44 protein-coding genes and 1 pseudogene (1 of these 45 only partly in view) are annotated in these 57,671 nt (G+C 71.3%); 23 read left to right on the forward strand and 22 right to left on the reverse strand.

Annotated elements, in window-relative coordinates; translation table 11 throughout:
* Positions 1–202: 202 nt before the first annotated feature.
* The gene (locus tag AB0L65_RS40140; RefSeq protein ID WP_364256893.1) at positions 203–661 is read right to left on the reverse strand and encodes an STAS domain-containing protein; all 459 of its coding nucleotides are present in this window, start codon (positions 659–661) and stop codon (positions 203–205) included.
* 460 nt (positions 662–1,121) lie between these two features.
* Between AB0L65_RS40140 and AB0L65_RS40145 the strand changes: the two genes are divergently transcribed.
* Positions 1,122–1,796: a hypothetical protein gene (locus AB0L65_RS40145; RefSeq protein ID WP_364256896.1), complete on the forward strand. Its 675-nt coding sequence runs from the start codon at positions 1,122–1,124 to the stop codon at positions 1,794–1,796.
* A 61-nt stretch (positions 1,797–1,857) separates the two neighbouring features.
* On the opposite strand, the gene AB0L65_RS40150 is transcribed toward AB0L65_RS40145, so the two are convergent.
* The 4 genes from AB0L65_RS40150 to AB0L65_RS40165 form a co-directional block, all read right to left on the reverse strand.
* Entirely contained in the window at positions 1,858–2,409 is a 552-nt protein-coding gene (locus AB0L65_RS40150) for a hypothetical protein (protein ID WP_364256899.1), read from the reverse strand.
* 106 nt (positions 2,410–2,515) lie between these two features.
* Positions 2,516–5,380: a BTAD domain-containing putative transcriptional regulator gene (locus tag AB0L65_RS40155; RefSeq protein WP_364256902.1), complete on the reverse strand. Its 2,865-nt coding sequence runs from the start codon at positions 5,378–5,380 to the stop codon at positions 2,516–2,518.
* 23 nt (positions 5,381–5,403) lie between these two features.
* Complete coding sequence (locus AB0L65_RS40160) at positions 5,404–6,141, reverse strand: C39 family peptidase (protein ID WP_364256905.1); 738 nt, start codon at positions 6,139–6,141, stop codon at positions 5,404–5,406.
* A 51-nt stretch (positions 6,142–6,192) separates the two neighbouring features.
* A complete protein-coding gene (locus AB0L65_RS40165; RefSeq protein WP_364256908.1) occupies positions 6,193–7,743 on the reverse strand; it encodes a glycoside hydrolase family 88 protein in 1,551 nt (516 codons plus the stop codon).
* Positions 7,744–8,023: 280 nt separating this feature from the next.
* Between AB0L65_RS40165 and AB0L65_RS40170 the strand changes: the two genes are divergently transcribed.
* The 8 genes from AB0L65_RS40170 (at position 8,024) to AB0L65_RS40205 (ending at position 22,860) form a co-directional block, all read left to right on the forward strand.
* Complete coding sequence (locus AB0L65_RS40170; protein ID WP_364256911.1) at positions 8,024–10,438, forward strand: PQQ-dependent sugar dehydrogenase; 2,415 nt, start codon at positions 8,024–8,026, stop codon at positions 10,436–10,438.
* A gap of 66 nt (positions 10,439–10,504) precedes the next feature.
* Positions 10,505–12,298, forward strand: coding sequence for a glycosyl hydrolase family 28 protein (locus AB0L65_RS40175; protein ID WP_364256914.1), 1,794 nt, complete (start codon positions 10,505–10,507; stop codon positions 12,296–12,298).
* Positions 12,295–13,476: a CBM35 domain-containing protein gene (locus AB0L65_RS40180; RefSeq protein WP_364256917.1), complete on the forward strand. Its 1,182-nt coding sequence runs from the start codon at positions 12,295–12,297 to the stop codon at positions 13,474–13,476. The genes AB0L65_RS40175 and AB0L65_RS40180 overlap by 4 nt, the downstream gene beginning before the upstream one ends.
* Positions 13,473–15,314, forward strand: coding sequence for a glycosyl hydrolase family 28 protein (locus AB0L65_RS40185; RefSeq protein ID WP_364256920.1), 1,842 nt, complete (start codon positions 13,473–13,475; stop codon positions 15,312–15,314). Before AB0L65_RS40180 ends, AB0L65_RS40185 begins: the two co-directional genes overlap by 4 nt.
* Entirely contained in the window at positions 15,311–17,260 is a 1,950-nt protein-coding gene (locus AB0L65_RS40190; RefSeq protein WP_364256923.1) for a glycosyl hydrolase family 28 protein, read from the forward strand. Before AB0L65_RS40185 ends, AB0L65_RS40190 begins: the two co-directional genes overlap by 4 nt.
* Before the next feature lie 9 nt (positions 17,261–17,269).
* Positions 17,270–19,402, forward strand: coding sequence for a discoidin domain-containing protein (locus AB0L65_RS40195; RefSeq protein ID WP_364256926.1), 2,133 nt, complete (start codon positions 17,270–17,272; stop codon positions 19,400–19,402).
* The gene (locus AB0L65_RS40200; RefSeq protein ID WP_364256929.1) at positions 19,399–21,099 is read left to right on the forward strand and encodes a CBM35 domain-containing protein; all 1,701 of its coding nucleotides are present in this window, start codon (positions 19,399–19,401) and stop codon (positions 21,097–21,099) included. Before AB0L65_RS40195 ends, AB0L65_RS40200 begins: the two co-directional genes overlap by 4 nt.
* Positions 21,100–21,114: 15 nt before the next feature.
* Complete coding sequence (locus tag AB0L65_RS40205) at positions 21,115–22,860, forward strand: CBM35 domain-containing protein (RefSeq protein WP_364256932.1); 1,746 nt, start codon at positions 21,115–21,117, stop codon at positions 22,858–22,860.
* 236 nt (positions 22,861–23,096) lie between these two features.
* Here AB0L65_RS40205 and AB0L65_RS40210 read toward each other — a convergent pair whose 3' ends face one another.
* Positions 23,097–24,710, reverse strand: a complete 1,614-nt coding sequence (locus tag AB0L65_RS40210) for an AMP-binding protein (protein WP_364256935.1) — start codon at positions 24,708–24,710, stop codon at positions 23,097–23,099.
* Positions 24,711–24,795: 85 nt separating this feature from the next.
* Between AB0L65_RS40210 and AB0L65_RS40215 the strand changes: the two genes are divergently transcribed.
* Complete coding sequence (locus AB0L65_RS40215) at positions 24,796–25,656, forward strand: LuxR C-terminal-related transcriptional regulator (protein WP_364256938.1); 861 nt, start codon at positions 24,796–24,798, stop codon at positions 25,654–25,656.
* A 7-nt stretch (positions 25,657–25,663) separates the two neighbouring features.
* Here AB0L65_RS40215 and AB0L65_RS40220 read toward each other — a convergent pair whose 3' ends face one another.
* Together AB0L65_RS40220 and AB0L65_RS40225 are read right to left on the reverse strand one after the other, a co-directional pair.
* Positions 25,664–26,926: an ABC transporter substrate-binding protein gene (locus AB0L65_RS40220; protein ID WP_364256941.1), complete on the reverse strand. Its 1,263-nt coding sequence runs from the start codon at positions 26,924–26,926 to the stop codon at positions 25,664–25,666.
* 42 nt (positions 26,927–26,968) lie between these two features.
* Positions 26,969–27,829, reverse strand: coding sequence for an AraC family transcriptional regulator (locus tag AB0L65_RS40225; protein ID WP_364256944.1), 861 nt, complete (start codon positions 27,827–27,829; stop codon positions 26,969–26,971).
* 95 nt (positions 27,830–27,924) lie between these two features.
* Between AB0L65_RS40225 and AB0L65_RS40230 the strand changes: the two genes are divergently transcribed.
* Genes AB0L65_RS40230 through AB0L65_RS40240 form a run of 3 tightly spaced genes read left to right on the forward strand, consistent with a single transcriptional unit; the run spans position 27,925 to position 29,768 of the window.
* The gene (locus AB0L65_RS40230; protein ID WP_364256947.1) at positions 27,925–28,701 is read left to right on the forward strand and encodes a phytanoyl-CoA dioxygenase family protein; all 777 of its coding nucleotides are present in this window, start codon (positions 27,925–27,927) and stop codon (positions 28,699–28,701) included.
* Between the two features lie 57 nt (positions 28,702–28,758).
* On the forward strand, positions 28,759–29,553 hold the full coding sequence (locus AB0L65_RS40235; protein ID WP_364256950.1) for a hypothetical protein: 795 nt from the start codon (positions 28,759–28,761) through the stop codon (positions 29,551–29,553).
* 2 nt (positions 29,554–29,555) lie between these two features.
* Positions 29,556–29,768, forward strand: a complete 213-nt coding sequence (locus AB0L65_RS40240) for a hypothetical protein (protein ID WP_364256953.1) — start codon at positions 29,556–29,558, stop codon at positions 29,766–29,768.
* Between the two features lie 8 nt (positions 29,769–29,776).
* On the opposite strand, the gene AB0L65_RS40245 is transcribed toward AB0L65_RS40240, so the two are convergent.
* From AB0L65_RS40245 to AB0L65_RS40255, 3 genes are all read right to left on the reverse strand, one after another.
* Positions 29,777–30,385, reverse strand: coding sequence for a Chromate resistance protein ChrB (locus tag AB0L65_RS40245; RefSeq protein ID WP_364256956.1), 609 nt, complete (start codon positions 30,383–30,385; stop codon positions 29,777–29,779).
* Between the two features lie 99 nt (positions 30,386–30,484).
* Positions 30,485–32,095: an amidohydrolase gene (locus AB0L65_RS40250; RefSeq protein WP_364256959.1), complete on the reverse strand. Its 1,611-nt coding sequence runs from the start codon at positions 32,093–32,095 to the stop codon at positions 30,485–30,487.
* A 9-nt stretch (positions 32,096–32,104) separates the two neighbouring features.
* The gene (locus AB0L65_RS40255) at positions 32,105–33,382 is read right to left on the reverse strand and encodes an MFS transporter (protein WP_364256962.1); all 1,278 of its coding nucleotides are present in this window, start codon (positions 33,380–33,382) and stop codon (positions 32,105–32,107) included.
* Between the two features lie 122 nt (positions 33,383–33,504).
* Here AB0L65_RS40255 and AB0L65_RS40260 point away from each other — a divergent pair, with 122 nt between their 5' ends.
* The gene (locus AB0L65_RS40260) at positions 33,505–34,983 is read left to right on the forward strand and encodes a PucR family transcriptional regulator (protein ID WP_364256965.1); all 1,479 of its coding nucleotides are present in this window, start codon (positions 33,505–33,507) and stop codon (positions 34,981–34,983) included.
* Positions 34,984–35,021: 38 nt separating this feature from the next.
* Here the strand turns inward: AB0L65_RS40260 and AB0L65_RS40265 are convergent, their stop codons facing one another.
* The 3 genes from AB0L65_RS40265 to AB0L65_RS40275 all read right to left on the reverse strand — a co-directional run bounded on the left by AB0L65_RS40265 (position 35,022) and on the right by AB0L65_RS40275 (position 37,628).
* Positions 35,022–36,350 (reverse strand): HAMP domain-containing sensor histidine kinase, encoded by a 1,329-nt coding sequence (locus AB0L65_RS40265; RefSeq protein ID WP_364256968.1) that lies wholly within the window; start codon positions 36,348–36,350, stop codon positions 35,022–35,024.
* Complete coding sequence (locus AB0L65_RS40270; RefSeq protein WP_364256971.1) at positions 36,347–37,018, reverse strand: response regulator transcription factor; 672 nt, start codon at positions 37,016–37,018, stop codon at positions 36,347–36,349. The genes AB0L65_RS40265 and AB0L65_RS40270 overlap by 4 nt, the downstream gene beginning before the upstream one ends.
* Before the next feature lie 64 nt (positions 37,019–37,082).
* Positions 37,083–37,628 carry a hypothetical protein gene (locus tag AB0L65_RS40275; protein WP_364256973.1) on the reverse strand — a complete coding sequence of 182 codons (546 nt, stop codon included), beginning with the start codon at positions 37,626–37,628 and terminating at the stop codon, positions 37,083–37,085.
* Between the two features lie 309 nt (positions 37,629–37,937).
* Here AB0L65_RS40275 and AB0L65_RS40280 point away from each other — a divergent pair, with 309 nt between their 5' ends.
* A complete protein-coding gene (locus AB0L65_RS40280) occupies positions 37,938–38,726 on the forward strand; it encodes a winged helix-turn-helix domain-containing protein (RefSeq protein ID WP_364256976.1) in 789 nt (262 codons plus the stop codon).
* An 80-nt stretch (positions 38,727–38,806) separates the two neighbouring features.
* Here the strand turns inward: AB0L65_RS40280 and AB0L65_RS40285 are convergent.
* Positions 38,807–39,196: pseudogene (locus AB0L65_RS40285) on the reverse strand (hemerythrin domain-containing protein); the annotation flags it as partial.
* A 55-nt stretch (positions 39,197–39,251) separates the two neighbouring features.
* Between AB0L65_RS40285 and AB0L65_RS40290 the strand changes: the two are divergent.
* Both AB0L65_RS40290 and AB0L65_RS40295 read left to right on the forward strand, forming a co-directional pair.
* The gene (locus AB0L65_RS40290; RefSeq protein WP_364256979.1) at positions 39,252–39,584 is read left to right on the forward strand and encodes a hypothetical protein; all 333 of its coding nucleotides are present in this window, start codon (positions 39,252–39,254) and stop codon (positions 39,582–39,584) included.
* Positions 39,568–43,356, forward strand: coding sequence for an AAA family ATPase (locus AB0L65_RS40295; protein WP_364256982.1), 3,789 nt, complete (start codon positions 39,568–39,570; stop codon positions 43,354–43,356). Before AB0L65_RS40290 ends, AB0L65_RS40295 begins: the two co-directional genes overlap by 17 nt.
* Before the next feature lie 24 nt (positions 43,357–43,380).
* On the opposite strand, the gene AB0L65_RS40300 is transcribed toward AB0L65_RS40295, so the two are convergent.
* Positions 43,381–43,707, reverse strand: a complete 327-nt coding sequence (locus AB0L65_RS40300) for a DUF5713 family protein (RefSeq protein WP_355210375.1) — start codon at positions 43,705–43,707, stop codon at positions 43,381–43,383.
* 219 nt (positions 43,708–43,926) lie between these two features.
* On the opposite strand from AB0L65_RS40300, the gene AB0L65_RS40305 reads away from it, so the two are divergent.
* Positions 43,927–44,943 (forward strand): hypothetical protein, encoded by a 1,017-nt coding sequence (locus AB0L65_RS40305; RefSeq protein ID WP_364256985.1) that lies wholly within the window; start codon positions 43,927–43,929, stop codon positions 44,941–44,943.
* Positions 44,944–45,113: 170 nt separating this feature from the next.
* Complete coding sequence (locus AB0L65_RS40310) at positions 45,114–46,049, forward strand: DUF5829 family protein (protein ID WP_364256988.1); 936 nt, start codon at positions 45,114–45,116, stop codon at positions 46,047–46,049.
* Positions 46,050–46,119: 70 nt separating this feature from the next.
* On the opposite strand, the gene AB0L65_RS40315 is transcribed toward AB0L65_RS40310, so the two are convergent.
* A complete protein-coding gene (locus tag AB0L65_RS40315; RefSeq protein ID WP_364256991.1) occupies positions 46,120–47,313 on the reverse strand; it encodes an MFS transporter in 1,194 nt (397 codons plus the stop codon).
* Between the two features lie 97 nt (positions 47,314–47,410).
* Here AB0L65_RS40315 and AB0L65_RS40320 point away from each other — a divergent pair, with 97 nt between their 5' ends.
* A complete protein-coding gene (locus AB0L65_RS40320) occupies positions 47,411–47,992 on the forward strand; it encodes a TetR/AcrR family transcriptional regulator (RefSeq protein ID WP_364256994.1) in 582 nt (193 codons plus the stop codon).
* 96 nt (positions 47,993–48,088) lie between these two features.
* Here AB0L65_RS40320 and AB0L65_RS40325 read toward each other — a convergent pair whose 3' ends face one another.
* On the reverse strand, positions 48,089–48,373 hold the full coding sequence (locus AB0L65_RS40325; protein ID WP_364256997.1) for a hypothetical protein: 285 nt from the start codon (positions 48,371–48,373) through the stop codon (positions 48,089–48,091).
* Between the two features lie 81 nt (positions 48,374–48,454).
* On the opposite strand from AB0L65_RS40325, the gene AB0L65_RS40330 reads away from it, so the two are divergent.
* A complete protein-coding gene (locus AB0L65_RS40330; RefSeq protein ID WP_364257000.1) occupies positions 48,455–48,988 on the forward strand; it encodes a hypothetical protein in 534 nt (177 codons plus the stop codon).
* A 95-nt stretch (positions 48,989–49,083) separates the two neighbouring features.
* Here AB0L65_RS40330 and AB0L65_RS40335 read toward each other — a convergent pair whose 3' ends face one another.
* Both AB0L65_RS40335 and AB0L65_RS40340 read right to left on the reverse strand, forming a co-directional pair.
* Positions 49,084–50,625, reverse strand: a complete 1,542-nt coding sequence (locus tag AB0L65_RS40335) for an alpha/beta fold hydrolase (RefSeq protein WP_364257003.1) — start codon at positions 50,623–50,625, stop codon at positions 49,084–49,086.
* 152 nt (positions 50,626–50,777) lie between these two features.
* The gene (locus tag AB0L65_RS40340; protein WP_364257006.1) at positions 50,778–51,260 is read right to left on the reverse strand and encodes an Lrp/AsnC family transcriptional regulator; all 483 of its coding nucleotides are present in this window, start codon (positions 51,258–51,260) and stop codon (positions 50,778–50,780) included.
* A gap of 150 nt (positions 51,261–51,410) precedes the next feature.
* Between AB0L65_RS40340 and AB0L65_RS40345 the strand changes: the two genes are divergently transcribed.
* On the forward strand, positions 51,411–52,391 hold the full coding sequence (locus AB0L65_RS40345; RefSeq protein ID WP_364257009.1) for an aldo/keto reductase: 981 nt from the start codon (positions 51,411–51,413) through the stop codon (positions 52,389–52,391).
* An 86-nt stretch (positions 52,392–52,477) separates the two neighbouring features.
* Here the strand turns inward: AB0L65_RS40345 and lanL are convergent, their stop codons facing one another.
* Both lanL and AB0L65_RS40355 read right to left on the reverse strand, forming a co-directional pair.
* Entirely contained in the window at positions 52,478–55,270 is a 2,793-nt protein-coding gene (lanL, locus tag AB0L65_RS40350; RefSeq protein ID WP_364257012.1) for a class IV lanthionine synthetase LanL, read from the reverse strand.
* 69 nt (positions 55,271–55,339) lie between these two features.
* Positions 55,340–55,510: an SflA family class IV lanthipeptide gene (locus tag AB0L65_RS40355; protein ID WP_165974944.1), complete on the reverse strand. Its 171-nt coding sequence runs from the start codon at positions 55,508–55,510 to the stop codon at positions 55,340–55,342.
* Between the two features lie 291 nt (positions 55,511–55,801).
* On the opposite strand from AB0L65_RS40355, the gene AB0L65_RS40360 reads away from it, so the two are divergent.
* A protein-coding gene (locus tag AB0L65_RS40360; protein WP_364257015.1) for an ABC transporter ATP-binding protein crosses the window boundary here: on the forward strand, positions 55,802–57,671 show its 5' portion. Its footprint extends 35 nt past the window's final position; 1,870 of the gene's 1,905 nt are visible here — the first part of the coding sequence; the start codon lies at positions 55,802–55,804; its stop codon lies off the right edge, out of view.

The following is a 57,671-nucleotide window of genomic DNA, read 5'->3' on the forward strand; positions in this document are numbered from 1 at the left end:
AGGTGAGTGGGCTCTCTCAGGCCACCGTGTGGGTCGACGCTCGGTGAGTGGGCTCTCTCAGGCCACCGTGTGGGTCGACGCTCGGTGAGTGGGCTCTCTCAGGCCACCGTGTGGGTCGACGCTCGGTGAGTGGGCTCCCCTCAGACCAGCGTGCGGGTCGGCGCCCGGTGAGCGGCTCCCTTCGATGAGAGAAGCGCGCAGCTCAGCAAGGGTCGCCTGCGTCGACGGGGCCGAGTGATTCGTGGGTCGTGCCGCTCAGGGCGGCGAGGACGGCCTCTTCCACCGTGGAGTGCACGTGCAGGACGGTGTGCGCCCACGTGAGTTCCATGATCCGGGCCAGCTTCGGATCGGGGGCGGCCAGGTGCAGGCTGCCGCCGTGCTGGCGGGCGAAGGCGTGGGTGTTGAGCAGGACGCGAAGGCCCGCGCTGCCCAGGAACTGCGCCTCGCTGAGGTCGATCACCACGTGCTCGCCGGGCTGCCGCCTGCTGCCGCGGATATGACGATCGAGCTGGCCGGCGGTCGCGACGTCGACCTCACCGGCCACCGAGATCACGCTCACGCCCGGCAATCTCTGAATGGCGAACGTCAGATCCGGCATGCGGTGCCCACCGATCGGAGTCCGGAGACGATGCACTGTTATGGCTTGCCCGTATCGCACCATATCCGCGCGCCCGCCTTTCGCCTAGACATCAGCACTTACTTCTTTCCGGCCGGGGCCCCGCGCCCGGCACGCCCGAGGTGAGCAGGGGATTCATGGAACCCACACGATCCGTGCAAGACCGGCCCGGCACAGTGGAACGTACGGGACGAGTGATTGGCGGTCGGACATATTCAGCGCGCGGGAACGGACGGAAATACGAATATCCGCGACGCCGCGAATTTCGGTGTCGCTCTCCCCGAGTTTGACCGTGCTCGCCATGATCACGGATGCGCTCGCAGGCCGTTGTCGCGGTCTGCCCCAGTCGTGGCGAAGGGCGGTTCAGGCACGGTCCGGCTGGCGGTCGAAAGAGGCGGTGCGACCGCTGGGAGCACCCGGCCATGCGGTGGTGCCGGACAGCGTCGTGCCGTGCGTCCCCGTCGGTGACGTCTCCGTCCAGGAGCAGATCGATCGCTTGCATGACATGCCACCCGACCTCCTGCTCAAGGACCTGGAGCAGGCGTTCGGGCCGCTGCCCGCGCACTGGCGGGCCGCCGCCGACCGGCCCGACCGCTGGCTGCGCGGGTACGCGGGCGCGCTCGCCGACGTGTGGGCCGTCGCCGAGCCGCTGTGGAGCAGGGCGCGCCCGCTCCTCGACAGGGAGGTCGCGCGGGTGGGCGTGGCGAGCGTGCGCGGCGGCGCGGACGCGCTGCTCGGCTCGCTCGCCGGGCGGCTCGTCCGCGACGAGAACGGCCTGGTCATCGAGGGGGTCGCGGCCGGTGTCCACGAGCTGGGGGACCGGTCGCTGGTGCTCGTGCCGATGCTGGCGGGCAAGGACGCGCTGATCGTCGGGCTGGACGACCCGGAGACCGTGTGGATCGCGTATCCGGTTCCCGCGGCCGGGAGGCTGTGGCGTACGGACTGCGACGACCTCTCGGAACTCGTGGGACCGGTACGGGCGGAGCTGCTGCGTACGCTCGACCGGCCCATGACCATGACCACGCTGGCCGGCGGCATGAACATCCCGCCCAGCAGCCTGACGTTCCACTGTGACCGGCTGGTCGCGGCGCGGCTCATCGCCCGTGAGCGCCGGGGCCGCGAGGTGTGGATCGACCGCACACCCAGGGCGGGTGCGCTCCTGGAGCTGTGCCTCCGCTGAATCCCCTAACAGGAACGGGGGCGCTCGTGATCCGGCGCGCCCCCGTTCAACCAACTGCTGCTCAGCCGGCCTTGGTGAACTGGTTGAACAGCGGGCCGTCGAGATTCCAGCCCGGCTCGTTGGCCAGGATCTTCTGGGTGTGCGATTCGATGGCGAGGCGCCACTTGTTGTTGTTCGACAGGCGGAAGATCTTCACCGTCTCACCGGCGGAGGCCGCGGCGGGCGCGTACCCGAGGATGCCCTCGTAGCGGAACTTGCCCGAGTTCACGAGCGACTCCCGCTCCGTGACGGAGCCGGTGACGATGTAGGAGGCCTTGCTCTCCCAGCGCAGCCGGAAGAGCGGCTTGCCGCCGGCGAAGGGGGCCCGCGAGATGTAGTACATCGGGGTCTGGGTCAGCGACCAGCCGTGCTTGGTGATCGCGCTCTCCTTCTCCGCCTCGTTGCTGGTGTAGAAGAAGCCGCCGTCCTTCGTCACCAGCTCGTAGACCTTCACCCGCTGCTCGGCGACGCTCTGCGCCGACGACGCCGTCGTGGCGGACGCCTGCGTGGCGATCCCGAAGGACAGCGTGGCGCCGAGCGCCACGGCGAGCCCGAGGCCGACGGGGCGGGTCATGCGGCCGAACGATATAGCCATGAAGCTGTTTCCCTCCGTATGGATGGCGATGCCCGGCCAAGCTAACAGCGCGCTGTGTAACCGCCTTTTCCATTTCGAGTAACGTCTAAGGGTTACTCGCCAGCCTGGCGCGCAGGCGGTCGGCGTCCGGGTGGTTGAGCTGCTCCAGCAGCTCCAGGGCACGGCGGAACGTGTCGAGGGCGGCGGCGCGGTCGCCGGCGGCGTCGTACATCTCGCCGAGGTGAACGGTGGTGTCGGCCTCGTGCCAGCGGTCCCCGACCTCCTGGAACAGGCCGATGGAACGCCGGTAGAGCTCGGCGGCCTCGGCGAAGCGGCCGAGGTGGTGGTAGGCGTAGGCGAGGCTGTCGCCCGCGCTGGCCTGGCCGTGCCGGTAACTCAGCTTCGCGTGCAGGTCCAGGGCCTCCTGGCAGTACGGGATCGCCTCCTCATACTCGCCGAGCAGGACGAGCTGGTAGCCGATCGAGTTGAGGAACAAGGCCGCGCCCGCCTCGTTGCCCGCCTCGCGGTGGAGCGCGAGGGCCTGGTGGAACTGTTCGAGGGCGGCGCGGGGCCGGTCCTGCTTCTGGTGGATGAAGCCGAGGCCCAGATGCGCACGGGTCCGGCCGTCACGGTCGCCCAGCTCGGTGAACAGGGCGATCGCCCGCTCCAGGTAGGCCCGGGCGTCGTCGAGCCGGCCGAGCCGGATGAGGGCGCGGCCGGCCCCGGCGTGGGACTGGGCCTCGCCGAACCGGTCCGCCTGCCGCCGGGCGACGGCGAGCGCGGCGCTGTGGGCGGCGAGCAGGTCGAGCCAGCGTCCCTGGCGGTCCAGGTAGTCGCTGAGCGTCCAGCCGATCTGCCACGCGCGGGTGCCGAGGCCGGTGTCGGCGGCGTGCCGGACGGCGGCCATGAGCGTGGGGTGCTCGGTGGCGAACCACTCCATCGCCTGGTCGTGGTCCGCCGGGTTCTCCGGGGACGTCCCCGGCTGGGGCTCGTCCAGGGTCAGCGGCTGCCGGCTGCGGTTGATGATCAGGGCCGCGGCGTGGGCCGTGTGCAGGTAGTGGTCGAGCAGGCGGAACGTCGCGGCCCGCCGCTGATCGGAGGAGGAGGAGCTGGGGCCGTCGAAGGCAGCGTGGCCGGCGTAGGTGGCGGTGTCGGCGGTGTCGTGATCGCGGAGGTCGGAGGGGGAGGCAGGGGTGGAGGGAGGGGCAGAGGTGGTGGGGGTGGTGGGGAGGTTCTGTTCGGCGGCGTAGGCGCGAAGGAGGTCGTGCATGGTGAACCGGTCGGCGACGTTCTCGGTGACGAGGTGCGCCCGTACGAGCTCCCCGAGCAGCGCCCGCACCCCACCGCCCGTGAGCCCGGCCAGGCTAGCCGCCGCCGCGCCGCCGAGATCCGGGCCGAACGCGCTCCCCAGCAGCCTGAACAGGCGCGCGGCCGGCGGCGTGAGCGCCCGGTAGGACCAGGAGAAGACCGCGCGGAGGCTGGCCGTCCGCTCCCCGGCGTCCAGGAGGTCGAGCCGGGAGGAGTCCTCACGCAGCTGCCCGGCGAGCACGGCCAGCGGGAAGCCGGGATGCATGCGGGCGCGGGCCGCGACGATGCCCAGCGCCAGCGGCAGCCCGCCGCAGCGGTCGAGCAGGTCGGCCACCGCGTCCGGCTCCGCCCGCACCCGCTCCGCGCCCAGCAGGCCGATGATCGCCTGGCGGGCCTCCTCCGGGTCGAAGGCGTCGAGCGGGATGGGCCGGGCGCCGTGGCCGGTGATGAGGCCGGGCAGCTGACGGCGGCTGGTGACCAGCACCGCGCAGGACGGGCTGCCGGGCAGCAGCGGGGTCACCTGGTCGGTGTCGCGGGCGTTGTCGAGCACGATCAGCATCCGCTTGCCCGCCACCAGGCTGCGGTAGAGCGCGGCCTGCGCCTCCAGGCCGACGGGCACCGCGGCGGCGTCCACGCCCAGGGCGTCGAGGAAGCCGCGCACCGCCGTCTCGGGCGGCATGGGCGCGTCGGAGGGGTCGAAGCCGTGCAGGTTCACGTACAGCTGGCCGTCGGGGAAGCGGGGCAGGTTGCCGTGCGCCCAGTGCAGGGCGAGCCAGGTCTTGCCGACGCCGCCCGTGCCGCCGATGGCGGAGATCACCACCGTGTTCCCGGACGCGGCCATGATCCGGTCGAGGGCGGCCAGCTCGCGCGAGCGCCCCGCGAACGACGGCGGCGGCGGGGGGAGCTGGCGGGGCACCGGAACGGGGCGCGGGGTGAGCGCGGTCTCGGCGGTGAGCATCCGCAGGTGCAGCCGCCGCAGGTCGGGGCCGGGATCGGCGCCCAGCTCGTCGGCCAGCCGGCGGCGGGTCCGCTCGTAGCGGTCGAGCGCCTCGGCCTGGCGGCCGTTGCGGTAGAGGGCGAGGATGAGCTGCCCGACGAGGCGCTCGTCGAGCGGGTGGCGATCGGCCAGTACGGCCAGCTCGGGCAGCAGCTCGGCGTGCCGGCCCAGCCGGAGCTGGACGTCGTGGTGGTCGAGCCGGGCGGACAGGTGTTCGGTCTGGAGCGTGTGGCGCAGGGCCGCCAGCCACGGGGTGTCCAGGTCGGCGAACGGCTCCCCGCGCCACAGGCCCAGCGCGACCCCGTACAGCCGGGCGGCCTCCCGGTCGTCGCTCGCCCGCGCCCGGGCCAGCAGCGCGCGGAAGCGGTGGAGGTCCACCGCCTCCTCCCGCACCCGCAGGAGGTAGCCGGCGGCGCTGCGGTGGATGCCGTCGGAGGGGGACAGGATGGAACGCAGGCGGGACAGGTAGCTGTGCAGCGTGCCCGCGGCCCGTTGCGGCGGGGTGTCGCCCCAGACGCGATCGGTCAGCTGGTCGAGGGAGACGGGATGGTTGGCGTCGACGAGGAGGGCCGCCAGCACGCAGCGTTGCCGCGCGGGCCCGAGGTTGATCGGCCGGCCGTCCGCCCACGCGCTGACCTCGCCCAGGATCCCGAACTCGACCCCCACGGGATCATCCTAAGGCGTGGCCGTCACCGCGGCAGGAGTGGCTTGGACAGCTCGAACACCCCGCCGATCCCCCTGGCGGGGTTGTCGAAGACGACGGCGGCCAGGTCCTTGGCGGGGATCACGTGGGTGCCGGTGGCTCCCCGGCGCGGGTTCGGGTCCCAGACGGTGATCGTGCCCTTCGCGGTGTCGTAGCCGTAGGCGACGATGGCGTGGCCGAAGTCGCGCTTCTTCCTGCTCCAGGGCAGCCGGTTGCCGAGGACCGCGACGATCGTGGGCTTCCCGAGCACGCCGACCGCCTGGGAGACCTGCGCCATCAGCGCGGCGGGGTCGTCCTTCGCGTACGTGAGCCGGAACTGGTAGCCCTCCGGCCTGACGTACGTGTTGAGCACGGCCAGCACGTACTCCCGCTTGGTCGAGCGGGCCTCGGCACTCGTCCTCATCTCCTTGGCCAGCTGATCCTGACCGCGCTTGACGCCGAACGCGCGCAGCACGATCGCGCTGGACGCCGGGGCGCAGTAGTAGCTGGTCCGCTGCACCTGCCCCTTGATCCCCACCGAGACCGCGGCGGGCACCGCGAGCTGCGCCCTGCCCGGGGGCAGCACAGTCGCGGACCCGGCGACGATTGGCACGGTCGCGGACCCGGCGACGATTGGCACGGTCGCGGACCCGGCGACGAGCGGCGCGGCCGCCGCGGGCGGGGTGGCGAAGGGCAGGACACAGGCGGCGAGGGCGGCGCCGAGGACGAGTCTTGCGGAACGCACGCGGTCTCTCTCCGTGTTGCAGGCGATACGGAAGTGACCAAAATACACACTTCAGCGGCTCAGTTGTTCGTTCATGATGAGGAACGCCCCCAGCCCGTGGAAGTCGTTGACCGGCCGGCCGCGCCCGAAGTAGTAGGCGAGCGAGTCGCTGGCGTTGGTGCCCTCGCTGACGCCCACGAGGTTGGTCCGCCCGTCGGAGCCGAGCGACACCTGGGCGAGCACTCCCTGGTAGCCGCGTTCGGCGTTCGCGCGGTAGGAGGCGTCCACGTACCCGCGCTCGACCGCCCGCGAGATCGTGTACGTGTACATCGCCGAGCACGACGTCTCCGTCCAGTTCGACGGGTTCGACGGCTCGGTGACCACCTGCCACCAGCGGCCCGTGGCCGGGTCCTGCCAGCGGGCGTACGCGGGCACGAGCTCGCGCAGGATGTCGATGAGCGCCGCCCGGCGCGGATGGTCGGCCGGGATCAGCTCGAGGATGTCGGTCACGGCCATCCCGAACCAGCCCATCGCCCGGCACCAGGAGATCCCGTTCGTGTTGCCCAGGGAGGGTTTGACCCAGGACGCGGTGGGGCCGCCCGGCTCGTCGTAGGCGTGGTACAGCAGCCCGGCGGCCTGGCCCGACGTGCGGCGCAGGTGGCTCCAGTAGATCTCGAGCTGCTTGGCCGGCTCGGCGCTCGTGAAGGAGTCGGCCGCCACCCAGGCGCCGTACCGGGCGAGGAACGGGTCGGCCATGTAGACGCCGTCACCCCAGAGCTGGCCCTCGCGGGAGGTGGAGGTGGAGTGCCACCAGCCGCCGTCGGAGGTGCGCGGGTACGTGTTCAGCCGGGTCCTGATCTTGGCCGCGGCCGTGCGGTAGCGGGCCTGCCCGGTCTCCCGGTAGAGGGCGAGCAGGACGTTGCCGGCCTGCATGCTGTCGAGGTTGCCGAAGGTCTGGGAGATGCCGCCGGAGGAGTCCACGAACCGGTCGGCCCAGTCCTTGATGTACTGCAGGTAGCGGGGCTCGCGGGTGCGCTGGTAGACGAGGTACTGGCCCCAGAGGTAGAGCCCCTGCGGGTAGCTCCAGCCGCCGAGCGTGCCGGGGGAGAAGCGGGCCATCGTCGAGTCGACCATCGCCCTGGACCAGTCGGTGCCCGTCGAGGAGGGGTCCACGCTCAGCGAGTCGAGGTTCGGGCCGCCGTTGGCGGTGGTGGCCGTGGCCTTGACCGCGTTCGCGCCGGCTGCCAGCGTGACCCGTACGGTCACGGTCCGCCAGGTGGTCCAGGCGCCGGTGCCGGGGAAGGACAGGGTGGTGCCGGTGCCACCGGCGGTGACGGTCATGGGGCGGTCGGTGGCCGTCCCGTTGGCGTAGCGGAGGGCGAGCGTGACCGGGCCGGGGTCCGCCGCCTGGATGGTCCACTCGACGGAGGAGCCGGCGACGTTGTCGAGGTTGACGAATCCCGAGCCGGTGAACCCGGCGTGGTTCGACTCCACGACCCCCTGCGAGATCGTCCCGTTCTCGGCCTCGTAGAGGGTGGCCGCCGCGGCCGAGCTGACGGCAACCGGTTGCAGAAATAACAGGCCGCCGAGTGCCGTGGCGGTGATTGCGCGAAGACGTCCCATGTATCACTCCGGGTCTGACGAGCTGTGATGCCGTGCCGTCGGTGCGGTCCTGCACGATCGGAGGCCCATGGCTCCGATCTCCTTGCGCACCTCAGGGATACATCCCGGCGTGGTGCCCTGTCTACCGGTCAATGTCATCCGATGTATCGATGCGACAAAGTTAGGAAACTTTCCTAAGAAATGGACCGTTCCAACTATTGACGGGGCTGACGGTTTATGGCAAACGTTTGGAAAGCTCCCCTCTCTTACACCAGGCATCACTCTCAGCCAGGAGCGCCCGATGAACTTCAGCAAGTCCCGGGCCTGCGTCATCGCCTGCTTACTCGCCCTGGGAATGGCCACGGCCCTCCCGGCGGACGCGGCGCCCACCCGGTACGAAGCCGAGAACGCGACGATCTCCCAAGGCGCCGTCGAGTCCAACCACGCCGGCTATTCCGGCACCGGCTTCGTCAACGGGGACAATGTCGCCGGCTCCTACACACAATGGACGATCAACGCGCCCGCCGCGGGCACGGCCACGCTGGCCTTCCGCTACGCCAACGGCACCGGCGCCGACCGGCCCAGCGACATCGCGGTCAACGGCACGACCGTCGCCGCAGCCCGGTCCTTCCCCGCCACCGGCGCCTGGACCACGTGGGCCACGATCACGCTGACCGCCCAGGTCACCGCGGGCACGAACACGATCAGGGCCACCGCCACCGGCGCGGGCGGCAACCCGAACTGGGACTACCTCGACGCCGAGGTCCAGTCCTCGAACTTCACCGACTACCAGGCCGAGTCCGGGACGATCTCGCAGGGCGTCGTCGAGTCGAACCACGCCGGATTCACCGGCTCCGGGTTCGTCAACTACGACAACGTCACCGGCTCCTACGTCGAGTTCGCCGTCAGCGCGGCCGCCGCCGGCACCCAGAGCCTGACCTTCCGCTTCGCCAACGGCACCACCACAGACCGGCCGATGACCATCGCCGTCAACGGCACCGCGGTCGCCACCGCCCGGTCCTTCCCCGGCACCGGCGCCTGGACGACCTGGCAGGAGATCAGCGTGGACGCGCCGCTCAACGCGGGCGGCAACACGGTCAGGGCCACGGCCACCACGGACAACGGCGGCCCGAACCTCGACCGGCTGCGGGTCACCGGCCCCGGCGACACCGAGAAGCCGACCTCGCCGGGCCAGCCGACGTGCTCCGACATCACGCACAACGCCCTGACCCTGGACTGGCCGCCGTCCACCGACAACATCGGCGTGGTGGCCTACGACATCTACCACCAGGGCCAGCAGATCGCGACCGCGACCGCGCCGCCGTACCGGCTGACCGGGCTCAACCCGAACTTCTCCTACCAGCTGTCGGTCTTCGCCCGCGACGCCTCCGGCAACGTGTCGCTGAGCAGCCCCGAGGCGAACTGCCAGACGCTGCCCGCACCCGCCGACAACCCGCCGTCGCAGCCGGGGCAGCCCACCGTCAGCGGCGTGCAGTCCGCCTCCGCCACCGTGACCTGGGGCGCCTCCACCGACGACAACGGCGTGCGGGCCTACCTCGTGCGCGACAACGCCACCAACGCCGTGCTCGCCACGGTGACCGGCACCCCGCCCGCCACGACGGCCAGCGTGCCGCTCGAATGCGCGCACACGTACCAGGTGCACGTGGTCGCGCGTGACAGCGCCAACCAGCTCTCCACGCCGAGCGCGCCGTCCGCGTCGTTCACCACCGGGACCTGCGGCACCGTGCCGCAGACGCCGACCAGCATCGCCGGCGGCTGGGACGTGCCGTGGGACATCTCCTGGGCGCCCGACGGCACGTACGCGCTGGTGACCGAGCGCGACACGTTCAAGGTCTTCAAGATCACCCCGTCGGGCACCAAGACGCAGGTCGGCACCGTGCCCAACGTGCAGACCACCGACGGCGAGGGCGGCCTGATGGGCCTGGACTTCTCGCCCACCTGGAACGGCACGAGCGACCAGGAGGTGTTCTTCATGCACACCGCCTCCGAGGGCAACCGGGTCGTGAAGATGAACTTCAACGGCACCGCGCTCAGCGGCTACGCCACCATCCTCCAGGGCATCGACAAGAACCGGTACCACAACGGCGGGCGCATCAGGTTCGGCCCCGACGGCTACCTGTACGTCACCACCGGCGACGCGCAGCAGTCGAGCAACGCCCCCGACCTCGACTCGCTCAACGGCAAGATCCTGCGGATCACCAAGACCGGCGCCGCCGCGCCCGGCAACCCGTTCGGCACCCGCGTCTACAGCTACGGCCACCGCAACCCGCAGGGCCTGGCCTGGGACTCGGCCGGCCGGCTGTGGGAGTCGGAGCTGGGCAACTCCTCGCGTGACGAGCTCAACCTCATCCAGCCGGGCAAGAACTACGGCTGGCCCACCTGCGAGGGCACCTGCAGTACGTCCGGCATGACGAACCCGAAGTACACCTGGAGCGTCTCCGAGGCCTCGCCGAGCGGCATCGCCATCGTCAACAACACGGTGTTCATGGCGGCGCTGCGCGGCCAGCGGCTGTGGCGCATCGTGCTGAACGGCGAGAACGTCTCGACGGTCAACTCGTACTTCAACGGCACGTACGGCAGGCTCCGCGCGGTCGAGAAGGTGCCCGGCGCGAACGCCATCTGGTTCGGCTCCACCAACTCCGACAACAACGGCGACGGCTCGGCCGACACCATCCGCCGCTCCAACATCCAGTAGTCACCCCCCTCATCGCCGGCGGCCGCGCCATCGCGCGGTCGCCGGATCCACCCCCCGGAGCCTCCGATGCATCCCTCCAGAAGGGCCGTGCTCAAAGGAGCGCTGCTCGTCCCCGTGCAGGCGGGCGCCGTGCTGCCGCCGGCGCCCGCCACGGCCCAGCCGCTCGACTCCCCGTGGGACCAGGTGCCCGCGATCCTGGCCAGGATCGTGCCGCCGACCTTCCCCGACCGCACGTTCCCGATCACCGATTACGGTGCCAAGCCGGACAACTCCACCGACTGCACGGCCGCCTTCCGCTCCGCCATCGCGGCCTGCAACGCGGCGGGCGGCGGCACGGTGCTCGTGCCCGGCACCGGCAAGTTCCGCACCGGCAAGATCCACCTGCTGTCCGGCGTGCGGCTGCACGTCGAGGCGGGCGGCACGATCCGGTTCAGATCGGACGCGGGCTCGTACCTGCCGACGGTGTTCACCCGCTGGCAGGGGATCGAGTGCTTCAACTACTCGCCCTTCATCTACGCCAGGAACCAGACCGACATCGCCCTGACCGGCACCGGCACGATCGACGGGAACGCGGCGGCCGGGCCCTGGTTCGGCTTCGACGACCAGCGCGGCCCGGACTGGGACCGGTTGCAGCAGCAGGCCGTGGACGGCGTGCCGGTGGAGCAGCGGCAGTTCGGCGACGGCCACTTCCTCAAGCCGAACATGATCCAGTTCTACGGCTGCCGGAACATCCTCGTCGAGGACCTGGACATCAGGAATCCCGCGATGTGGACCATCCACCCTGTCTTATCCCGAAATATCACGGTCAGGCGGGTCAAAATCTATAGCCGGGGCGCGATGGTGGACGGCGTCGACCCCGAATCCTCCTCCGACGTGCTCATCGAGGGCTGCACGTTCGACACCGGCGACGACGGCACCGTCATCAAGTCGGGCCGCGACACCGACGGCCGCCGCGTGGGCATGCCGTCCACCGACATCGTCATCCGCGACAACACCTACTACGGCCGCTGGGGCGCGATCACGGTCGGCAGCGAGATGTCCGGCGGCGTCCGCAACGTCTTCGCCGAGAACAACCGCATCCTCGCCGGTTCCAGCTACCACTCGTTCTACGCCCTCTACCTGAAGACCAACAACCGGCGCGGCGGGACGGTGGACGGCGTGCACGTCCGCAACCTGACGGGCGGCCCGTGCGACCGGGGCGGCTTCTACATCGACATGAACTACAGCCTGACCGGCCCCGGCAACGGCCCGATCGTCAACCCGGTCATCCAGAACATCACCGTGGACGGCCTGAACATCACCGGCTCGCCGTTCGCGATCAAGCTGTCGGGCTCCGCCGCCAGCCACATCCGGAACGTCACGATCGCCAACAGCACCTTCACCCAGATCGACACCCCCGCCCCGCAGCTCTCCAACGCCGACAACGTCGTGCTGCGCGACGTCCGCATCAACGGCGTCCTGTACGGGGGCTCGCCGCCGGGCAACCGGTACGAGGCCGAGAACGCGACGATCTCGCAGGGTGTGGTCGAGTCCAACCACGCCGGCTTCTCCGGCACCGGGTTCGTCAACTACGACAACGTGGCCGGCTCGTACGTCGAGTTCGCCGTGAACGCCGCCGCGGCGGGGACGGCGACGCTCACCCTCCGCTACGCCAACGGCACCACGGCCAACCGGGCGATGGACATCGCGGTCAACGGCACGGTCGTGGCGGCGGCCAAACCTTTCAACGGCACGGGCGCCTGGACCACCTGGCAGTCCACGACGGTCTCCGCCCAGCTGGTCGCCGGCGCCAACACCGTCAGGGCGACCGCCACCACCGCGAACGGCGGCCCCAACCTCGACTACCTGGAGGTCCAATGAGCGTGACCCGTCGCCAGCTCGGGGCCCTGGTGGGGGCCGCGTTCCTCGCTCCCGCCCTGCCCGCCAGGCCGGCCTCGGCCGGCACCTTGACCGTCGCCCCCGCCTGGAAGCTCATGTGGGCGCCCGACCCGGCCGCCGTCGGGCTGGGCGCGTTCGAGACGATCGAGGACGACCGCGCCGACTCGCATCCGGCCGGGCAGCCCCACATCTACGCCGAGGGCAACGCCTTCCGCTTCAACATGCACACCGCCGACCGTGACACGTCGACGGACCGGCAGCGCCAGGAGGTCACCGGCAACCGGAACCCGGACGGCTACCTGCGCTGGCTGACGGGGGAGACCTGGCGGGTCACGTACTCGATGTACATCCCGAGCTCGCTGAAGGCGACGACGACCTTCACCCACATCAGCCAGACCAAGATGCCGGGCACCGGCACCAGCCCGATCACCGTCACGTCGCTGCGCCGCGTGAACGGCGTGCAGACCATCGAACACAAGATCTTCGAGTCCGACACCCTGGTGGGGCGCACCGAGCTCGAGCCGCTGCACGACAAGTGGATCGACGCCGAGTACGAGATCAAGATCGGCGACGGCGGCTCGGGCTCGGTGCGGTGGGTCCTGCGCAGCGGCGGCGCCACGCTCGTGGACGCCACCAGGACCGGCGACACCTTCCTCGGCGACCGGGTCCGCCCCAAGTGGGGCATCTACCGCTCGCTCGGCGACACCTCCGGCTCGCTGCAGAACTGCTACCTGCTGCTGCGCGACATGCGCGCGTACAAGCAGGTGCAGGCCACCGCCACCCGGCTGGAGGCGGAGAACGCCACGATCTCGCAGGGCGTCGTCGAGTCGAACCACGCGGGGTTCTCCGGCACCGGGTTCGTCAACACCGACAACGCCGCGGGCGCCTACGTGGAGTGGCGGCACACCGCCGCCGCGGCCGGTCCCGCCACGCTGACCGTCCGGTACGCCAACGGCACGGGCGCCGACCGCCCCGCGAACCTGGCCGTCAACGGCCGGGTGGTGGCCTCCGGCCTGTCCTTCCCCGGCACCGGCGCCTGGACCACGTGGGCGTCCCGGAGCGTGGTGGCCGACCTCGCGGCCGGGGCCAACACCATCCGCCTCACCGCCGCCACGGCGGGCGGCTGCCCGAACCTCGACTACCTGGAGGTGGTCCAGTGACGATCTCCCGGCGCGACCTGATCAGAGCGGGCGGCGTCCTCCTCGTCGGCACCGGCACCACGGGCGGGCCCGCGTACGCCGAGTCCGTCGCCCCGGGTGCGGCGGGCTCGGCCACCATGGCCACCGCCACAGCCACCGCCACCCCCACGGCAGCGTCTCCGTGGGACCGGGTGCCCGAGATCCTCGCCAGGATCGTCCCGCCGGCCTTCCCCGACCGCACGTTCACGATCACCGACTACGGCGCCAAGCCGGACAACTCCACCGACTGCACGGCCGCGTTCCGCGACGCCGTCGCCGCCTGCAACGCGGCGGGCGGCGGCCGCGTGGTGGTGCCGCCAGGAACGTTCCGCACCGGCAAGATCCACCTGCTCTCGAACGTCAACCTCCAGGTGAACGGCACCATCAGGTTCCGCACGGACCCCGGCTCCTACCTGCCGACGGTGCTCACCCGCTGGGAGGGCATCGAGTGCTACAACTACTCGCCCTTCATCTACGCCAACGGCCAGACCAACGTCGCCATCACGGGCACGGGCACGATCGACGGCAACGCGCCCGCCGGTGACTGGTCGTCGTGGGGGAGCGGCGGCGCGGACCGCGACCAGCTCCGCTCCTGGGGCGCGGACGACCACCCGGTGGCGCAGCGCCAGTTCGGCAGCGGCCACAAGCTGCGGCCCAACATGATCGGCCTCTACAACTGCACGGCGGTGCTCGTCGAAGGCGTCAACCTGCGTAACCCGGCGATGTGGACCCTGCACCCGGTCTACTGCACCAACGTCACCGTCCGGAACGTCACCTTCTACTCCACCAACTCCCAGGGTGACGGCTGCGACCCCGATTCCTGCACCGACGTGCTGATCACCGGCTGCAAGTTCGACACCAACGACGACTGCGTCCCCATCAAGTCGGGCCGCGACCGCGACGGCCGCCGGGTGAACCGCCCCTCGCAGAACATCGTGATCCAGAACTGCAAGTTCAGCGGCCGGTGGGGCGGCGTGACCATCGGCAGCGAGATGTCCGGCGGGGTCCGCGACGTGTTCGCCGAGGACTGCGAGTGCAACGCGCCCGACTTCCCCGGCCGCTACCCGGTCAAGTACGCCCTCTACGTCAAGACCAGCTTCAACCGCGGCGGCTTCGTGGACGGCGTGCACCTGCGCCGCATCACCGGCCACGACCTGGAGCGCAGCGCCCTGTACGTCACGCTCAACTACGAGACCTCGGGCGCCCTGCCGCCGGTCGTGCAGAACTTCACCGCCGACGGCCTCACTATCGACGGAGCGGCGCAGGCGTACGACCTGGACGGCCGCCCGACCGACCACATCAAGAACGTCACGATCTCCAACAGCACGTTCACCGGGATCACGACGGCCACGCCGACCGCGTCGAACGTCGACAACCTCGTGCTGTCCCGGGTGAGCGTCAACGGCAAGGACATCTCCAACACCCAGCCGCCGGCCGGGACGCGGTACGAGGCCGAGGACGCCGTGATCTTCCAGGGCGCCGCCGAGTCGAACCACGCCGGCTACTCCGGCACCGGCTTCGTCAACACCGACAACGTGGCCGGCGCCTACGTCGAGTTCGCGGTGAGCGCGGCGACGGCCGGCAGCAGGTCCCTCACGATCAGGTACGCCAACGGCACGAGCACCAACCGGCCGTTCGCGGTCACCGTCAACGGCACCGCCGCCGGATCCGCCGTGAACGCCCCCGGCACCGGCGCCTGGACCACCTGGGTGTCCACCCCCGTCACCGTGCCCCTCGCCCCGGGCACCAACGCCGTCCGGCTCACCGCCACCACCGCCGGCGGCCTGCCCAATCTCGACTATGTGGAGCTCCAGCCATGAAACCGCTCGCCCGAGCCCTGCTGGTATGCGCTCTTGCCCTGCTCGGAGCCGCCCCCTTCCCGGTGAGCCCGGCGCACGCGCTCGCCGAGTTCAACGTGCGCGACTACGGCGCCACCGGCAACGGCTCGACCAACGACGACGACGCCATCGACCGCGCCATCAACGCCGCGAGCGCGGCCCCCGGCGGCACCGTCGTCTTTCCCTCCGGCCGCTACCGGGCCCGCACCATCCACCTGAAGTCCAACGTCACGCTCAGGCTCGACTCCGGCGCGACCCTCCTGGCCGCGAGCAGCGGCATGGACGCCGCCGAGTCCAACCCCAACGACGACTACCAGGACTACGGCCACAGCCACTTCCACAACTCGCTCATGTGGGGCAGCGGCATCACCGACTTCCACATCACCGGCACGGGCACGATCGACGGCGACGGCAACCTCATCACCGGCAACCCGTCCTCCGGCCAGGCCGACAAGGCGCTGACCCTCACCGAGTGCTCGAACGTCAGCCTCGAAGGCGTCACGTTCCGGCGCGGCGGCCACTTCGCCGCCCTGATCAACGGCTGCCACGACATCACCATCGACAACCTCAAGACGATCCACACCAGCAGCGGCGTGCGCGACGGCATCAACCTGATCAACAGCTGGAACGTCACCGTCACCAACAGCCGCATCGAGGCCAGCGACGACGCGCTGGTGTTCAAGAGCGACTACGCGCTCGGCCACACCTACACCAGCCAGAACGTCCGCGTGCGCGACACCACCGTCTACTCGCACGAGAACAACGCGCTCCAGTTCGGCTCGGAGACCTGCGGGAGCTTCCGCGACTTCCGGTTCGAGAACATCACCGTGCTGGGCGCGGGCAAGGCCGGGATCGGCATCGTGTCCATGGACGGCGCGATCATCGAGGACATCCACTACGACAACGTGACGCTCACCAAGACCACGTCGCCGTTCTTCTTCAAGATCGGTGAGCGGAAGCGCTGCCCCGGCTCACCCCCCGCCGGACGGATCCGAAATATCACCATCTCCAACGTGACCGGGACCAACCTGACCGCGCCCGTCGTCACCAGCACCGTGGGCGCCTCCGACTACACCAGCACGCTGACCGGCACGCCGTCCGTTGACCTCGGCCCCGGCATCACGTTCCAGAACGTCGACCTCACCGTCCCCGGCGGCCACCCCGCCTCGGAGGCCACCCGGGTGCCCGGCGAGTTCCTCACCACCTACCCGCCCCGCGACTACGGCGCGCGCCCCTCGTACGGCTACTGGATCAGGCACGCCACCGGCATCACGCTCAACGGCGAGACCCGGTTCGACGACAACGACAACCGGCCCTACGCGATCGCCGACGACGCCTCCGACGTGCAGGTGAACGGCGTCGTCGCGCAGCGCGGCAGCGGCAGCGCCTACGACGTCGGGTTCAGCGGCGTCAGTGGCTACGCCGTGCGCGACAGCGCCGACACCTCCGGCGGCGCGCTGCGCGTGCGCGCCACCAACTCCACGCCCGTCCCCGGCACCCCCGACAGCCTGTACGCCGAGGCGGAGGCGGGCACGGTCACCGCCCCCATGCAGACGGCCGCCGACCAGGCCGCGTCCGGCGGCTCGTACGTGACCGTCGCCGCCGGCAACAACAGCAAGTCCAGCGCGCCCTCCACCGGCTGGACGACGATCCCGTTCACGGTCGAGCACGACAGCACGTTCGCCGTCTGGGCCCGCGTGATCGCCGCCAACGACGGCGACGACTCGTTCTGGGTGCGCTCGGGCACCGGCTCGTGGACGAACTGGAACACCGTCCCGATCGGTACCTCCTGGCACTGGGCCAAGCTGCCCGTCACGTACGACCTGGCGGCCGGAGCGCGCACGATCACCTTCGCCTACCGCGAGGACGGCGCCCGCCTCGACCGGGTCGCCATCTCCAGCGACCCCGCGTTCACTCCCGGATCCTAGGAGAGCACCATGAGACGCACGGCGACGCTCGCCGTCTTCGCGCTCCTGCTCGGCCTGCTCACCGCCCTCCCGGCGCGGGCCGACCTGCAACACCCGCGCCAGGCGTTCCTGCGCAACTCGATCGCCGGCCTCTTCCTGCACTGGGGCGAGCGGACCTCGCCGCAGCACACCAGCTGCAGCGCGTGGGAGGCCGACGTCACCAACGGCGGCTGGAGCGCCTCCTACTGGGTGAACGAGGCCAAGAAGCTGCACGCCCAGTACATCGTGCTGGCCACCTTCCACAGCCGGCTCGGCTACGCCCGGCCGTACCCGTCGGCGATCCCGGGCACCTGCCGCACCACGCGGGACTTCCTCGGCGAGCTGATCGACGCCGCCGACGCGCAGGGCCTGAAGGTCATCCACTACATGACCGACGACCCGCAGTGGCACAACGAGGGCCTGTCGTCCGGGTCGTGGCTCAACTCCTCGGCCTTCTCCAGCTACGTCGGCCACGACGTGGACCTGACCACCCGCGACGGGTTCGGCGAGTTCAGCTACCTGCAGTTCTTCGAGCAGATGCAGCGCTATCCCAAGCTCGCCGGGTTCTGGATCGACAACGACAACGCCTACTGGGAGCGCAACGACCTCTACGCCAAGATCTACCAGCAGCGCCCCGACATGACGATCTCGAACAACAACGAAGACACGCCGATCATGGACATGATCAGCAACGAGCAGAAGACCGGCATGACGCCGTCGTACGACTACCCGCAGGCGGTCTACACGGCACTGCCGCGGCTGATCGAGGCCGACTTCAAGCTGCCCACCGGCGGCCCCTGGTGGTACGGCGGCTCCGACCAGGCCGTGGACCGCAAGCTCACGCTCGGCCGGCTCATCACGAACGCGGGATCGTCGATCAAGGCGCTGATGGCCGAGACCGCCATGGTCAACGGCAAGTTCCCCGCCCAGCAGGTCAGCTTCAACAACTTCGCGAACACGTACCTGGAGGAGATCTGGGAGTCGCTCGGCGGCACGGAAGGAGGCGGCTACATGTTCGGCGGGCTCAAGCCGGGCTTCTGGAACAACGGCGCGCACGGCGTGACCACCGTCGCCAAGGACGACCCCAACCGGCACTACATCCACGTGATCACGCCGCCGTCCGGCAGCACGCTGTCGCTGCGTGACAACGGCTACCGGGTCGGCTCGGTGACGAACCTGCGCACGGGCGCGCCGGTCGCGTTCACGCAGTCGGGCGGCACGCTGACGCTCAGCGGGATCTCCGCCTGGGACCAGTACGACACCGTCTTCAAGGTCGTCACCAGCGGCCGTCAGGGCATCTACACCGGCGTCACGCTGTCGGCGAGCTCGTCCACCAGCGGCCACGGCGCGGCGGCGGCGGGCGACGGGAACTACCTGACCTACTGGGACAGCGACGCCGCCGAGCCCGCGCGGCTCACCTTCGACCTGGGGTCCGCCAAGCCCGTCCAGTACCTGGCGTTCAACCAGCGGGAGGACTCCACCGTCTACCCGTCGTCCGGGTCGGCGCGGATCTCCGGCTACCAGGTGCACGTCAGCAACGACGGCTCGACCTGGGGGAGCGCGGTCAAGACCGGGACCGTGCCGAACGCCCGCGGCGTCCAGTTCATCGACCTGAGCGGGGTCACCGCCCGCTACGTCCGGCTCTCCAAGACCGGGCACCACGGCGTCGCCCGCTGGCGGGTGGACGAGGCGTGGGTCGGCGGCCAGTACGCGGGCGGCGGCGGCTCCACCGGCACCCGCTATGAGGCCGAGAACGCGACGATCTCGCAGGGCGTCGTCGAGTCCAACCACGCGGGCTACTCCGGCACCGGCTTCGTCAACGGTGACAACGTCACCGGCTCCTCCACCGAGTGGACGATCAACGCGCCCGCGGCCGGAACCGCAACGATCGCGCTGCGCTACGCCAACGGGACGACGACCAGCCGCCCGGCGGCCGTCACCGTGAACGGCGGCGCCGCCCAGAACCGCGACTACCCCGGCACCGGCGCCTGGACCACCTGGGCGACCGACACGTTCACTGTCCCGCTCAACGCCGGAGCCAACACGCTGCGGGTCACCGCGACGACCGACGGCGGCAACCCGAACCTCGACTGCATCGACGTCACGACGGGAGGCGCCTCATGAGGGCGTTACTCGCGGCACTGGCGCTGGCCGCCACGTGCCTGACCCTGCCCGCGGCCCCGGCCGCCGCCTCGGACAACGGGCTGTCGATCAGGCCCGCGATGGGCTGGAGCAGCTGGAGCTTCGTCCGCCGCTGGCCCGACGAGACCAAGATGAAGGCCCAGGCGGACGCGCTGGTCAGCAGCGGGCTGGCCGACAAGGGCTACGTCTACGTCAACCTCGACGACTTCTACCAGAAGTGCGACTCCAACGGCTTCGTCGTCGACGACTACGGCCGCTGGGCGGTCGACACCGCCAAGTTCCCGTCCGGGATCAAGGCGCTGGCCGACTACGTGCACGCCAAGGGGCTGAAGTTCGGCTTCTACGTCACCCCCGGCATCGCGAAGAACGCCGTCACGGCCAACAAGCCGATCGAGGGCACGTCGTACCACGCGCAGGACATCGCGGACACCTCGCAGACCCACAAGAACTACAACTGCAAGAACATGTACCGGCTCAAGTACTCCCACCCCGGCGCGCAGGCGTTCATCAACTCGTGGGCCGATCAGATGGCCTCGTGGGGCGTGGACTACCTCAAGATCGACGGCGCGGACGCGTCCACGGTCGCGGACGTGGAGGCGTGGGACAAGGCGCTGCGCCAGACCGGCCGGCCGATCAACTTCGCGCTCTCCAACAACCTGCCGATCGCCCAGGCCACCACCTGGAAGCGGCTGGCCAACAGTTGGCGCACCCAGGGCGACGTCGAGTGCTACTGCGGCTCCGGCCCGAACGGCAGCGGCTACCCGCTCACCGACTGGTCCCACGTCGTCAGCCGGTTCAACTCGGCCGCCTCCTGGCAGCAGTACGCCGGTCCGGGCGGCTGGAACGACTACGACTCGCTGCAGATCGGCAACGGCGACCAGGTCGGGCTCACCGCCGACCAGCGCCGTTCGCACATGACGCACTGGGCGATGGCCGCCAGCCCGCTGCTGCTCGGCACCGACCTGACCGCGCTCACCTCCGTCGACCTGGCGATGCTGAAGAACGACCGGCTCATCGCGGTCAACCAGGACGGCGTGGCCGCCCAGCGCGTCGTCAACAGCGGCGTCAACCAGGTGTGGCGCAAGCGGGAGGCCAACGGCGACTACATCGTCGCGCTCTACAACACCGGCACGTCGGGCAACTCCACCGTGAGCGTCACCTGGGCGCAGGCCGGCTTCACCGGCCCGGCCGCCGTCACGAACCTGTGGTCGGGCGCCTCCGAGGGCACCGTCGCCTCCTCCTACAGCGCCACCCTGCGCCCCGGGGAGACCCGCCTCATCCGCGCCCGGCCGGCCGCCGCCGCGACCCGTTACGAGGCCGAGAACGCGACGATCTCCCAGGGTGCCGCCGAGTCGAACCACTCCGGCTTCTCCGGCACCGGGTTCGTCAACGCCGACAACGTGACCGGCTCGTACGTGGAGTTCACCGTGAACGCCGCCGAGGCCGGCTCGCGCAGCGTCACCATCCGGTACGCCAACGGCACCTCGGTGAACCGGCCGATGGCCGTCGCGGTCAACGGCGCCGCCGTTCAGACGCGCGACTTCCCCGGCACGGGCGACTGGGACACCTGGGCGGACGCCACGGTCACGGTGTCGCTGAACGCCGGGGCCAACACCGTCCGCCTGACGGGCACCACCGCCAACGGCGGCCCCAACGTCGACTATCTCGACCTCTCCTGATTGGAAGGTACGCCTGTGCACCCCCCACGCTTACGCCGCCTCGTCATTTTGGCCGTCTCCTGCCTGGCCCTGACCGGCCTGGTCGCCTTACCCGCCCGCGCCGCGACGGTGCGGTACGAGGCCGAGAACGCCACCAACGTCCAGGGCGTCGTCGAGTCCAACCACGCCGGGTTCTCCGGCACCGGCTTCGTCAACAGCGACAACGCCACGGGCCCGTACACCGAGTGGACGGTGAACGCGCCCGCGGCCGGCACCGCCACGCTCGCCATCCGCTACGCCAACGGCACCACCACGACCCGCACCACCGACGTCTCGGTCAACGGCACGGTCGTCTCGGCCGGGCGCACGTTCGGCCCGACCGGGGCCTGGACCACGTGGGCCACCTCCACCCTGACCGCCACGCTCGCCGCGGGCGACAACAAGATCCGCGTCACCTCGACGGCCTCGGGCGGCAACCCCAACCTCGACTACCTCGAGGTCACCATGGCCGACGCGCCCGCGACCGAGTACCAGGCCGAGGCCGCCACGCTGTCGGAAGCCTCGGTGGCGACCAACCACACCGGCTACACCGGCTCGGGCTTCGTCGACTACGTCAACGCCGTGGGCGGCTACATCGAGTGGTCCGTCAACGTGGCCGAGGCCGGCACGCACACCCTCACGCTGAGGTACGCCAACGGCACGACCGTCAACCGGCCGATGACCGTCGCGGTGAACGGCACCGCCGTTCAGACGCGCGACTTCCCCGGCACCGGCAGCTGGGACACCTGGGCGGACGCCGCGCTGACGGTGTCGCTGAACGCCGGGGTCAACACCGTCCGCGCGACCGGCACCACCGCCAACGGCGGCCCCAACGTGGACCGGCTCTCGGTCAGCGGCTCCGGCGGGCCCGACGGGCAGGCGCCGACCGTGCCCGCGGACGTCCGCGTCACCGGCACCTCGGCCGCCAGCATCACGCTGGCCTGGACGGACTCCGCCGACAACGTGGCCGTCACCGGCTACCGCGTCTACGAGGGGACGACCGTGGTCACGACCACGCCGACGGCCGGCGCCACGATCGGCGGGCTCACCGCCGGGTCCACGCACACGTACACGGTCACCGCCATCGACGCGGCGGGCAACGAGTCCGGGCACAGCGCCGCGGCCACCGGCACGACCGGCAGCGGCGGGACCGGGCCGACGGCCGACCAGCTCCTCGCGAAGGTGACCGCGTGCAGCCAGATCTCCAACGGCAAGTACAAGACGGACTCCGACGTGAGCTCGGCGACGGTCGCGGTGTGCGAGAAGACCGGGGCGGTGTTCTGGAAGGGCGACATGGACATCGACTGCGACGGGGTGCGCACGACGCAGTGCAACGAGAACACCGACTGCTGCTTCCAGCCCGACACGTTCTGCCACACCAGCGGGGACTCGCCGCTCAACGCGGCGCAGCTCGCGTACATGGTGGTGCCGAGCACCAGCTCCATCTGGGACTACCGGACGAAGGGCATCGGCTGCGGGACCGTGGTGGCGATCGTCTACAACGGGCAGGTGGAGTACGCCGTGATGGGTGACACGGGGCCGAGCGGGATCATCGGCGAGGCGTCCTACCGGACGGCGGCCGACCTCGGCATCAACCCCGACCCGAGCAACGGCGGCACGGACACCGGCGTCACGTACATCGTCTTCACCGGCTCCGGCACCAAGGTCCAGACCATCGAGAACCACACCCAGGCGGTCAACTTGGGCCGCACGCTGGCCCAACGCTTCCTCGACCAGAACTGACGCGCGCCGCCGCACTCCTGCGGCGCCGCACACCCCCATCCTTTACGGCTGCGCACGCTGGGCCGCACGCCGATCTTCAGGCCCATCCTTTACGGCTGCGCACGCTGGGCCGCACGCGCCGACGCCAGTGACCGTCCGTCATGGCCGGTAGTGAAGGCTCACGGGTCGCTCGCCGTGACGACGCGCATTCTGGGCCGGCTCCGTGGTTTCTCCCGACCGCGGAGCCGGTCCGGCTGTCAGGTGCCGAGGATGCCGGCGGCCCTCTCGCGCATCTCCACCTTGCGGATCTTGCCGGTGACCGTCATGGGGAACGCGTCCACCACGTGCACGTACCGGGGGATCTTGTAGTGGGCCAGGCGGCCCGCGCAGAACTCCCTGACCCGCTCGGCCGTCAGCGGCTCGACGCCCGGCCGCATGACGATCCAGGCCATCAGCTCCTCCCCGTACTTCTCGTCGGGCACCCCGATCACCTGCACGTCGGCGACGTCCGGGTGGCCGTAGAGGAACTCCTCGATCTCGCGCGGGTAGATGTTCTCGCCGCCGCGGATCACCATGTCCTTGATGCGGCCCACGATGCTGACGTAGCCGTCGGCGTCCATGGTGGCCAGGTCGCCGGTGTGCATCCAGCGGGCGGCGTCGATGGCCTCGGCCGTGGCGTCGGGCTGGGCCCAGTAGCCGAGCATGACCGAGTAGCCGCGGGTGCACAGCTCGCCCGGCACGCCGCGGGGGAGCGCCAGCCGGGTCTCCGGGTCGACGACCTTGACCTCGATGTGCGGCATGACCCGGCCGACGGTCTCGGTGCGGCGGGCCAGGCCGTCGTCGCGGCGGGTCATCGTGGACACGGGTGAGGTCTCGGTCATGCCGTAGCAGATGGCGACCTCGGTCATGTTCATCTCGCTGACGACGCGTTTCATGACCTCGACGGGGCACGGGGATCCGGCCATGATGCCCGTTCTGAGCGTCGAAAGATCGAAATTTCCGGACCCGGTCAGCAAGGCCAGCTCGGCGATGAACATCGTCGGCACCCCGTACAGGGACGTGCACCCCTCGGCCTGCACGGCGCTCAGCGTCGCCTCCGGGTCGAACCCCGGCGAGGGCAGCACAATGCACGAGCCGTGCGAGGTCGCGCCGAGGTTGCCCATGACCATCCCGAAGCAGTGGTAGAGCGGCACCGGCAGGCACACCCGGTCGGCCTCGGTGTAGCCGAGCAGCTCGCCGACGAAGTAACCGTTGTTGAGGATGTTGTGGTGGGACAGCGTGGCGCCCTTGGGGAAGCCGGTCGTGCCCGAGGTGTACTGGATGTTGATCGGGTCGTCGAACGTCAGCCGCGCCGCCCGCTCCGCCAGCAGGGCCGGGTCGGCGCGCCTGCCGCTCTCGACCAGCTCGTCCCAGCCGGGCCCGCCGATGAACACCGCCTCCCCGAACCCGATCTCGTCGATCATCGCCCGGTAGTCGCTGCTCTTGTGCGTGACCGCGCTGACGAGCAGCCGCATGCTCGACTGCTTGACGACGTAGGCCAGCTCGTGGGCCCGGTACGCGGGATTGACGTTCACCAGGATCGCGCCGATCTTGGCGGTGGCGTACTGGACGAGCACCCATTCGGCGCAGTTGGGCGCCCAGATGCCGACCCGGTCGCCCTTGCCGATGCCGCGGGCCAGCAGGCCGAGCGCCACCTCGTTCACGGCGGCGTCGAGCTGCGCATACGTCCAGCGGCGCCCGGCCGCCACGTCCACCAGCGCCTCGCGCTCGCCGAACCGCGCCACGGCGCGCTCGAAGTTCTCGCCGATCGTCTCGCCCAGCAGGGGGACCCCGGACACGCCCGAGGCGTACGAGAGCAGTGCGTCAGCCATGAACGGAGAATTCCCCCGCCCACCGCCCCGCACCACCCCCTTTCGGGGGTGGCTCTCCGCCATGGGCCTCGTCCATGCTGGACCCATGGCCGCACCGTACGCGCCCATCGATCGTGAGGCGTTCCAGACCGCCGTCGGCCGGCTGCGCCGGGCGACGGGCCTGCCGGTCGTGTTCGGCGGCGTGGTGGGGTCCCGCTCGCTCGGCGTGACGCTGACGGAGTTCAGCGGAACCCTGACCGGCGCGCTGCGCGGCCTGGTCGTCGGCGCGGGCAACGGGCTCGGCGGCCGGGTGATCACCACCGCGCGCCCCGGCACCGTCGACGACTACGCCGCCGACCCGCGCATCAGCCACGAGTACGACAAACCGGTGATCGCCGAGGGGCTGCGGGCCATCGCGGCGGTGCCGGTCACGGTGGACGGCGGCGTGTCCGGCGTCCTGTACGGCGGGATCCGCGAGCCCCTGTCGATCAGCGACCGCGTGGTGGACGCCATGACCCAGGTCGCCGCGCGGGTGGGCTTCGAGCTGGCCGTCAGGCGGGAGGTGGAGCGGCGGCTGGCCGAGATGGAGACCGCGGCGATCACCCGGGCCGCCCGCGAGTCGCCGTCCGTCGGCGAGTGGGAGGCGGTCCGCCAGGCGCACGCCCAGCTCAGGGCCATCACCCAGGACGTCGCCGATGCCGGGCTCCGGGCCCGGCTCCAGGACGTGTGCGACCGGCTGGCCCACCCGGACGGCCGGACCCCGGCGCGGCCGAGCCCGCTGTCGCCGCGCGAGCTCGACGTCCTCGCCCTGGTCGCCGTGGGCTGCGGCAACGCGGAGACCGGGGAGAGGCTCGGGATCCGGGCCGAGACGGTCAAGAGCTACCTGCGCAACGCGATGCGCAAGCTGGGGACGCACACCCGCATGGAGACGGTGATCGCCGCCCGCCACCGCGGCTTCCTGCCCTGACCGGCGCTCAGTTGCCCTGCGGGTGCGTGCTCCAGTACTCGTCGGCGGCGGCCTGGATGTCCGTCAGGACCTTCTGGTAGGTGTCCGGCTTGACGACGAAGGCGCCGAAGCCGTCCAGCGCGGCGGTGAGCACCGGGGGCGGGGTGGCCTCGAAGTAGCGGTTCACCAGGCGGTAGTCACCGCTGCCCGCGGCCTTGCTGACCTCGGCGATGGCCTGGTCGGCGATGGCGACCTTGGGGTTGGCCGACACGTCGCCCCTGGCCGTGGCCCACTTCTCCTGGGCGGACGAGCTCACCCACCACTTGAGGTATTTGGTGCTCGCGTCGGGGTCGGGCGCCTTGGCCAGCGAGCAGAGCGGGCCGCTCTCGAAGATCATCGAGGTCTTGGGCAGCGCGGGGTTGACGTTCGGGATGACGAAGAAGCCGTAGTCGGCGCCCGCCTTCATGTCGCGCTGCGTCATGCTCGTGTTGAACCACGTGCCGAACGACACCATCGCGGCCTTGCCGGTCTTGAGCACGTCGCCCGGGTCGGTCTTGTCGCCGGGGTTGTTGAAGTAGCCGGCGTCGATCATCGACTTCCACCGCTTCATCACGTCGACCACGCCGGGGTCGGTGTACTTCGCCTGACCTGCCGAGAGGCGGTCGTAGAGGTCGGGGTCGGTGCCGGCCAGGAGCTGCTCGAACCAGACGAAGGAGAACAGCACGCTGGTGTGGTAGAAGGCCTTGACGCCGTTCTTCTTCAGCGTCTCGGCGACCTTGACCAGCTCGTCCCACGTCGCCGGCGGCTTGAGCTGGTACTTGTCGAAGACGCTCTTGTTGTAGAACATGCCCCAGTACGCCGCGTTCAGCGGCACGCAGTACTGCTTGCCGCTCACCGTGTAGTACTTGGCCAGGTCGGCGGACAGGTCGCCGTTCTTGATCGCCTCCTGCCAGATGGCGGTCGTGTCGGAGACCTGCTTCTGCGCGACGATCTCGGCCAGCCGCCCGCCCGTCGTCCAGGTGAACAGGTCGGGCTTCACGTCCGTGCGGAACGACGCCTTGATGAACGCCTGGTACGTCGGCTCGTCGGTGTAGCCGACCGGCTTCATGGACAGGCCGATCTGCTGCTTGGACAGGCTGCCCATCTCGTCGAAGTATTTGCTCCAGGCGCCCTTGTCGTTGTAGAGCTTCAGCTCCGTCTTGCCGGCGGCCTGCTTGGGCGCGGACCCGCCGGAGGAGCAGGCGGTGATAGCGAGGCAGATGACGGCGGCTACACCAAGTGACCGGATCATGCCCGGCCTCCTCTTCGATCTTGGGGGGATTAAGTCATCTAATCACTTGATATCTTGGCTGTCCAGAGGGACGACGGCTCGCCGCGTAACCTCCCGGTAACATCGCGGGGCCATGCCGTACCGCTCCTGGAAGAGCCGGCCGAAATACGACTGGCCGGAGAAGCCGCAGCGCTGGGCGATCCGGCCGATGCCCTCCGTCGTCGTGGTCAGCAGCAGGGCGGCGTGTTCCAGCCGCCGCCCGACCACGAACCCGATCGGCGTGCACCCGTAGTGCCTGCGCATCGAGCGGGCCAGATGCCCCGGGCTGACGGCGGCGAGGGACTGCAGCCGGGGCAGGCCCTCGCGCAGGTTCTCCTCGCGCCGCATCGCGACGCAGGCCGAGACCAGCCAGCCGGGCCGCCGGTCCACGGCCGTCCCGTCGGCGCCCTCCAGCAGCGGGACGACCGCGGTCAGCAGTCCGACCAGGTCGAGCACGCGGGGCACGCCGGAGTAGGCGGCCAGCAGGCGGCCGAACTCCGCCGCCACCGGCCCGTCCAGGTCGGCGCGGGCCGACAGCGGAAGGTCCCGGCGGTCCCAGTCCGCCGGTCCCGCCAGCCCCGCCAGGTCGGCGAAGGCCCGCCAGCGCTCGCTCGGGAAGGCGATGTTGACGAAGCGCATGCCGTCGGCCGAGGCGAACTCGTGCCGGTCGTGCGGCCGTACCAGCACCACGCCCCCGGCGCGCAGCGGCTGCTCCACCTCGCCGACCCGCTGCACCCCCGCCCCCGCGGTCACGAAGACCAGCTCGTGGAAGTCGGCGTGGGAGTGCGGCTCCGGGCGGTCCCTGCGGCCACCCTTCACCGGCACCAGGGCCGCGTGGTACGGCAGGCCGGCCGCGAACTCGACCCAGCGCAGGACGGTCGGCATGTCAGGAAATTAATACTTGTGGAGCGGTGATTACTAGTAACCCGTCCCGCGAAGACCGAAGAATCCGAGTGACGCCCCACCCTCACAAGGAGCGCATGGTGAGAGTCGACCGGACCCTTCAGGACTACGACCGCGACGGCTACACGATCTTCCGTGACGTCCTCGACCGCGACCTGATCGCCGAGGCGAGCGAGCACGTCGCCTGGCTCCAGGCCAGGCACCCCGACCTGAACGGCGAGGACCTGGGCACCGAGCTGGTCGTCCGCGACCCCTTCTGGGTGCGGCTGGTCGGCGACGACCGGCTGCTGGACATCGCCGAGCTCTTCGTCGGCTCCGACATCGCGCTGTTCGCCTCGCACTACATCAGCAAGCCGCCCTTCTCCGGCAAGCCGGTCCTGTGGCACCAGGACGGCGCGTACTGGCCGCTGGAGCCGATGCGCGTGGTCACGCTCTGGCTGGCCGTGGACGAGGCCACGACGGAGAACGGCTGCCTGCGCGTGATCCCCGGCTCGCACCGGCAGGACCTGCACGAGCTGCGGCAGCGCGACGACATCGACAACGTGCTCGGCTCGGAGAGCGCGGTGACGGTGGACGAGTCACAGGCCGTGGACCTCGTCCTGGCGGCCGGCGACGTGGAGGTCCACCACCCCAACATCCTGCACGCCTCCAACGCCAACACCTCGCCGCGCCGCCGCTGCGGCCTGACCATCCGCTACATCCCGACCTCGACCCGGATCACCAGCGAGGAGCAGCCGTTCGTCTCGGCCCTGCTGTTCCGCGGGGACCCGGGCGTGAACGTCTACCAGCCGTTCCCCGCGTACGTGGAGGGCGAGCACATGCCCTTCGCCGCACCGCGTAGACATATCCAGTGACATGTGGGCAAACTAACGGCTGTTACATTCTTTGCGCAACGGAAGGATGTGGGGCCGATGACTGCGGCTGCATGGGGCCTGGGCGCGGCGGTGCTGCTGGCCTCGATCGTGGAGATGGTCGAAGCGCTCACGATCGTCATGGCGATGGGCATGACGCGGAGCTGGCGATCGACGCTCATGGGCGTGGCGGCGGCCCTCGTGGCCCTGGCCGCCTTCACCGGAGCCGCCGGCTACGCCCTGGCGACCTGGCTGCCGGAGGCGGCGCTGCAGCTCGCGATCGGCTCCCTGCTGCTGATCTTCGGCCTGCAGTGGCTGCGCAAGGCGATCCTGAGGTCGTCGGGGCGCAAGGCCATGCACGACGAGGACCAGATCTTCGCCGAGGAGGTGGCCGCCGCCAAGGGCGCGGGCGAGGTCAACGCCAAGGGCCTCGACTGGTTCTCGTTCATGATCAGCTTCAAGGGGGTCTTCCTCGAAGGCGTCGAGGTGGTCTTCATCGTGATCACCTTCGGCCTGAGCGCCGGCAACCTGCCGGTGGCGATCGCGGCGGCCGTGGTCGGCGTGCTCCTCGTGCTCGTCGTGGGCGTCGCCGTCAGGGGGCCGCTGTCGAAGGTACCGGAGAACACCCTCAAGTACGGCGTCGGCCTGCTGCTGGCCGGCTTCGGCACGTACTGGTCGGTCGAGGGGCTCGGCATCTTCACCGCCGGCCGCGAGAGCCTGGAGTGGCCGGGCGCCGACCTGGCGATCCTGGTGCTCATCGCCGCCTGGTACGGGCTGTCGCGCCTGATGGTGCGCGCGCTCAGGCGTCCGTCCATGGCGCGGCCTGGGGCCGTGCCGACTACTTCCGGGAGCTAGACATGGGGTTCATCCGAGGATTCGGGCAGTTCTGGTACGACCTGATCGTCGGCGACGACTGGAAGATCGCCGTCGCCGTGGTCATCACGCTGGGCCTGGGCACGGTGGTGCTGCTGGCGTTCGGGCCGCCGTCAGCGGTGCTCACGCCGGTGCTCGGCGTCTGCCTGATGGCGGCCTTCGCCATCGCGCTGGGGATCGACGTGCGCGACAGATAGCCCGGCGCTCACCCGGCGCCGTGCTGGAAGATCGCGGTGTCCTCGGCCTCGTAGACCGAGGCGGCGAACTCCTCCAGCGTCCGCGCGCAGTCGTCGAGCGCCTTGACGACCTCCTTGCGCCGGGCCGCGCCCAGGACGTCGCGGACCGTGACCTTCTCGAACCAGCCCCTGAGCTTGGTGAGATCCTCCTCGTTCTCCTCGAGCTCGCTGTAGGTGAAGTGCTTGGCCCGCACCTCCTTGGCCACCTCTTCGTGGAAGTCGGCGCACTTGTCGAGGATCTCCTCGTACTCGTCGTCGCGGGCGGCGTTGTAGAGCGCGACCAGGTCGGACTCGCCGATGACCGACGAGGTGCTGACCAGGAACGCCTGGCCGGACATCGACTCGACGATCTCGCTGCGCAGCGCCCGCAGGGCCCGCTCGCTCTGCGGCGTGCGCGGCGCGGCAGCCGCGGAGTTCTGCAGATAGACGGCGCCGAGGTTGCGCAGCTTGCGCCAGACCGCGGCCCGGAGCCTGGTCGGCTCGGTGGGCACCCGGTAGATCAGCATGAGCCAGGTGACAGGCTTGCCCGGCCCGGCGGCCTGTGGCTCGCCGCCCTTCGCCTCCTCCGTGCCCGGCACCGCGCCTCCTCCTCCGAACGGGACCACTCGATCGTATCCGCGCCCGGCGCCGGGCCGCCCCATAAGCCGGCGCGCCCCATAAGCCGGCCCGCCAGAGGGCTATCCCGCGCGGTAGGCGATGTTCCCGTCGAGCATGGTCAGCCACGCGTCCACGCCGGACAGCGCGTCCGCGGGCAGGCTCCGGACGTCGCCGTCCAGGACCACCACGTCGGCGAGCTTGCCGGGCGTGAGCGACCCGATCCGGTCCTCCATGCGCAGCGCGTACGCCGCGTCGATCGTGTGCGCGCGCAGCGCCTCCTCCAGGGTGATCGCCTGCTCCGCCCCGATCGGGCCGCCCTCCCTGGTGCGGCGGCGCACCGCGTTCGACACCGTCTCCATGGGCCGCAGCGAGGAGACGAACGAGTCGCTGGACAGCACCGGGCGCAGCCCCGCGTCCAGCTCCTCGCGGATCGGCTGCAGCCGGTGCGCCCGCCGCTCGCCGAGCCGGCGCACGAAGTCGGTGCCGCTGTCGTACAGGAAGTTGGGCTGGTTGACCGGGATCACGCCGAGCGCGGCGAACTCCCTGACCTGGGCGGGCGTCGGGTGACCGCAGTGCTCGATCCTGGGCCGGGCGTCGTCGCCGGACACCGCCACCGCGGCCTTGATCGCTTCGAGGGAGTAGCCCATGGCCCGGTCACCCTGGGTGTGGATGCCGATCTGCCAGCCCGCCGTCGCGGCCCGCCGTACGAGGTCCACGAGCTGCTCGGGCTGGTGGTAGAGGGAGCCGGTGAAGCCCTCGCCGTACGGCTCGTCGAACATCGCCGTGCCGCCCAGCAGCGTGCCGTCGCAGTAGAACTTCATCGCGCCGAACCGCAGCCGGTCGTCGCCGAACGGGCCCGCCAGGCCGATCGAGGACAGCTCGTCCAGCATGTGCGACAGCGGCATGACCGCCGTACGCACCGGCAGCGTGCCCGCCTCCCAGGCGGACCGGTAGACCAGCAGCTCGCGCCGCGAGACCTGCGGGTCGCACACGGTCGTCACCCCGGCCCGCAGGTACGTCTCCCCGGCCAGCTCCAGCCACGACCGCAGCTGCTCCAGGGGCAGGTCGACGTGGAAGTTCGGGCCGTGGCAGCCGATGTCCACGGCCACCGGCAGGAGCAGCTCCATCGCCGAGTCCAGCACCATGCCGGTCAGCCGCCCGCCCTCGTCGCGTACGAACGCGCCGCCCGCCGGGTCGGCCACGTCGTCGCCGATGCCGCGCCAGGACAGCGCGGCCGAGTTGACCACCGCCTGGTGCCCGGACACGTGGTAGACGATCACCGGGTGCTCGGTGGTGGCCTCGTCGAGCTGCCGCCGGGTCGGCCGCCCGCCGGGGTACTTGGCGTCGTCCATCCCGTACGCCCGGATCCACTGGCCAGCCGGGGTCCTGGCGGCCTCGGCGGCGACGGCGGCGACCAGGTCGGCGGCGCTGCCCACGGCCGGGTAGCGCGCGTCCACCGCCACCAGCGTCTCCGCGGTGGACAGCAGGTGGTTGTGCGGGTCGATGAAGCCGGGCAGCACGCTGCGCCCGCCTGCCCGCACGACCTCGGCCCCCGGGCCCGCCTGGGCGAGGACGTCCTCCTCGCGCCCCACGGCCAGGACGCGGCCGTCGCGGACGGCCACGGCCCCCGCGTAGGGGTTCGAGGGGTCCATGGTGATGACGTTCCCGCCGGTGATGACGGTGGTGGACAATGCACTCTCCTATTCGGTGGTGATCGGAGCGGCCGGCGCGTGGTCGCGGTGACGGGGCGCCACGGCCAGGCAGAGCACGCTGAGCGCGCACATGGCGACCAGCAGCGCCACGGCCGGCCACGCGGCGCCGCCGTACGCGCCGACGAGGGCGGTGGCGGCCAGCGGCGACAGGCCGCCGAAGATCGCGCCGGCGCCCTGGTAGGCGAGCGAGATCCCCGTGTAGCGGACCTGCGGCGGGAACATCTCGGACAGGATCGCCGCCATCGGCCCGTACGTGCCCGAGGTGGCCAGCCGCATCACGCCGAGCATCAGGAAGATCAGGAACGTGCTGTGCGTGCCGAGCACCGCGAACTGCGGCACCGCCAGCACCGCCGTGGCGATCAGGAACCAGATGGCGACCTTGCGCCCGCCGAACTTGTCGCCCATCCAGGCGATGCCGAGCGTGGCGACCAGCTCCACGAACGCGGCGAAGCTCAGGCCGTTCAGGATGAGCTGCTCGGTCTCGCCGACCGACGGGCCCGTGGCGTACGACAGCAGGAACGTGGTGAGGATGTAGTAGCCGCCGATGGCGACCGGCAGCGTCCCGATGCCGAACAGGACCGACCGCCACGACGTGCGGAAGACCTCCTTGATCGGCACCCCGGTCTTTTCGGTCTCCTCGAAGACGGGCGACTCCTCGACGCGGAGCCGGATGAACAGGCCCACCAGCACCAGCACGGCCGAGACGATGAACGGCGCCCGCCAGCCCCACGAGTGCAGCGCGTCGTCGCCGAACAGGGTCATCAGGCTGAACGCGCCCGTGGCCAGCAGCGCGCCCGCCGGGTTGCCGAGCTGGGCGAAACCGCCGTAGAAGGTCTTCTTGCCCGCGGGCGCGTGCTCGACCGCCATCAGCGCGGCCCCGCCCCACTCGCCGCCGACCGCCAGCCCCTGCACGAAGCGGAGCAGCACCAGGAGCACGGGGGCGAGCGTGCCGATCGACGCGTACGTGGGCAGCAGGCCCACGGCGAAGGTCGCGCCGCCCATCATGAGCAGCGTGACCACCAGCGCCGACTTCCGGCCGACCCGGTCGCCGAAGTGGCCGAACACGATGCCGCCGAGCGGCCTGGCGAAGAAGCCGACCGCGTACGTGGCGAAGGACGCCATGAGCGCCACCGTGGGACTGGAGGCGTTGGGGAAGAACAGGTCGTCGAAGAGCAGCGCGGCCGCCGTGGCGTAGACGTAGAAGTCGTACCACTCGATCGTGGTCCCGACGAAGGCGGCGCCGGCCGCCCGGGTGGCGCGATTCATGGATCCTCCGGGTCTCAGGGGGTGCGACGACGATAAGCGCAGGTCAGCCGGAGGGGGGCCGGGACGAAACGCACCACCGGCGGTGAATTAGAGTGCGGTATGCACAGCCCTGAGGAACACCCATGGCGTTGACCGTCGCCCAGGCCATGACCCTGCCCGGCATGCGCATGCGGCTGCTGGCCGGGCGCGCCGGCCTGTCGCGCGTGGTCCGCTGGGCGCACGTGTCCGAGCTGGCCGACCCCGTGCCGTGGCTGCGCGGGGGCGAGCTGGTGATGACCATCGGACTCGGCCTGCCGGACGACCCCGCCGGGCTGCAGGCGTACGTCGAGCGGCTGTCGGGGGCGGGCTGCGCCGGGCTCGCCTTCGCGCTCGGCGAGGCCGTGACGGCCGTGCCGGAGGAGGTGCTGGCCGCCGCCGACGTCCAGGGGCTACCGGTGCTGGAGATCCTGACCCCGTTCATCGCGGTGACCGAGGCCGTCGCCCGGTGGCACGCCGACGAGCGCGTACGCGGTGAGCGGCGGGTCGTCGCCGCCCAGGAGGCCATGGCGCGGGCCGCGCTGCTGTCGGGCACCTCGGGCATCCTGCGTGCCCTGGCCGAGCACACCGGCGGTGAGTCCCTGCTGCTGGACCCGCAGGGCAAGCCCAGGGCGGCCACGCCGGAGGGGGAGCGGCCCTGGCACGCCCGGGCCCTGGAGATGGCGCGGGGCGCGGCCCGGCTGAGCGCGGGCGTGCTGGACGACGGCATCCAGGCCGTCCAGGTGCAGAGCCTCGGCTTCTCCGGGCCGCCGACCGGCTGGCTGGCGGTGTGCACGGGCTCGCCGCTGGAGTGGCACGCCAGGATGCTGGCCAACCAGGCCGCCTGCCTGCTCGCCATGGAACTGCTCGGCGTGCGGGCCGGCCGGGCCAAGGCGCACGCCCAGCGGGGCGCGCTGCTGGCCGCCGTGCTCGACGGCGGGCTGTCGCCGCGCCAGCTCGGCGAGCTGTGCCCGGTAGCGGCGCCGCCGTACGAGGTGGTCGTGACGGCGGCGCCGGTCCCGCCGGAGGCGGCGATCGAGGCGCTGGAGGAGGTGGCGGAGGACGCCGAGGAGCCGGCCCTCGTATGCGCCCGGCCGGAGGGCACGGTGTTCGTGCTGCCGGAACGAACGCCCCGGTGGGGTACGGAGCTGTGCGCGCGGCTGGGCGTGCCGGGCGGCGGCTGCCGGGCGCTCGGCCTGGACGAGCTCCCCTCGGCGGTCCGGCACGCCGCCACCCTGGCCGCCCGGGGCGACGGCTATCTCCACGTCGACGACCTCGAGGCGTCCGCGCTGCTCAGGGACGCCTTCGTGCCCGACGCCGCGCACCGCTTCGCCGCCGCCGCGCTCCGCCCGCTGCGCGAGTACGAGGCGCGGCACGGCGGCGACCTGGTCGACTCGCTCCGCGCGTACCTGGAGGCGGGGTCGAACCTGGAGACGGCCGCGCGGCGGCTGGGCGTGCACCGCAACACCCTGCGCCGCCGCCTGGCCGTCGCCGAACGCGTCTCGGGCCGCCCCCTCACCGACCCCGGGCACCGGCTCCAGCTCTGGCTGGCCCTCTCCCTCGGCGACCTCGTGCCTCCCGGCTAGAGCCCATGGCCGGGCGTTCCTTCAGGGCGGGCGGGTGATCAGGTGGCGAGGGGGAGGGACAGGACGAGGCGGATGCCCCGGGCGAGGGGCTCGGCGCGGACCGTGCCGCCGTGTGCCTCGGCGATCTGGCGCACGATGGCCAGCCCCAGCCCCGAGCCGGGCAGCGAGCGGGCCGCCTTGGCGCGGTAGAAGCGGTCGAAGACGAACGGCAGGTCCTCGGCGGCGATGCCGGGTCCCTGGTCGGCGACCGACAGCGCGCCGGTCGCGGCCACCTCGACCAGCACCTCCCCACCCGGCGGGCTCCACTTGATCGCGTTGTCGACCAGGTTGGCGGCGGCGCGTTCGACGGCGTCGGGATCGGCGTGGACCAGGCACTCGGCCAGCTCGCCCCGCAGCAGGACGTGCGGCGCCCGCCCCCGCGCCCTGGCGATCACGCGCTCCGCGACCAGGTCGAGGCGGACGTCCTCGGTGTGGATCTGGACGTCGCCGTACCTGGCCAGCTCCACCAGGTCGTTGACCAGCACCCGTAGCTCGCCGGCCTGCGCGCGGGCCTCGTGGACCAGGGCCGGGGCCTGCGGGTCGGCGGTGCCGCGCCCCTCGCCCAGCAGCTCGAGGTTGGTGATGAGGCTGGTCAGCGGGGTGCGCAGCTCGTGCGAGGCGTCGGCGACCAGGCGCCGCTGGGCCAGCAGGGACTCGTTCAGCGCGCCGGTCATCGTGGTGAACGAGCGGGCCAGCCGGGCGACCTCGTCGCGCCCGCTGCCGTCGAGCCCGCCCGCGGTGAGCGTACGGGTGGCGGTGACGTGCTCGACCACCTCGGTCAGGCGGCCGATGGGGCGCAGCACCCGCCCGGCGAGCAGCCGCGCCCCCATCCCGGCGATCAGCGCGCCGCCCAGGATCAGCGCCCCCAGCAGGAGCTTCAGGCTGTTCAGCGTGTCGTCGTCCCGGTCGAGCGGGAACGCGGTGCGTACCAGCGCCTGATCGACCTGGCCCAGCGGAGCCGTGTAGACGCGGTAGCGCGCCCCGCCGTAGCTCACCTCCTGGAAGTACGACGGGAGCTTGCCCCACGCGACCCCGGTGTCCCTGTCGGAGAGCGGGACGAAACCGGTGGTCGGCCCCGGCTGCACGGGAGGCGGGAAGAACTGCAGCAGCGTGTTGCCCACGGAGACCGGATAATCCGGCAGGGGCGCGCGGGTGGCCTTGAACGAGGCCAGCAGCTGGGGCGCCTGCCCGGCGGCCAGCACCAGCTCGCCGTCGTGCTGGCCGCCCAGCCCGCTCGCCATCGCCGGATAGACCACCAGCGAGGCGATCAGCAGGGCCGCCGCCACCACGGCCGCCCCGGCCAGGGCGACCCTGGTCCGCAGCGTCACGGCTCCTCCCGCAGCACGTACCCCAGCCCGCGCACCGTCTGGATCAGCCGCGGCTCGCCCCCGGCCTCCAGCTTGGCCCGCAGGTAGCTGATGTAGACCCACAGCGCGTTGGACGACGGGCCGAAGTCGTACCCCCAGACCGCGTCGAAGATCACGCCGCGGCTCAGCACCCGGTTCGGGTTGCGCAGGAACACCTTCAGCAGCGTGTACTCGGTCCTGGTCAGGTCGAGCACCCGCGCGCCGCGGACGGCCCGGCAGGCGGCGGTGTCCAGCTCCAGGTCGGCGAAGCGCAGCACCTCCTCGGCCGCGCCGCTGCGCCGCAGCAGCGCGCGCAGGCGGGCCCGCAGTTCCTCCAGCGCGAACGGCTTGACCAGGTAGTCGTCGGCCCCGGCGTCCAGCCCCGCGACCCGGTCGGCGACCAGGTCGCGGGCGGTGAGCATCAGGATCGGCGTGCGGTCGCCGCCGGCGCGCAGGCGGCGGCACACCTCCAGCCCGTCCAGGCCGGGCATCATGATGTCCAGCACCACCGCGTCCTGCCGCCCGCCGCCGGCCGCCTCCAGGGCGCGCAGGCCGTCGGCGGCGGTGCTCACGTGATAGCCCTCACGGGCGAGCGCGCGCGTCAGCGAACGGCGCACCGCCTCGTCGTCGTCGGCCACAAGGACGTGCATGATCCCACTCTCCTCGCCATGCCCGCCGCCGCCCACCCCTGAGCGCCTGCTGACGGCCGGGCGGTCAGGATCCCGGGGTCTTGACGGCGTCCGGCCTGATCTCCTTTTCCTGTACGAAGGACCGCTTGAAGTCGGTCAGCGCCTGGAGCAGCCGCTCCGCCGACACGCCCAGGCGCTCGGCTATCGCGGCGAACTCCGGTGATTTCGGATTTATCCCGCCTTTCTGGCTGAGGAGGTTCAGTTCCTCCTCGGCGGCGGTCGCCCGGTCGAGCCCGACGCCCAGCGAGGCCGCCAGCGCCTTGGCCAGCATCCCCTTCTCGACGGGATGCTCCTGCTTCTTCATGTCCTGCTTCGTCACATCGGGCTTCGTCACGTCGGGCGAGCACTTGCCGTCGAGTTCCGCGGCCTTGGCCGCCTTGGCCTTGGCGAGGTCGGCAGGCGTGCATGCCGCCGCCTTGGCGCACGGGTCGTCGGCAGGTGTGCACGCCGCGACCTTGGCGCACGGGTCGTCGGCGGGGTCCCGCTCGGACGAGGCCGCCAGCGCCCCCGACCCGCCCAGCGTCAGCACCAGCACCATGCCGGCGGCCAGGCCCGCCTTGCGTCGGTCCATGTCGTGTCTCCTTCTCCCGACCGGCCGGCCCCTCCGGCCCGGTGGCTGCCGCCAGCCAACCCGGCCCACCTTCACCCAGCCGTCGGCGAACCTTAGAAACGCCCTAGAGCAGGCGGGGCGGCGCATGGGCGTGAGCGCGGCCGGCGGGAGGCGTCGGTGGTGGTGATGGCCGAGCGGACGTCATGACGGAGTGTTGGTGATTGCCCAAATATGTGTGGATAGCTCATGATTGGCGGCTGTGGACCGTTCCCGCACTGTCGTGCGCGAGCGCGCCGGGTCGGGTGGGGGACCCGTAGATCAGGGGGTGCCATGCTCGACATCCAGGTTCTCGGACCGCTCCAGGCCAGCCTGCACGGCCGTCACGTGGACCTCGGCCCGGCCAGGCAGCGGGCCGTGCTCGCGCGCCTGGTGGCGGCGGGCGGCCAGGTCGTGTCGGCCGACCGGTTCATCGACGACCTTTGGCAGGGCCAGCCGCCGCCCAAAGCACTGGCCGCCCTCCAGGTCTACGTCTCGAACCTGCGCCGCGCGCTGGAGCCCGACCGCCCGCCTCCTGACGCTCTTCGGCGCGCAGCGGAAGCTGGTCGAGGGCGACTTCGACGCCGCGGAGGCCATCTACACCGGGGTCTCCCGGCAGATGGCCGAGCGCGGCGGCGCGAACGCCGAGGCGCTGGGGATACTGGGCAGGTTCGTGGTGCGGCTGGCCCGCGGCAACGTGCGCGACTCGCTGGACGAGCTCGCCTTCCTGTGGGAGCACGTGCCCAACGACGGCACGGCCGAGCCGGAGGCCGCCAGGCGGGTCTGGCAGCCCGGGTCGTCCCAGTCGCTCGACTACTACTGGCTGCTGTGGGAGGGGCTGCGCGCGCAGACCGCCGTCGCGCTGGGGGACGTCGAGGTGGCCGTCCGCTGCTACCACAACCTGCGGCGGTGGGAGGGGGAGCTGGCCGGGATGCACAGCGGGTCCGTCACTCTCGGGCCCGTCGCGCTGCTGCTCGGAGACCTGGCGCGCCTGATGGGCCAGGATCCGGACCGGCACTATGCGCGGGCGGAGGAGGTCGCGGAACTGGTCGGCTCGCCCCACTGGGCCCGGGCGGCCCGTGAGAGGCGGGGTCGGCGAGCGTCGTCAGGGCCTTGGCCATCCGGCCCGCCGCCGCCCGATCCGTGCCGAGCCGGGCAGCGGCGGCGGTGACCTCCGCCAGCAGCGGGTCGAGCTCGGCGTGGTCGTCGCTCAGGTCGCTCAGGTCCACCTCGGCGCCGGCCGAGCGCACGATGACGGGCCAGAGCACGTTGTCCTCGGCCTGGTGGTGATGGTGGATGCCGGCGCACAGCTTGGTGGCGAACGTGGCGATGGCGTGGAGCCGGGCCGGATCCGCCCGCTCCTCACCGGCGGCGAGCCCGCTCATCAACGTGGCCAGGCGGCGCGCGTCGCCGCGCATGGCGCGGTGGGTGATGCGGAATCCGAGCATGTTGGGGGCCATGGGGTGCTCCTTCGATCGGGGGATGCCACCAGGGTGCGCCCCCGGACTTAGACCTCCCTTGGCGACGACTTGGCGCGGACTCATCATCTCCATACGGTTATCCCACCATCACATTGTGTGATCTTGCTGGCTGGCCGATGATGCCGGTATGCGGAGAGGTGTGCTGGTATGGGGCGGGGCCGGCCTCGGGGTGGCGGCCCTGGTAGGGCTGGGTGTCTACTTCGCTCGGGTGGGGCTGGACGACGCGGACAAACTGGCCAGCGTGATCGGGGTGTTCGTCGCGCTGGCAGGGCTGGGGGCGTCGGCCTGGGGGCTGCTCGCCGACCGGCGATCCGGCGGCGCCGCGCCTATGGCGCCGGTCGTGGCGGAGCCCGGGGCGCGGCCCGCCCCGACGCGTACGTACGGCGGGGACCACATCGAGATCTCCGGCAACGTCGTCCACGGGGACGTGATCGGGAAGATCGATGGCGCCTCCGGATGAGGACCCCCAGGACGAAGAGGTCGCCTATGGCGGCGACCACGTCGACATCCACGGCAACATCGTGCACGGCTCGGTCACCGGGAAGATCGGCCCGGTGCTCTACCACGAGTACCACCAGCACTTCCCGAACGCCCGGCCCGGACCGCTGTGGCGGGGCAGCCCGTACCGAGGGCTGGCGCCGTTCGACGAGCGGGACGCCGAGGTGTTCTACGGTCGCGAGCAGGCCACCGCCCAGCTGGCGGGGATGCTGGCCGGGCGGCTCGACCCGCCGAGCATGCTGGTGGTCACCGGGCCGTCGGGAGCGGGCAAGTCCTCGTTGCTGCGTGCCGGGCTGCTGCCCTACCTGAAGGGCGGGCACCTGGCATGGGCGCGCTGGCCGTCCTTGGTGATGACGCCCACCGCCGACCCGCTGACCGAGCTGTCGGTCCAGCTGAGCGCGCTGACCGGCGGCGATCCCGCCGGTGTCAGGAGCGCGCTGGACCGGGATCCCGGCCAGGCGCATCTGATGGTCCGGCAGGCGGCGCTGGCCGCGGGCTCCATGGGACGGCTGCTGCTGGTCGTCGACCAGTTCGAGGAGGTGTTCACCCTGGCCTCCGCGGCGTCCGGCACGTTCGCGGACGTGCTGGGCGACATCGCCGGCACCCCCGCGGGGCCGGACGGGCGGCCCGCCGGCCTGGTCGTCATCGGCGTGCGCGGCGACTTCTGGGACCGGTGCGCCGACCTGCCGCCGCTGGTGCCGGCGTTGCGCGCCGGGCCGTTCACGGTGGCGGCCATGAGCCAGGCGGAGCTGCGCAGCACCATCACCGGCCCTGCCGGCCGCGCGGGCTTGAGCCTGGAGAACGGGCTGACCGACCGGATACTCGACGACCTGCGCGCCCACGCCGGATCGCTGCCGGGCGCGCTGCCGCTGCTGTCCCAGGCGATGCTGCTGACCTGGGAACGGCGCGACCAGGACAGCGGCACGCTGACCCGGCTCGGCTACGCGGCCACCGGCGGGCTCGCCGACGCCGTGCGGACCAGCGCGGAGGCCGCCTACGCCGGGCTCGGCGAGACGGCGCGGGAGGCGGTCCAGCCGATCTTCCAGCAGCTGACCGCCATCACCACCGACGGCGCCGTCGCCCGGCGCAAGGTCGCCGTCCAGGAGCTGCCCGGCGGCGACGATGCGCAGGCCGTCCTGCGGGCGTTCATCGACAGGCGGCTCATGGTCGCCGACGGCGACAGCGTCGAGCCTGCGCACGACCTGCTGCTGTCGGCCTGGCCGAGACTGGCCTCCTGGCTGGCGCAGGACCTGGACAACCGCGCCTTGTACGCCCAGGCCCGCCGCGACGCCGAGGAATGGCTGCGCAGCGAACGCGACCCCGCCTTCCTCTACCAGGGCACCAGACTGGACGGCCTGCTCCGGGCGGACGCCCACTGGCGGGAGCATCGGCGGCGCTTTCCACCGCCGACCTCCGCGATGCGCGACTTCCTCGACGCCTGCGCCGACGCGGCGGCACGCCGTCGCGCCGCGCGGAGCAGACGGCTGGCCAGGGTGGCGGTCGCGCTGCTGGTGACCGTTCTCATCGCGGGGGTCATCGCCCGGCAGCTGAGCGGGCGGTTCGACGACCAGCGTAGGGACGCGCTGTCGCGGGTGCTCAGCAGCCAGAGCGAGCGGCTCTCGCAGGCCGACCCGATCACGGCGGGGCTGCTGGCCGTCGCCGCCGCCCGCTTCGCGGGCAGCCCGCAGTCGCGGGCCGAGGCCCGCTACGGCATGCTCGCCGCGCTGGCCACCGGCGCGCGAGGGGTGATGGGCGGTCCGGTCTCCGGGGTGGCGTTCAGCCCGGACGGCACCACGCTGGCCACCACGGACCTCGACGGCGCGATCCGGTTCTGGGACGCGCGCACCCGCCGGCAGCTCGGCGAGCCCATGCGGGGCCCGGGTGCCGGGACGGCGGTGGCCTTCAACCGGGACGGCACGATCCTGGCCAGCGCCCACGCCGCTCCCCGCGACACTGTCGAACCGGACGGCACGGCGGTGCTCTGGGACGTACGCTCGCACCGGCAGCTCGGCGAACCGCTGCGCGGCCACACCGACACCGTGGGCGCGGTGGCGTTCAGCCCGGACGGTGCCATGCTGGCCAGCGCCGGCCGGGACGGGATGGTGGGGCTCTGGGACGTGCGCTCGCACCGGCAGCTCGGCGGCCCGCTCGGCGGCAACGCCGTCTCCGTGCCCAGTGTCGCCTTCAGCCCCGACGGCAGCACGCTGGCCGGCGCCGGACCCGACGGGACCGTGCTGCTGTGGGACGTGCGCTCGGGCCGGCGGATCGGCTCGCCGATGCGTACCCCTCTGATGTTCGTCTACGCGGTGGCCTTCAGCCCCGACGGGAAGACGCTCGCCAGCGCTCACGGGGATCCCACGATGTCACCCACCGTCAACAGCGGCGCGGTGCGGCTGTGGGACGTGCGCTCGCGGCGGCCCATCGGCGAGCCGATGCTGGGCCACACGGCGACCGTCAACGATCTGACGTTCAGCCCCGACAGCATGATGCTGGCCAGCGCCGGCTCGGACGGCACCGTACGGTTGTGGGACACCGGCACGCGGCGCGCCATCGGCGTCCCCCTGACGGGTCACAGCGGCGACGTCCACTCCGTGGCCTTCAGCCCGGACGGCAGGACCCTGGCCAGCGCCGGCAACGACCTGCGGCTGTGGGAGACGCTCAACCAGCGCTCGCCCGGCCTGCCGATGGAGGGCAGCAGCCAGGTCACCTACGAGCTCGCCTTCAACCAGGACGGCACCAGGCTGGTCAGCGCCGACGCCTACGGCATCGAGCTGGTGGGCGACGGCGGGAGCGGACTGGTCCGCGTGTGGGACGTGGGGACGAGGCGGCTGACCGGCCCGCGGATCCGGGACCCGCGGGGCCGGTTCCTGTCCGTGGCGATCAGCCCCGACGGCATGCTGCTGGCCACCGGCAGCTGGGACGCCCTGGCGCGGCTGTGGGACGTGCGCACCGGACGGCAGGTGGGCGAACCGCGGACGGATCACGGGCCGCGCGTCGACAGGGTGCGGTTCAGCCCGGACGGCGCGCTGCTGGCCACCGGCGGCACGGATGGGACGGCCCAGCTGTGGGAGGTGCGCACGCTGCGGAAGAGCGGGCAGGAGCTGCGTGCCGGCGAGCCGGGGGCGGACCTCGACGACGTGTCGCCGCGGGGCGTGAGCGCCATCGCCTTCAGCCCGGACGGCGCGATGATGGCGACCGCCACCGGCGCGGGAGACGCCCGGCTCTGGGACGTCCGCACCCGTCGTCCTCTGGGCGGGCCTCTGAACGGCCACCAAGGCGGCGTGCCGAGTGTGGCCTTCAGCCCTGACGGCAGGACGCTCGCCACGGCCGGCCGCGACCAGAGCGTACGTCTGTGGGACACCGGGACGCGGCGCGAGATCGGCGACGGTCTCAAGGGACACACCGGCCCGGTGTCCGAGGTCGCGTTCAGCCCCGACGGCAGGACGCTCGCCACCGCGAGCGCCGACCACAGCGTGCGGCTGTGGGACGTGGGCGCCCAGCGGCAGATCGGCGAGCCCGTCGGCGACCATGTGGGCACCGTGTCCGCGCTCGCCTTCAGCCCCGACGGCACCAAGCTGGCCGCCGCCGAGGCGGAGGGCCGGGTGCGCCTGTGGGAGATCCGCCTGCCCGCCGACCCGCGGGCCGAGGTCTGCGCGGTCGCCGCCCGTTCGCTGACCGAGCCCGAGTGGGAACGCTACGTTCCCGACGAGCCCTACCGGCTCATCTGCCCCTGAACCGCCTCCGCCGTGTCCGTCACGTCACCAGTCGCGGGTCGCGATCAGCTCCTCCATGTCCGCGTCCGCGAACCCGTAGGCCGTCGCCACGAACCAGAAGTCCTCGGCGATCACCTCGCGCGCCACCGTCTCCATCTGGCTGCCGGCCTCCAGGAACTCGACCGCCAGCTCGTTGAACTCGTCCGTCGCCGCCTGCGTGAGCACGTACAGTGCCGCGAGGTCCGACGGCCGCTCGGCCTCGATCCGCTCGCACAGGCGGAGCAAGATGTCCCTGCCCTTGTCGACGAGCCGGCGAGGGTAGTAGGCGTCGTCGTACATGCCCTTGAGGAAAGGGTGGCCGGTGGGGGGCACCTTGATCTCCTTCGCGCCGTGATCCGGTGTGCCGATCCTGCCCGACGCCACCGACAACGGCCAGCATGGAGCGCATGAACGCATAGCCCGGGCGTCCGCGTCCGTCATGGCGGGCGATCAGCTCTTTCGGGGGACCGTGGGGCGGCCGGTGAGCTCGGCTGGACGCCCGTCCCCGGCGCCGACCTGGGCAGCGCCCGGAATGATCGCTAATCTGCCACAATGTCATCCCATTATCGAGCGCCTGGCGCGTTAGCACTCGCGGCGGTCGTCGCACTCACCACGACGTCGATCGCACCGGCGCACGCGGCGCCCACCGCCGCCGCGGATCGGGTCTTACGGGTCTACAACAACAATATCGAGAACCTGGTGAGGAACAACGCCGACGGCACGTGCACCCGGGTCTCGGGCCCGGACCACCTCGCCTCGATGCTGGTCGACGACGACGGCAAGACGGGCACCTCCGGCGTACAGGCTCCCGATCTCCTGATCGTGCAGCAGGTGCGCGGCACCGGGCAGGCCACGGCCTACGCCGACCAGCTCGGGGGCATGTTCGGATATCCGGCGGGCACGTACAAGGCGATCGTGGCCTGGGACAACCCCGAGGAATGGGGCAGCACGCACAAGTGCAGCCAGCAGTCGCTCGGCGACCTGAAGAAGCGGCAGACCAACGCGATCATCTACAACACCCGAACGCTGGGCCTCGCGGCGGGCGACATCTCGAAGTACTGGAGCGCGGGCTGGTTGAAGCCCGGGACCTCGTACGCCGGCGGGGCCGGCTGCACGCTGTACAAGCCGCCGGACAGCGACGACGGCACCACCAACCAGTACAAATGGAAGCGCACGAGCGCCATCGCGGCGAAGTTCACGATCAAGGAAACCGGGACGACGGTCTTCGCCGCGACCATGCACCTCCCGGAGCAGAACGGCGCGAACGCCTGCGCGGGCGCAGGTGACACGGGCATCGCGAACTCCGGCATCCACGTCGGCGCGGACGCCACGAGCCTCATGAACGCGTCGACGATCCGCGTGATCGGGATCGACGCGAATCGTACGAACATCGCCGCCACGACCCTCGGCGGCTTCGGCATGACCGGCTACGGGGCGAAGACGACCTCCGGTTCCAGGAAGATCGACTACCTCTTCGTCAAGGGCACCGTGCGGTCGTCGAGCGTCGACCACACGGTGAGCAGCACGAAGTCGAACCATCTCGCGCTGTACGGCTTCATCGAGTTCTGAAAGCGCCGGGTACGGATCGGTGGCGCGCACCTGCGCGGGCGGCCCGCGCGCGCAGGTGCGCGGACGACGGGACGGCTCACTACAAAGCCACTATAAGATCGCCACAAATCCGGTTCGGGTCCTGTCAAAACGATAGTGAAGGTGATCATCTCCGCCTTAAGATCACTTCCATGCTGATTCGCCGGACATTACGGATGATCACTGCTCTGGCCGCGACCTGCACCGTCGCGATCGCCGGGGGCGTGGGGACGGCCCAGGCCGAGGAAGCCCACGTGTCATCCCAGGGGCAGTTGCTGTTCTACAACCACGCCTACAGCGTGGTGGACCGCGAGACGGCGGACGCCGTCGAGAACTCGGCCTACCTGCGCGAGTTCGCCAACTTCGAGGTCCGGACCACGACCGGTGGCGGCCTGACCTGGAAGGGCCGCTACCTCAAGGGCCGCGAGACCTACATGGAGCTGTTCGGCGAGGGCGACCTGCCCGGCCAGGACGCTCTCTTCGGCTCCGCCGGGCTGGCCGTCTCGACCGAGCGCGCCGGCGACCTGGCCAAGGTGACCGCGCAGCTCAAGGCCCAGGGCGTCTCCGACCCGGCCGAATACCGCCAGACGCGTGACTTCGGCGATGGCGTCCCGATCCCGTGGTTCGACACCATCCGCACCACCTCCGCCCAGTACGAAGCCTTCGACCCGTGGGCGATGGAGTACTTCCCCGAGTACTTCGCCGACCCGCGCAGCCAGACCGAGCCGGAGAGCTACCCCGGTGACGTCAGCCGGGAGCGCTACCTGCCCGACACCTACCAGGACCGCCTGATGCGGGACATCACCTACATCCGCATCGGTGTCACGGCGCGGGACCTGGCCATCACGCTGCCGGTGCTGCGAGCCGGCGGGTTCGAGGTCGAGACCGTCGGGAAGGGCGCCATCGCGACCGGCGGTGGCACCACCATCCAGCTCGACTCCGTCGCGCGTGAGCAGGCGGGCCTGAAGCGGGTCTCCATGTCGCTCAACCGCGCCGTGGAGACCCGGCACGAGGAGCGGATCGGACGTTCGACCCTCGCCGTGGGTCCGGGCGCCCGCGCCGAGTGGACCTTCGACGCCCCGCAGTAGCACTTCCTCCTGGCGCCCGGCCGGCTGACGATCGCTGATCGTCGCCGACCGGGCATCGTCGTTCCGCGGGTCACCCAAGGCTCGCGTTCCGGCGTGCGCTCCACACCGCCAGCCCGGCCACCAGGACGAGAACGCCGGCCAGCCATAGGATGCCCTGGAGCGGCAGGGCGTCGACGATCGCGCCGCCGGCCAGCGCGCCGAGACCGATCGAGAGGTTGAACACCGCCACCCACAGCGCGGAGGCCTCCTCGACCGCCTGCGGCGCGACCTTGATCATCCACGTCTGGAGGCTCGTGGAGACCCCGCCGTACACCAGGCCCCAGACGACGAGCAGCGTCACCCCGCCCGCACCGGTGAGCCCTGCCACGGGGTAGAGCAGCACGGTCGCCCCCAGGGTGACAGCGATGACGAGGACCGTGCGATGGAGCCGTTTCGCCACGACGGCGCCCGCGACGAAGTTCCCCACGATGCCCGCCACGCCGAATCCGAACAGCAACGGCCCGACGAGCTGCTCGTCGATGCCGGACAGGTCCCGCAGCACAGGACCGATGAACGTGTAGGCCGAAAAATGGCCGGTCACGATCAGGAACGTCGCCAGGATGCCGACCCGGACGCCCTGGTTGCGGAACTGACCGACCAGCCGCCGCAGGCCGACGGGCTGAGCGGCCGTCAACGGTGGCAGCACGGCCAGCAACGCGACCAGCACGGCGAGCGCGAGGGCGCTCAGCGCGCCGAACGCGATCCGCCAGCTCGCCAGCCCGCCGATCATCGTGCCGATGGGGACGCCGAACACGTTCGCGGCCCCGACGCCACCGAAGATGATCGCAGTGGCCCGCGGTACGTGCGGGACCGCGACGAGCCGTACGGCCAGACCGCCGGCGATGGCCCAGAACCCGCCGATCGCCACCCCGACCAGCACGCGGGCGGCGATCAGGAGCGGATAGTCCGGGGCCAGGGCGGAGGCCAGGTTGGCGAGCGTCATGAGTCCCATCAAGGCGACGAGCAGGAGCCTGCGATCCAGCCTGCCGACGAGCACCGGCACGACCGGCGCCGCGACGGCGGCGACGATGCTGGGGACGGTGACCATCAACCCGGCCGCGCCCTCGGACACCGACAGTGCCGATCCGACGGGGGTGAGCAGCCCGATGGGGAGCTGTTCGGCCGTCACCAGGAGAAATGTGCCGAAGGCCACGGCGGACACCGCGATCCAGTGATTCCTCGCCGACGGGTCTCGCCCGGTCATCGTGGGGTGCGTTGCCGTCACGTCGTATCTCTCCTCTCATTTGGGAGCGATCGCTCCCATACGACGACACACCCTAATACGGGAGCGATCGCTCCACAAAGTTGGTAGAGTGGCGGGCATGGCACGGCCGAGGGAGTTCGACGAGCAGGACGTGATCGCCAGGGCGACCCGCCTGTTCTGGCGTCGTGGCTACCACGCCACGTCGGTTCGCGACCTGGGCTCCGAGCTCGGGCTCAAGCAGAGCAGCCTGTACCGGACCTTCGACGACAAGCACACGCTGTTCTTGCGGACGCTGGACCACTATCGGGCGACCGAGTCCACCCAAGCCGAAGAGCAGCTCACCGCCCCCGGTCCCAGCCTCGAGATCCTGCGGGAGTGGCTGATCTGGATGATCAGCCACGAGGCCGGGCTCGGCTGCTTCGTGGTCAACACGGCCGCCGAACTCGGCACCACCGACGCCGAGGTCCGGCAGAGGACCGAGGCCGCGTTCGAAGTCACCCGGAAAACCCTGGCGTCACTGCTACGCCGCGGCATCCATGACGGCGACCTGCCCGCCGCATTGGACGTCGACGCCGCGGTGGAGGTGCTGTTCACGACGGTGCTCGGACTGCGAGTACGCGAACGCGCCGGACATGACCCCCAACGGCTCGCCACGGCCATCGACTTCACGATCACAACGCTCGCGACATCCGCAATCTGACTCGCATACCGTCCGCCATCGCCGGAAGCCCACCTGGCAGCGGCACGGCCGCCCTGGGATTCCCGGGCGCCGCGCGGTCGTCCTTGGTGCTGCCGCTCACGCGCCCATGCCGTCCAGGATCGCGCCCGCCCGCCTGCTCGGCGGCCGGCATGTGGGCTCACCCGCGCGTACGCGCGAGCCGGCCGGATCCGCGCCGTCCAGCGGATCTGCCGGGAGCGCCTCACGCTCATCGAGCACCTGCCGGCACACGAGCCGTCCGCCGCGGCCGAGATCGTCGACACCTTCCACTCCGCGGCGCGGGCGGAGCTGTGCGTCGGCGACCTGCCGGCCGCACTCGCCGTTGCCGACCGCGCTCAGCGCGAGGACCCCATCGGCGAACACCCCTACCTGTCCATCCCCAAGACCATCCGACCACTTGCCCTGAGCGGTCGTTTCCCGGAGGTCTTCCAGCAGGCTCTCGCCATGTGGGAGGCCTGGCATCAGGCAGGCAGCCCGCGCAGCGCCTGGATGTCGACCGCGATCTCCGCCGCGGCGCTCGCCCACGGGCTGGCAGGCACCGGCGAGTTCGACCTCTGGCGCTCGCGCGCGCTGGAGATGGCCAGGATGGAGGACGCGGCCTCCTCACCGGTCCTGGCCCCCTTCGCCGCCTTCGTCGATGCAAGAGTCGCCGTCCACACCCGTGCCCACCGTCAGGCCGCCGCACTGGTCGAGCGCGCTTTCGCCCCCTTCGCCGTGCGCTGGTACGAGGCCTACGCGCGCGCCGCCGGAGCCGAGCTGGCGGTCGTGGCCGGCTTGCCCGACGCGGCCGAACGGCTCGCCGCCGCCATGCCGTACGCCGAACAGAACGACTGGGCGGCCGCCTGCTTGGCCCGTACCAGCGGGATCCTGCACGGCGACCGCGACGCGCTGGCGGAGGCGGTCGAACGGTGGACGTCGATCGACGCCCGATTCGAGCGCGCCTGCACGCTGCGTTTGCTCCCCGGCCGCAAACCGTAGGCTCGGGTCAGCACCAGCGCGGCGAGACCCCCCTGAGCAGGGCAGCGGCCTGATCACCCCGCAAACCGGCTGCGGCCGGGCCGGGGGAGCGGTGGTCAGCTCGGGATCGGGCTGCCCTCGCAACCTTTGCCGATGCGGCCCGTCTCGAAGTACCGCACCACGTCGGCGGCGCACTTGGGCACCCGGGTGGTTGACACGTGCACGTCGTCGGCGACCGTGTAGACGGTGCCGCCGATGGCGCGCCGCGTCTGCAGCGTCCAGTCGTAGGCCGACATGAACTCGTACAGGTGCCCCGCCAGCACCAGCGACCCGCTGCCCCGCTTCAACGTGGCCTGCTGCACCGGCAGCGGCCAGCCGGGACACATGGCAGGCACTCCCCAGGCCCGGCCGGTCGCCGGATGGCGCTTCACGAGCTGCTGGTACTGACGCCAGGCGGTGTCGAAACCGGCCCGGCTGCTGTCCTCGTTGCACGCGACGGCCAGGTTCATGGTCATGTTCAGCGTTTCGGGCGCGCCGGGAACGGACGGCCCCATCATCGGCGCGCCGAGCAGCTCCTTGACGGTGGCCGGGGCGGTGGTGCCCGTCGCCGTCCGCAGCTCGGCCAGTGCCTTGCCCGCGCGTACCCACTCGGTCGAGTTGCGCCTGGCCAGGTCGGCGACGGCCGAGCCGTCGACGGGCCGCTGCAGGTCGGTGTAGGTCTTGGGGCTCTTGTCGTACGCGCGGACCAGCTTGGCCACCTCCTCGCGCACCTGCCGAGCGGTGGCACCGAGACCGTAGGTCCCGTCGCGGCGGGCCAGCCAGGCGGCCATACGCCCGAAGTTCCGCTCGGCCGCCTCCGCGGCGCCCTTGGCGTGCTCGTCGATACGGGTCCACGGCGGCGCCACGCTGTCCAGGAAGGCCCGTCCGGTGTGCCCGGGGAACAGGCTGCGGTACACCATGCCCAGATAGGTGCCCCAGGAGAAGCCGAGCAGGTTGAGGCTGCGCTCGCCCAGCGCGGTCCGTACCAGATCCAGGTCCTTGGCCACGTTCTCGGTGGTGAGCTGTCCGAGGAAGGCGGGGTCGGAGCGTCCGCACTTCTCGTTGGAGGCGACCTGGGCGTCGTAGATCTTCCTGGCCGTCTCCTTGGTCAGCGCGCCGGGCTCCTGCGGGCCCTGCGGCGAGAGGGGGCAGGCGACCTTGGTGCTGTACCCGACGCCGCGCGGGTCGAAGCCGATGATGTCGTACCGCTCGTTGAGCCCGGCCATCTCCTCGTTCCTGAGCGCGGTCCGCAGGACCGGGTCCAGGTATCCGCTGTTGCCCGGCCCGCCCGGCAGGACGGCGACGGCGCCGAGCCGGTGGGCCTCGTCCGTGGCGGCCAGCCGGGTCACCGCGATGTCGATCTTCCGCCCGTCGGGGTCACGGTGGTTCAGCGGGACGCTGACCGTCCCGCACTCCAGGCGCTTCATCAAGGAGCGGAAGGCCGCGACCTTGTCCTCCGCCACGCCCAGGCCGCGGATCACCTCATCGGTGTAGGCCGGGCAGGATTTCCACTGCACGGAAGATACGTCGGGGTTCGAGGTGGCGCTCGCCGCGGAAGGATGCGCCACCAACCCCGCCAGCGCCAGGGCCAGCGCCGTCAGTGAAGTTCGGTACGTCATGGGGGCCAGTAATAGAGCAGGAGTTGTTTCCTCACCGTTTCCGTGAGGACGGTCTCCGATCGACGCTCCACTGGATTCGGGAGCCGGGCGTGAGGGTGCAAGCCGCGTTGAGCGCCGGAACGCTTGTGGGCCGCCGGTCCGCCGCCCGAGCATCACTCAAGGGGCAGGGGGCGTCGTGGTATGGGCGCGGTGTGGATGAGAGACGTGGTCGTGTGACCGTACGGGGTGAACAGGTCGAGGATCGGTTCGAGCTCGTCCACCGCCCGCAGGTGCATCGTGAAGTAGAAGCAGTCGTCGCCGGTCATCCGGTAGCACTCGACGATCTGGGGAACCTCCTGGGCGATCTTGGAGATGCGGTGCAGTTCCCGGAGCGCCGGGCGGATGCGAACCATCACGGTGACCGGAAAGCCCAGGGCCCGCGGGTCGACCTCGGCGTGATAGCCGGTGATCACTCCGGTCTCCTCCAGCCGCTGCACCCTGTCGGCCACCGCGGGGGCCGACAGGGCGACCCGGCGGCCCAGCTCGGCGAAGCTCACTCTGGCGTCGACCTGCAGCTCGGCGAGGATACGAAGGTCGAGGGCGTCGATCCCCTTGGATTCGTATGCCCGCTCGGGTCTGATCTTTCGATTCGCCATTCTCCTAAATTACGGGTTCGCCGACGATGGGGCTCATGCCGCCTATCGGCCCTCGCGCCGTCCTGTCCGCGGCGCCTCCATGGACCTACTTCATCGGGAACGTTCGGTCTCCGCGGTGAAGACCGCGCTCTCACAGGAAGGTAAGACGACATGCAATACGTGAAGCTGGGCTCGTCAGGACTGCGGGTCTCCCGGATCTGCCTGGGCATGATGACGTACGGCGATCCGGGTTCTCGGGAGTGGATGCTGCGCGAGGACGCGGCCGAGCCGATCGTGCGGCGCGCGGTCGAGGCCGGTGTGACGTTCTTCGACACCGCCGACATGTACTCCGACGGCGTGAGCGAGGAGATCACCGGGCGGCTGCTCGGCAAGCTCTTCGCCCGCCGCGACGACTACGTTCTCGCGACGAAGGTCTACTTCCCGACGGGGCCGGGCCCGAACGACCGAGGGCTGTCCCGCAAACACGTGCTGTCCGCCATCGACGCCTCGCTGATCAGGCTCGGAACCGACTATGTCGATCTGTACCAGATCCACCGCTGGGACGACGAGACGCCGATCGAGGAGACCATGGAGGCCCTGCACGACGTGGTGCGGGCCGGCAAGGCGCGTTACATCGGCGCCTCCAGCATGTACGCCTGGCAGTTCGCCAAGGCGCAGCACACCGCTCAGGCGGCCGGCTGGACCCGATTCGCGTCGATGCAGAACCACTACAACCTCGTGTACCGGGAGGAGGAGCGAGAGATGCTGCCGCTCTGCCTGGACCAGGGAGTGGGCGCCATCCCGTGGAGCCCGCTGGCACGCGGACTGCTCACCGGGAGCCGCCACCGCGACGGCCGGCGGCGCACGGTCCGATCCGGCAGCGACCCGGTGGCCGACAGCATGTACGAGGACGCGGACTTCGACGTCGTCGACGTGTTGCGCGCCGTCGCCGACGAACGAGGACTGCCTCCGGCGCAGCTCGCGCTCGCATGGCTGCTCGGGAGACCTGGTGTGAGCGCGCCGATCGTCGGGGCGAGCAAGGTGGGTCATCTGGACGACGCGATCGCGGCGGTGGAGGTGTCCCTGAGCGAAGAGGAGGCGGCCCGCCTGGAGGCCCCGTACCGGCCACATCGAATCATCGGGCACTCCTGAAAGCCGGCCACCGCCACTCCGCCCACCTCGAGGGACGCTCTGCCCCCAGCGCGGCAGTGCTGATCTGGCGGGGCCGGCGCGGTCCTCTAGGTCCCTCTCCCGTTCTGCGCTGCCCGGTCCGATTCGGGCAGCTGCCAGGCGGCCGTCCACAGCCGCGTTCCCGAGCGGCGGTCGAGGCGGCGCAGGAACGACAGGACGCCCGCGGTGCCGGTGCTCCAGGTGTAGGCCGCCTTGTCGAGGTCGTTGCCGGGGAAGACGGGCTGCGCCGGCTCGCCGCCGGCCCGTACCAGCATCCGCTCGGCGATGTTCTCGGCGTGGCGCCAGTAGCCGTCATCGCCCGTGACCATCGCCAGGTCGATCAGCGCCTCGCCGATGCCCGCCAGGCCGCAGCACTGAGAGACCACCCAGGCTTGCGGTGCGACGACCAGGCACGCCCGCGCGCCCCGCTCGGCCAGCTCCAGGTAGCGGTCCTCGCCGTACGCGCGGGCCGCGCGGGCCAGCGTGCCGGTGATGCCCGACATGCCCTGGCACCAGGAGGCCCCCATGGCGCGGGCATCCGGGCCGTGCAGCTCGCCGATCAGCGCCTCGGCCTGGACGGCCAGCGCCGCCAGCCGCTCCCGGGCCGCCTCGCCCGCCGCCCGGTCGCCGGTGGCCTCGTGGTAGGAGAGCAGGAAGTCCACGCAGCCCGCGTCGCCGTGGGCGTACGCCGTGTCGACCGACACGCCGGAGCCGGGCTGGGCGGGTGCCACGGCGTCCTGCGACCGCGTGACCTCACCGGCGATCAGCAGCCGGGCGCACTCGGCGGCGATCCGCAGGTGCCGGGCATCGCCGGGGTCGATGGCGGCCAGGGCCAGATGGCCCGAGCCGATGCCTGCCACGCCGTGTGCCTGGTCGGCCCGCTGCGGGCCGTCGATGGTGACGGGGGCCGGCGCCGCCAGATCCGGCGCGGCGCTCAGACGGGCCGCGGTCAGGAACAGCGCGGTTCCGGTACGGCCGAAGTACAGCGAGGGCGGGAGCTTGGCGGGCGGCATCACGCGGGCCGTCCACCGGGCCAGGTCAGCGGCCACGGCCTTGGACTCCGGGTGGTGCAGCAGTTCCATGCCGACTCCGGCACTGCCGCCGTAGACGTTGGTGACCGGCGGGCTCTCCCGGCGGGCGTCCTCGGGCGCGGCCATCAACTGCTCGGCGAAGGCCGCGCACTCGCGCACGGTGTGGTCGAGCGCCTTGGACAGCAGTTCCCCGGTGAGCCTGGGCGGGGAGGGCAGCTTCCACCGTCCCGCCTGCGGCTGTTCGGTGGCGGGCTGCCCGTCGCCGAAGCCGGTCACGGCCGGTACGGGGCGCGGCCGGTTCGCCGGAGCCGGTCCGTGGGCGGATCTGAGCTCGGCGGCGGCGGCGGTGCGGTCGGCGGGGTCGAGGCTCAGCAGGCCGGGCAGCAGGCCGAGGACGCCCGTCGTGACGTCCGGGAACATCCCCGCCAGGCACATGAGCGTGCGCTCGACGTTGCGGACCGGGTCCGGGCCGATCATGATCGGGTTCATCCCGGTGGCGGCGAAGAACAGGGTGGCGCCCAGCGAGAAGTAGTCGTCGGCGGGCACGGAGGCACGGTCGGTGTGCTGGTCGGGAACGCTGTAGCCGCGGCTCCAGCCGGGCAGCTGCAGCCCGTCGTACCTGCTGTTGCCGAAGTCGATCAGGGTGCAGCGGCCGTCCTCGCCGAGCACGACGTTCTTGGGCGACAGGTCGCGGATGACGACGCCGTGCGCGTGCACCGCGTCGATCACCTCCAGCAGCCGGACGGCGAGTGTGCCGAGGTCGCGCTCGCCGGTGGCGGGCTCCTCGGTGAACAGGCCGTTCTCCGCGACGAATCGGTTGAGGTCGCGGCTGCCCGCGTCGGTCATGACGAGGAACTCGTCCTCGCCGTGCCGGAAGTGGTCGATCGGCTCCGGTACGCCTGCCACGCCCGTGAGCGCCTGCAGGACGCGCAGCTCGTTGCGGAGGTACATCCGCAGGTCCCAGCCCTCGACGTTCTCCCCGACGTACGCGCGGGCCTCCTTGACCACGACCCGCCGCCCGGCGGCGTCGGTGGCGCGGTAGACGTTTCCGCGCGGGCCACGCACGACGCCGGACGTCACGCGGTACCGGCCGCCGATGAGCCGCCCGCCCCCGTCGGCGGCCTGCCCGGTTGTCTGCCCGGCTGTCTGCGCGGGCGGCAGCGTGCCCAGCGACGGCCGTTCGTCAGGCTCCGACGGGCCGGCCCCGGCAGGCTCCGTGGGACGGAACGGGTCGGTGGCCCAGGGCGGGCAGGTGAACTCGGGACCGGCCGCGCCCGGCAGTTGCTCGCCGTCCGGCCCGATCACGATCAGCTCGAAGTCGCCGTTCTCGTCCACGCGGTACTGCGGGGCGAACGGGGCATACCTGTAGTACACCGGAGCATCGGGGCGGACCCGCCGATCGCTGACGATGCGCGGGGCCGACAGTCCGGACAGGGCGTCGGCGAGGGCGTGGCCCAGTTCGACCACCGCGTCCTGCTCCGGGTAGACCGTCATGGCCTTGCCCACGGCGCCCGGGTCGACGTCGCCGGAGTTGAGCTCCATGAGCCTGTGGGTGGAGCGGGCGACCTTGAAGGCGCAGCCGGTGCCGGCCAGGATCGGCAACGCGCGGTCAAGGGTGTCGTTGAGGGTGCCGGGACGTGCGGAAATGTGGATTTTCCAGCCCTGCAATGGAATGTCGTGGTGAGGGTCGTGAACGCTGATCCACGTGTCGTCCTCGTATATTTCCCTACCATTCGACTCTGCAAATTGGGTAAGGCGGTCGAGCACATTAAAGTCCACGGTCATCCCTCGATAACGGAGCGCATCGGCCTGATATGAGAAAAAGGCCATCAGAGCACCGCCGACGGCCTTTCCCCAGCACCTCTCGTCACCACGCTCGACCGCGTGGGATCAGGTGCTTCACACGATGGACGGGCAGCACGGGAAGCTGCTGCAGACCGTACGCTTGCAGGTGTTGACGCAGGCCTGGGGGCCGTGGAGCAGCTTGTTCAGCTCGCCTTCGAAGTCGACGGCGAGATCTTCGTACTCCAGGACTCCGGCGTCGCGGGGCTCCAGGGCGAGGACCGACATAAGGGCTCCTTCCTTGGCCACCTATGGGCGGCCGACGTAGGGATCCGAGCGTCGGGATGACACCGGTAGGCACCATTCCCGCGCTCCGCCCGCGACCGGGAACCGGCTAGATGTTCCCGCGTCGCAAGCAAACGGACGCATTATGTGCATATATCCGGAAGCATGTCCAGAGGTAGCCGTAACGGCCAAAAATGTGTTTACATGCGCCTTTACAGTGGGAGTTCGATCTTCTAGATTGACGTGCGTGATGGGGGGATCTCTGGCGCGCCTGTCTCCGAACGGCGCCCTCGCGTGAGGCTCTGGCGACGCCGACGCAGGACGAGCGTCCCGGACGACCGTTCGGGGCTCGTGGCCCAGTACTGGGAGAGCCACGACGAGCACCTGCTGACCGCCACCCTCGGCACGATCGCCCGCAGGCTGCCGTCCTTGGTGGCCGCCGCGCTGCGGATGGCGTGGGAGGCCAGTCCCCGTGACACGGTCGTGGCCCTGGCGGGCAACCTCGCGGCCGGCGTCTTCACGGTCTTCGGCCTGGTGGCCACCTCCGACGTGCTGGCCTCGCTGCTGGCCGCCGGTCCCACACCCGATCGGGTATGGACCGCGCTGCCCTCGCTGCTGCTCGTGGCCGCCGCCACCGGGTTGCGCGGAGCGCTGCTGGCCGGTGCCGGATGGGCGCAGGCCCGGCTCAAGCCGCTGGTCGAACGGCTGGCCGAGACCCGCCTGTTCGAGCTGACCACCCGGGTGGAGCTGGCCGCGTTCGACGACCACGACTTCCACAACGCGATGCGCCGGGCCCGCGACAGCGGCGTGCCCGACACCGCCACCGTGGTGGAGACGACGATCGCCGCGGTCACCGGCGCGGTGGGCGTGCTGGCCTCGGCCGTGGCGCTCGGCCTGCTGCACCCGGTCCTCATGCCGTTGCTGCTGGTCGCCGCCGTGCCGGCGGGATGGGCCGCGGTACGCATGGCGCGGCTGGGCTACCAGGCGTTCTACCGGCTGTCCGCCGCGCGGCGGCGCAAGTTCATGCTGTCGGACCTGATGGCCGAACGGCAGCCCGCCGCCGAAGTGCGGGCGTTCACGCTCCGGGACTTCCTGCTCGGCCAGTACGCCAAGGTCGCCGACCTGGAACAGGACGTTCAACTCGACGTGGCAAGGCGGCGGGCCGCGACCAAGGCGGGCGGCGACCTGCTGACCGGCCTGGCCACAGCCGGCGTGTACGTGGTGCTCGGCGTGCTGCTGGCCGTCGGCGTGATCCCGCTGTCGGTGGCCGGCGCGGCCGTGCTGGCGATCAGGACCGGGCAGGTGTCGCTCACCGCCCTGATCCAGACCATGAACCGGCTCTACGAGGCGGGCCTCTACTTCGGCGACTACCTGGCCTTCCGCGAGCTCGCCCGGGAGCGCGTCCCCCCGCGGCCGGCAACCCCTGCCGAGCCGGCGCCGTTCAGCCTGCTGACGGCCGAGAATGTCACGTTCACCTACCCCGGAGCCGACCGGCCCGCACTGTCGGGCGTCAGCGTGACGGTCGGCCAGGGCGAGGTCATCGCCCTGGTCGGCGAGAACGGCTCGGGCAAGACGACCTTGGCCAAGCTGCTGGCCGGGCTGTACCGGCCGCAGGAGGGCACGATCCGCTGGGACGGCGTGGATCTCGACGCGTTCGACGGTGACGCGTTGCGGCGGCGGATCTCCGTGATCGCCCAGGATCACACGCGCTGGCCGCTCACCGTCCGCGAGAACATCGTCATGGGGCACCCCCTGGAGGAGGACCGGCTTGCCGCCGCCTCCGCCGCGGCGGGTGCCGACGAGGTGGTGGCACGGCTGTCCGACGGCTATGACGCGCTGCTCGACCGCCGCTTCCGGGGCGGCCACGACCTGTCGGGCGGCCAGTGGCAGCGCATCGCCGTGGCGCGCGGTTTCTACCGCGACGATGCCGCGCTGGTCATCTTCGACGAGCCGACCTCGGCCCTGGACGCCCGTGCCGAGCACGCCCTGTTCGAGCGGATCCGCGGCCACGCCGCCGGCCGCACCGTCGTGCTCATCACCCACCGGCTGGCCAGCGTCCGCTACGCCGACCGCATCTACGTGCTGGACGGCGGCGCGATCGCCGAGCAGGGCACGCACGCCGAGCTGATGGAACGCGCCGGCCAGTACGCCGGCATGTACGAGC

This window comes from Nonomuraea sp. NPDC052116 (genome assembly GCF_040680035.1).
Lineage (GTDB): Bacteria > Actinomycetota > Actinomycetes > Streptosporangiales > Streptosporangiaceae > Nonomuraea > Nonomuraea angiospora_A.

Bases quoted from the DNA above. Each gene is read 5' to 3' on its own strand.
- AB0L65_RS40140 (WP_364256893.1), bottom strand. From the start codon at position 661: ATGGTGCGATACGGGCAAGCCATAACAGTGCATCGTCTCCGGACTCCG.
- AB0L65_RS40145 (WP_364256896.1), top strand. From the start codon at position 1,122: ATGCCACCCGACCTCCTGCTCAAGGACCTGGAGCAGGCGTTCGGGCCG.
- AB0L65_RS40150 (WP_364256899.1), bottom strand. From the start codon at position 2,409: ATGACCCGCCCCGTCGGCCTCGGGCTCGCCGTGGCGCTCGGCGCCACG.
- AB0L65_RS40165 (WP_364256908.1), bottom strand. From the start codon at position 7,743: ATGGGACGTCTTCGCGCAATCACCGCCACGGCACTCGGCGGCCTGTTA.
- AB0L65_RS40170 (WP_364256911.1), top strand. From the start codon at position 8,024: ATGAACTTCAGCAAGTCCCGGGCCTGCGTCATCGCCTGCTTACTCGCC.
- AB0L65_RS40175 (WP_364256914.1), top strand. From the start codon at position 10,505: ATGCATCCCTCCAGAAGGGCCGTGCTCAAAGGAGCGCTGCTCGTCCCC.
- AB0L65_RS40180 (WP_364256917.1), top strand. From the start codon at position 12,295: ATGAGCGTGACCCGTCGCCAGCTCGGGGCCCTGGTGGGGGCCGCGTTC.
- AB0L65_RS40190 (WP_364256923.1), top strand. From the start codon at position 15,311: ATGAAACCGCTCGCCCGAGCCCTGCTGGTATGCGCTCTTGCCCTGCTC.
- AB0L65_RS40195 (WP_364256926.1), top strand. From the start codon at position 17,270: ATGAGACGCACGGCGACGCTCGCCGTCTTCGCGCTCCTGCTCGGCCTG.
- AB0L65_RS40200 (WP_364256929.1), top strand. From the start codon at position 19,399: ATGAGGGCGTTACTCGCGGCACTGGCGCTGGCCGCCACGTGCCTGACC.
- AB0L65_RS40210 (WP_364256935.1), bottom strand. From the start codon at position 24,710: ATGGCTGACGCACTGCTCTCGTACGCCTCGGGCGTGTCCGGGGTCCCC.
- AB0L65_RS40215 (WP_364256938.1), top strand. From the start codon at position 24,796: ATGGCCGCACCGTACGCGCCCATCGATCGTGAGGCGTTCCAGACCGCC.
- AB0L65_RS40220 (WP_364256941.1), bottom strand. From the start codon at position 26,926: ATGATCCGGTCACTTGGTGTAGCCGCCGTCATCTGCCTCGCTATCACC.
- AB0L65_RS40225 (WP_364256944.1), bottom strand. From the start codon at position 27,829: ATGCCGACCGTCCTGCGCTGGGTCGAGTTCGCGGCCGGCCTGCCGTAC.
- AB0L65_RS40230 (WP_364256947.1), top strand. From the start codon at position 27,925: ATGGTGAGAGTCGACCGGACCCTTCAGGACTACGACCGCGACGGCTAC.
- AB0L65_RS40235 (WP_364256950.1), top strand. From the start codon at position 28,759: ATGACTGCGGCTGCATGGGGCCTGGGCGCGGCGGTGCTGCTGGCCTCG.
- AB0L65_RS40240 (WP_364256953.1), top strand. From the start codon at position 29,556: ATGGGGTTCATCCGAGGATTCGGGCAGTTCTGGTACGACCTGATCGTC.
- AB0L65_RS40255 (WP_364256962.1), bottom strand. From the start codon at position 33,382: ATGAATCGCGCCACCCGGGCGGCCGGCGCCGCCTTCGTCGGGACCACG.
- AB0L65_RS40260 (WP_364256965.1), top strand. From the start codon at position 33,505: ATGGCGTTGACCGTCGCCCAGGCCATGACCCTGCCCGGCATGCGCATG.
- AB0L65_RS40270 (WP_364256971.1), bottom strand. From the start codon at position 37,018: ATGCACGTCCTTGTGGCCGACGACGACGAGGCGGTGCGCCGTTCGCTG.
- AB0L65_RS40275 (WP_364256973.1), bottom strand. From the start codon at position 37,628: ATGGACCGACGCAAGGCGGGCCTGGCCGCCGGCATGGTGCTGGTGCTG.
- AB0L65_RS40280 (WP_364256976.1), top strand. From the start codon at position 37,938: ATGCTCGACATCCAGGTTCTCGGACCGCTCCAGGCCAGCCTGCACGGC.
- AB0L65_RS40290 (WP_364256979.1), top strand. From the start codon at position 39,252: ATGCGGAGAGGTGTGCTGGTATGGGGCGGGGCCGGCCTCGGGGTGGCG.
- AB0L65_RS40295 (WP_364256982.1), top strand. From the start codon at position 39,568: ATGGCGCCTCCGGATGAGGACCCCCAGGACGAAGAGGTCGCCTATGGC.
- AB0L65_RS40305 (WP_364256985.1), top strand. From the start codon at position 43,927: ATGTCATCCCATTATCGAGCGCCTGGCGCGTTAGCACTCGCGGCGGTC.
- AB0L65_RS40310 (WP_364256988.1), top strand. From the start codon at position 45,114: ATGCTGATTCGCCGGACATTACGGATGATCACTGCTCTGGCCGCGACC.
- AB0L65_RS40320 (WP_364256994.1), top strand. From the start codon at position 47,411: ATGGCACGGCCGAGGGAGTTCGACGAGCAGGACGTGATCGCCAGGGCG.
- AB0L65_RS40330 (WP_364257000.1), top strand. From the start codon at position 48,455: ATGTGGGAGGCCTGGCATCAGGCAGGCAGCCCGCGCAGCGCCTGGATG.
- AB0L65_RS40335 (WP_364257003.1), bottom strand. From the start codon at position 50,625: ATGACGTACCGAACTTCACTGACGGCGCTGGCCCTGGCGCTGGCGGGG.
- AB0L65_RS40340 (WP_364257006.1), bottom strand. From the start codon at position 51,260: ATGGCGAATCGAAAGATCAGACCCGAGCGGGCATACGAATCCAAGGGG.
- AB0L65_RS40345 (WP_364257009.1), top strand. From the start codon at position 51,411: ATGCAATACGTGAAGCTGGGCTCGTCAGGACTGCGGGTCTCCCGGATC.
- lanL (WP_364257012.1), bottom strand. From the start codon at position 55,270: ATGGCCTTTTTCTCATATCAGGCCGATGCGCTCCGTTATCGAGGGATG.
- AB0L65_RS40355 (WP_165974944.1), bottom strand. From the start codon at position 55,510: ATGTCGGTCCTCGCCCTGGAGCCCCGCGACGCCGGAGTCCTGGAGTAC.